The sequence below is a fragment of the Bacillus sp. SIMBA_074 genome (genome assembly GCF_046534555.1).
GTDB lineage: Bacteria > Bacillota > Bacilli > Bacillales > Bacillaceae_G > Bacillus_A > Bacillus_A mycoides.
In genome coordinates, this window is the sequence record NZ_JAWRYM010000005.1 from 173,014 (window position 1) to 230,684 (window position 57,671).

General features: G+C 33.2%; 50 protein-coding genes and 16 pseudogenes (2 of these 66 only partly in view). 14 read left to right on the forward strand and 52 right to left on the reverse strand.

Annotated features, from left to right (window positions below):
- Positions 1-522 carry the 3' portion of a type 1 glutamine amidotransferase family protein gene (locus tag SB773_RS09040; RefSeq protein ID WP_410589608.1) on the forward strand. Its footprint begins 111 nt before the window's first position, so the window shows 522 of its 633 coding nt (coding positions 112-633); its start codon lies off the left edge, out of view; it ends in the stop codon at positions 520-522.
- 176 nt (positions 523-698) lie between these two features.
- On the opposite strand, the gene SB773_RS09045 is transcribed toward SB773_RS09040, so the two are convergent.
- The 9 genes and pseudogenes from SB773_RS09045 to SB773_RS09085 form a co-directional block, all read right to left on the reverse strand.
- Positions 699-1,112, reverse strand: a complete 414-nt coding sequence (locus tag SB773_RS09045; protein WP_002012925.1) for a VOC family protein — start codon at positions 1,110-1,112, stop codon at positions 699-701.
- 118 nt (positions 1,113-1,230) lie between these two features.
- The gene (locus SB773_RS09050) at positions 1,231-1,941 is read right to left on the reverse strand and encodes a class I SAM-dependent methyltransferase (RefSeq protein ID WP_044439620.1); all 711 of its coding nucleotides are present in this window, start codon (positions 1,939-1,941) and stop codon (positions 1,231-1,233) included.
- A 106-nt stretch (positions 1,942-2,047) separates the two neighbouring features.
- On the reverse strand, positions 2,048-2,809 hold the full coding sequence (locus SB773_RS09055) for an ABC transporter ATP-binding protein (RefSeq protein WP_016120207.1): 762 nt from the start codon (positions 2,807-2,809) through the stop codon (positions 2,048-2,050).
- 12 nt (positions 2,810-2,821) lie between these two features.
- Positions 2,822-5,161 carry an ABC transporter permease gene (locus tag SB773_RS09060; protein WP_410589611.1) on the reverse strand — a complete coding sequence of 780 codons (2,340 nt, stop codon included), beginning with the start codon at positions 5,159-5,161 and terminating at the stop codon, positions 2,822-2,824.
- 6 nt (positions 5,162-5,167) lie between these two features.
- Entirely contained in the window at positions 5,168-6,430 is a 1,263-nt protein-coding gene (locus tag SB773_RS09065) for an MFS transporter (RefSeq protein WP_341024489.1), read from the reverse strand.
- A gap of 46 nt (positions 6,431-6,476) precedes the next feature.
- A complete protein-coding gene (locus tag SB773_RS09070; RefSeq protein WP_002069302.1) occupies positions 6,477-7,112 on the reverse strand; it encodes a TetR/AcrR family transcriptional regulator in 636 nt (211 codons plus the stop codon).
- 395 nt (positions 7,113-7,507) lie between these two features.
- Positions 7,508-7,987: pseudogene (locus SB773_RS09075) on the reverse strand (DUF1648 domain-containing protein).
- A 276-nt stretch (positions 7,988-8,263) separates the two neighbouring features.
- Positions 8,264-9,616 (reverse strand): DEAD/DEAH box helicase, encoded by a 1,353-nt coding sequence (locus SB773_RS09080; protein WP_044439603.1) that lies wholly within the window; start codon positions 9,614-9,616, stop codon positions 8,264-8,266.
- A gap of 73 nt (positions 9,617-9,689) precedes the next feature.
- Entirely contained in the window at positions 9,690-9,959 is a 270-nt protein-coding gene (locus tag SB773_RS09085; RefSeq protein ID WP_131246194.1) for a hypothetical protein, read from the reverse strand.
- Between the two features lie 18 nt (positions 9,960-9,977).
- On the opposite strand from SB773_RS09085, the pseudogene SB773_RS09090 reads away from it, so the two are divergent.
- Positions 9,978-10,166, forward strand: a pseudogene (locus SB773_RS09090) (hypothetical protein); the annotation flags it as partial.
- Positions 10,167-10,382: 216 nt separating this feature from the next.
- Here the strand turns inward: SB773_RS09090 and SB773_RS09095 are convergent.
- The 4 genes and pseudogenes from SB773_RS09095 to SB773_RS09110 form a co-directional block, all read right to left on the reverse strand.
- Positions 10,383-10,578, reverse strand: a pseudogene (locus SB773_RS09095) (N-acetylmuramoyl-L-alanine amidase); the annotation flags it as partial.
- 66 nt (positions 10,579-10,644) lie between these two features.
- Positions 10,645-11,526, reverse strand: a complete 882-nt coding sequence (locus tag SB773_RS09100; RefSeq protein ID WP_410589657.1) for an exosporium leader peptide-containing protein — start codon at positions 11,524-11,526, stop codon at positions 10,645-10,647.
- Positions 11,527-11,568: 42 nt separating this feature from the next.
- Positions 11,569-12,577 (reverse strand): annotated as a pseudogene (locus SB773_RS09105) (N-acetylmuramoyl-L-alanine amidase); the annotation flags it as partial.
- The gene (locus SB773_RS09110; protein WP_353050915.1) at positions 12,531-12,785 is read right to left on the reverse strand and encodes a hypothetical protein; all 255 of its coding nucleotides are present in this window, start codon (positions 12,783-12,785) and stop codon (positions 12,531-12,533) included. The gene SB773_RS09110 and the pseudogene SB773_RS09105, both read right to left, overlap by 47 nt.
- 217 nt (positions 12,786-13,002) lie before the next feature.
- On the opposite strand from SB773_RS09110, the gene SB773_RS09115 reads away from it, so the two are divergent.
- On the forward strand, positions 13,003-13,332 hold the full coding sequence (locus tag SB773_RS09115; RefSeq protein ID WP_002035120.1) for a YkvA family protein: 330 nt from the start codon (positions 13,003-13,005) through the stop codon (positions 13,330-13,332).
- Positions 13,333-13,579: 247 nt separating this feature from the next.
- Here the strand turns inward: SB773_RS09115 and SB773_RS09120 are convergent, their stop codons facing one another.
- Complete coding sequence (locus tag SB773_RS09120) at positions 13,580-13,792, reverse strand: hypothetical protein (protein WP_000416118.1); 213 nt, start codon at positions 13,790-13,792, stop codon at positions 13,580-13,582.
- 344 nt (positions 13,793-14,136) lie between these two features.
- Between SB773_RS09120 and SB773_RS09125 the strand changes: the two genes are divergently transcribed.
- Positions 14,137-14,274, forward strand: a complete 138-nt coding sequence (locus SB773_RS09125) for a DUF3956 domain-containing protein (RefSeq protein WP_002127410.1) — start codon at positions 14,137-14,139, stop codon at positions 14,272-14,274.
- Positions 14,275-14,401: 127 nt separating this feature from the next.
- Here the strand turns inward: SB773_RS09125 and SB773_RS09130 are convergent, their stop codons facing one another.
- The 7 genes and pseudogenes from SB773_RS09130 to SB773_RS09160 form a co-directional block, all read right to left on the reverse strand.
- A complete protein-coding gene (locus SB773_RS09130) occupies positions 14,402-15,985 on the reverse strand; it encodes an aminotransferase class V-fold PLP-dependent enzyme (RefSeq protein WP_410589616.1) in 1,584 nt (527 codons plus the stop codon).
- A gap of 69 nt (positions 15,986-16,054) precedes the next feature.
- Positions 16,055-16,603 carry a glycerol-3-phosphate 1-O-acyltransferase PlsY gene (gene plsY, locus SB773_RS09135; protein ID WP_215577094.1) on the reverse strand — a complete coding sequence of 183 codons (549 nt, stop codon included), beginning with the start codon at positions 16,601-16,603 and terminating at the stop codon, positions 16,055-16,057.
- A 135-nt stretch (positions 16,604-16,738) separates the two neighbouring features.
- Complete coding sequence (locus SB773_RS09140; protein ID WP_410589619.1) at positions 16,739-17,638, reverse strand: BadF/BadG/BcrA/BcrD ATPase family protein; 900 nt, start codon at positions 17,636-17,638, stop codon at positions 16,739-16,741.
- Positions 17,639-17,656: 18 nt separating this feature from the next.
- Positions 17,657-18,808 (reverse strand): annotated as a pseudogene (gene anmK / locus SB773_RS09145) (anhydro-N-acetylmuramic acid kinase AnmK).
- Positions 18,809-18,829: 21 nt separating this feature from the next.
- Positions 18,830-19,096 (reverse strand): hypothetical protein, encoded by a 267-nt coding sequence (locus SB773_RS09150; protein WP_002136308.1) that lies wholly within the window; start codon positions 19,094-19,096, stop codon positions 18,830-18,832.
- Positions 19,097-19,174: 78 nt separating this feature from the next.
- Positions 19,175-20,458, reverse strand: a complete 1,284-nt coding sequence (locus SB773_RS09155) for a PTS sugar transporter subunit IIC (RefSeq protein ID WP_061689421.1) — start codon at positions 20,456-20,458, stop codon at positions 19,175-19,177.
- Between the two features lie 11 nt (positions 20,459-20,469).
- Complete coding sequence (locus tag SB773_RS09160) at positions 20,470-20,775, reverse strand: PTS sugar transporter subunit IIB (RefSeq protein ID WP_000865888.1); 306 nt, start codon at positions 20,773-20,775, stop codon at positions 20,470-20,472.
- 253 nt (positions 20,776-21,028) lie between these two features.
- On the opposite strand from SB773_RS09160, the pseudogene SB773_RS09165 reads away from it, so the two are divergent.
- Positions 21,029-21,740: pseudogene (locus tag SB773_RS09165) on the forward strand (IS6 family transposase).
- A gap of 366 nt (positions 21,741-22,106) precedes the next feature.
- Here the strand turns inward: SB773_RS09165 and SB773_RS09170 are convergent.
- The 5 genes and pseudogenes from SB773_RS09170 to SB773_RS09190 all read right to left on the reverse strand — a co-directional run bounded on the left by SB773_RS09170 (position 22,107) and on the right by SB773_RS09190 (position 27,099).
- Positions 22,107-23,921, reverse strand: a complete 1,815-nt coding sequence (locus SB773_RS09170; protein WP_131246184.1) for an acyltransferase family protein — start codon at positions 23,919-23,921, stop codon at positions 22,107-22,109.
- A gap of 662 nt (positions 23,922-24,583) precedes the next feature.
- A pseudogene (locus tag SB773_RS09175) lies at positions 24,584-25,099 on the reverse strand (IS6 family transposase); the annotation flags it as partial.
- A gap of 266 nt (positions 25,100-25,365) precedes the next feature.
- Positions 25,366-26,106: a YrrS family protein gene (locus SB773_RS09180; protein WP_215577091.1), complete on the reverse strand. Its 741-nt coding sequence runs from the start codon at positions 26,104-26,106 to the stop codon at positions 25,366-25,368.
- A 247-nt stretch (positions 26,107-26,353) separates the two neighbouring features.
- A pseudogene (locus tag SB773_RS09185) lies at positions 26,354-26,568 on the reverse strand (sodium:proton symporter); the annotation flags it as partial.
- A gap of 330 nt (positions 26,569-26,898) precedes the next feature.
- The gene (locus SB773_RS09190; protein WP_033708115.1) at positions 26,899-27,099 is read right to left on the reverse strand and encodes a hypothetical protein; all 201 of its coding nucleotides are present in this window, start codon (positions 27,097-27,099) and stop codon (positions 26,899-26,901) included.
- Between the two features lie 211 nt (positions 27,100-27,310).
- Here SB773_RS09190 and SB773_RS09195 point away from each other — a divergent pair, with 211 nt between their 5' ends.
- Positions 27,311-28,711 (forward strand): zinc dependent phospholipase C family protein, encoded by a 1,401-nt coding sequence (locus tag SB773_RS09195; RefSeq protein WP_060751795.1) that lies wholly within the window; start codon positions 27,311-27,313, stop codon positions 28,709-28,711.
- Between the two features lie 151 nt (positions 28,712-28,862).
- On the opposite strand, the pseudogene SB773_RS09200 reads toward SB773_RS09195, so the two are convergent.
- The 3 genes and pseudogenes from SB773_RS09200 to SB773_RS09210 form a co-directional block, all read right to left on the reverse strand.
- A pseudogene (locus SB773_RS09200) lies at positions 28,863-29,102 on the reverse strand (DDE-type integrase/transposase/recombinase); the annotation flags it as partial.
- Between the two features lie 23 nt (positions 29,103-29,125).
- A complete protein-coding gene (locus SB773_RS09205; RefSeq protein ID WP_002127382.1) occupies positions 29,126-29,620 on the reverse strand; it encodes a hypothetical protein in 495 nt (164 codons plus the stop codon).
- A 53-nt stretch (positions 29,621-29,673) separates the two neighbouring features.
- A complete protein-coding gene (locus tag SB773_RS09210) occupies positions 29,674-30,084 on the reverse strand; it encodes a hypothetical protein (protein ID WP_044444597.1) in 411 nt (136 codons plus the stop codon).
- A 151-nt stretch (positions 30,085-30,235) separates the two neighbouring features.
- Between SB773_RS09210 and SB773_RS09215 the strand changes: the two genes are divergently transcribed.
- Positions 30,236-30,436 (forward strand): hypothetical protein, encoded by a 201-nt coding sequence (locus tag SB773_RS09215; protein WP_033708116.1) that lies wholly within the window; start codon positions 30,236-30,238, stop codon positions 30,434-30,436.
- A gap of 107 nt (positions 30,437-30,543) precedes the next feature.
- On the opposite strand, the gene SB773_RS09220 is transcribed toward SB773_RS09215, so the two are convergent.
- The 5 genes from SB773_RS09220 to SB773_RS09240 all read right to left on the reverse strand — a co-directional run bounded on the left by SB773_RS09220 (position 30,544) and on the right by SB773_RS09240 (position 35,204).
- Entirely contained in the window at positions 30,544-31,683 is a 1,140-nt protein-coding gene (locus tag SB773_RS09220; protein ID WP_131246180.1) for an Ig-like domain-containing protein, read from the reverse strand.
- Positions 31,684-32,115: 432 nt separating this feature from the next.
- A complete protein-coding gene (locus SB773_RS09225; RefSeq protein ID WP_328056969.1) occupies positions 32,116-33,474 on the reverse strand; it encodes a VWA domain-containing protein in 1,359 nt (452 codons plus the stop codon).
- A gap of 205 nt (positions 33,475-33,679) precedes the next feature.
- On the reverse strand, positions 33,680-34,129 hold the full coding sequence (locus SB773_RS09230; protein WP_410589625.1) for a hypothetical protein: 450 nt from the start codon (positions 34,127-34,129) through the stop codon (positions 33,680-33,682).
- Positions 34,130-34,216: 87 nt separating this feature from the next.
- The gene (locus SB773_RS09235; RefSeq protein ID WP_000206851.1) at positions 34,217-34,444 is read right to left on the reverse strand and encodes a hypothetical protein; all 228 of its coding nucleotides are present in this window, start codon (positions 34,442-34,444) and stop codon (positions 34,217-34,219) included.
- Between the two features lie 160 nt (positions 34,445-34,604).
- Positions 34,605-35,204 (reverse strand): hypothetical protein, encoded by a 600-nt coding sequence (locus SB773_RS09240; RefSeq protein ID WP_131246302.1) that lies wholly within the window; start codon positions 35,202-35,204, stop codon positions 34,605-34,607.
- Positions 35,205-35,715: 511 nt separating this feature from the next.
- On the opposite strand from SB773_RS09240, the gene SB773_RS09245 reads away from it, so the two are divergent.
- Complete coding sequence (locus SB773_RS09245) at positions 35,716-37,143, forward strand: serine hydrolase domain-containing protein (protein WP_410589627.1); 1,428 nt, start codon at positions 35,716-35,718, stop codon at positions 37,141-37,143.
- Positions 37,144-37,693: 550 nt separating this feature from the next.
- On the opposite strand, the pseudogene SB773_RS09250 reads toward SB773_RS09245, so the two are convergent.
- A pseudogene (locus tag SB773_RS09250) lies at positions 37,694-37,882 on the reverse strand (5-deoxy-glucuronate isomerase); the annotation flags it as partial.
- A gap of 89 nt (positions 37,883-37,971) precedes the next feature.
- Between SB773_RS09250 and SB773_RS09255 the strand changes: the two are divergent.
- On the forward strand, positions 37,972-38,679 hold the full coding sequence (locus tag SB773_RS09255) for an IS6 family transposase (protein ID WP_410589629.1): 708 nt from the start codon (positions 37,972-37,974) through the stop codon (positions 38,677-38,679).
- A 178-nt stretch (positions 38,680-38,857) separates the two neighbouring features.
- On the opposite strand, the gene SB773_RS09260 is transcribed toward SB773_RS09255, so the two are convergent.
- The 4 genes from SB773_RS09260 to SB773_RS09275 form a co-directional block, all read right to left on the reverse strand.
- A complete protein-coding gene (locus tag SB773_RS09260) occupies positions 38,858-39,250 on the reverse strand; it encodes a nuclear transport factor 2 family protein (RefSeq protein ID WP_410589631.1) in 393 nt (130 codons plus the stop codon).
- Between the two features lie 4 nt (positions 39,251-39,254).
- Positions 39,255-40,076, reverse strand: a complete 822-nt coding sequence (locus SB773_RS09265) for an MBL fold metallo-hydrolase (protein WP_410589633.1) — start codon at positions 40,074-40,076, stop codon at positions 39,255-39,257.
- A gap of 292 nt (positions 40,077-40,368) precedes the next feature.
- Positions 40,369-40,989 (reverse strand): DsbA family protein, encoded by a 621-nt coding sequence (locus SB773_RS09270; RefSeq protein ID WP_131246176.1) that lies wholly within the window; start codon positions 40,987-40,989, stop codon positions 40,369-40,371.
- A 1,288-nt stretch (positions 40,990-42,277) separates the two neighbouring features.
- Positions 42,278-42,871, reverse strand: a complete 594-nt coding sequence (locus tag SB773_RS09275; RefSeq protein ID WP_044444559.1) for a TasA family protein — start codon at positions 42,869-42,871, stop codon at positions 42,278-42,280.
- Positions 42,872-43,883: 1,012 nt separating this feature from the next.
- On the opposite strand from SB773_RS09275, the pseudogene SB773_RS09280 reads away from it, so the two are divergent.
- Positions 43,884-43,973: pseudogene (locus tag SB773_RS09280) on the forward strand (DUF3221 domain-containing protein); the annotation flags it as partial.
- A 213-nt stretch (positions 43,974-44,186) separates the two neighbouring features.
- On the opposite strand, the pseudogene SB773_RS09285 reads toward SB773_RS09280, so the two are convergent.
- From SB773_RS09285 to SB773_RS09310, 7 genes and pseudogenes are all read right to left on the reverse strand, one after another.
- A pseudogene (locus SB773_RS09285) lies at positions 44,187-44,360 on the reverse strand (peptidase S8); the annotation flags it as partial.
- 138 nt (positions 44,361-44,498) lie between these two features.
- On the reverse strand, positions 44,499-45,005 hold the full coding sequence (locus tag SB773_RS09290; RefSeq protein ID WP_131246175.1) for a GNAT family N-acetyltransferase: 507 nt from the start codon (positions 45,003-45,005) through the stop codon (positions 44,499-44,501).
- A gap of 273 nt (positions 45,006-45,278) precedes the next feature.
- Positions 45,279-45,380, reverse strand: a pseudogene (locus SB773_RS35355) (lysozyme family protein); the annotation flags it as partial.
- 144 nt (positions 45,381-45,524) lie between these two features.
- Positions 45,525-45,824, reverse strand: a pseudogene (locus SB773_RS09295) (SMI1/KNR4 family protein); the annotation flags it as partial.
- Between the two features lie 133 nt (positions 45,825-45,957).
- Positions 45,958-46,233, reverse strand: a complete 276-nt coding sequence (locus SB773_RS09300) for a hypothetical protein (protein ID WP_044444556.1) — start codon at positions 46,231-46,233, stop codon at positions 45,958-45,960.
- A gap of 301 nt (positions 46,234-46,534) precedes the next feature.
- Entirely contained in the window at positions 46,535-47,362 is an 828-nt protein-coding gene (locus tag SB773_RS09305; RefSeq protein ID WP_131246174.1) for a class I SAM-dependent methyltransferase, read from the reverse strand.
- Between the two features lie 469 nt (positions 47,363-47,831).
- Positions 47,832-48,296 (reverse strand): annotated as a pseudogene (locus SB773_RS09310) (hypothetical protein); the annotation flags it as partial.
- A gap of 77 nt (positions 48,297-48,373) precedes the next feature.
- Here SB773_RS09310 and SB773_RS09315 point away from each other — a divergent pair.
- Positions 48,374-49,318 (forward strand): annotated as a pseudogene (locus SB773_RS09315) (glycoside hydrolase family 10-like protein); the annotation flags it as partial.
- Positions 49,319-49,386: 68 nt separating this feature from the next.
- Here the strand turns inward: SB773_RS09315 and SB773_RS09320 are convergent.
- The 3 genes from SB773_RS09320 to SB773_RS09330 form a co-directional block, all read right to left on the reverse strand.
- Positions 49,387-50,220: a DUF3974 domain-containing protein gene (locus SB773_RS09320; RefSeq protein ID WP_002085563.1), complete on the reverse strand. Its 834-nt coding sequence runs from the start codon at positions 50,218-50,220 to the stop codon at positions 49,387-49,389.
- 24 nt (positions 50,221-50,244) lie between these two features.
- The gene (locus SB773_RS09325) at positions 50,245-51,357 is read right to left on the reverse strand and encodes a toxic anion resistance protein (RefSeq protein WP_002085564.1); all 1,113 of its coding nucleotides are present in this window, start codon (positions 51,355-51,357) and stop codon (positions 50,245-50,247) included.
- 348 nt (positions 51,358-51,705) lie between these two features.
- Complete coding sequence (locus SB773_RS09330) at positions 51,706-52,299, reverse strand: O-methyltransferase (RefSeq protein WP_002085565.1); 594 nt, start codon at positions 52,297-52,299, stop codon at positions 51,706-51,708.
- Between the two features lie 305 nt (positions 52,300-52,604).
- Between SB773_RS09330 and SB773_RS09335 the strand changes: the two genes are divergently transcribed.
- Complete coding sequence (locus SB773_RS09335; protein WP_002085567.1) at positions 52,605-52,763, forward strand: hypothetical protein; 159 nt, start codon at positions 52,605-52,607, stop codon at positions 52,761-52,763.
- Positions 52,764-52,798: 35 nt separating this feature from the next.
- Here SB773_RS09335 and SB773_RS09340 read toward each other — a convergent pair whose 3' ends face one another.
- The 3 genes from SB773_RS09340 to SB773_RS09350 all read right to left on the reverse strand — a co-directional run bounded on the left by SB773_RS09340 (position 52,799) and on the right by SB773_RS09350 (position 55,356).
- Positions 52,799-53,668 carry a sigma-70 family RNA polymerase sigma factor gene (locus tag SB773_RS09340; protein WP_410589638.1) on the reverse strand — a complete coding sequence of 290 codons (870 nt, stop codon included), beginning with the start codon at positions 53,666-53,668 and terminating at the stop codon, positions 52,799-52,801.
- Entirely contained in the window at positions 53,646-54,956 is a 1,311-nt protein-coding gene (locus tag SB773_RS09345) for a phytoene desaturase family protein (RefSeq protein WP_410589640.1), read from the reverse strand. Before SB773_RS09345 ends, SB773_RS09340 begins: the two co-directional genes overlap by 23 nt.
- 94 nt (positions 54,957-55,050) lie before the next feature.
- Complete coding sequence (locus SB773_RS09350; RefSeq protein WP_002035104.1) at positions 55,051-55,356, reverse strand: luciferase domain-containing protein; 306 nt, start codon at positions 55,354-55,356, stop codon at positions 55,051-55,053.
- A gap of 205 nt (positions 55,357-55,561) precedes the next feature.
- On the opposite strand from SB773_RS09350, the gene SB773_RS09355 reads away from it, so the two are divergent.
- Both SB773_RS09355 and SB773_RS09360 read left to right on the forward strand, forming a co-directional pair.
- Positions 55,562-56,950, forward strand: coding sequence for an HD domain-containing protein (locus SB773_RS09355; RefSeq protein WP_410589642.1), 1,389 nt, complete (start codon positions 55,562-55,564; stop codon positions 56,948-56,950).
- A 293-nt stretch (positions 56,951-57,243) separates the two neighbouring features.
- On the forward strand, positions 57,244-57,671 hold the 5' portion of the coding sequence (locus tag SB773_RS09360) for a cupin domain-containing protein (protein WP_410589644.1). Its footprint extends 205 nt past the window's final position; only the first 428 of its 633 coding nucleotides appear in the window; it begins with the start codon at positions 57,244-57,246; the stop codon falls past the right edge of the window.

The window sequence follows — 57,671 nt, forward strand, 5'->3', positions numbered from 1 at the left end:
CCTTTAAAGGTAGTTACAGTAGGAGCTAATAATGAAATTATTACTACGATGGGAGGACTGAACATAAAGCCAGATATTTCCCTGGATGAATGTACTCTTGAGAGTAACGATCTTTTAGTTTTACCCGGAGGGACTACTTGGGGAGAAAGCATTCATCACCCTATCTTGAAAAAAATTGGTGAAGCGTTAAAACTTGGTACGATTGTTGCTGCCATTTGTGGTGCAACTGAGGGACTAGCTAATTTCGGATACCTAGATTCTAGAAAGCATACAAGCAATGACTTAGAGTATATTAAAATGGTTTGTCCTAATTATAAAGGAGAAAAACTTTATAAAATGGAACCTGCGGTATGTGATGAAAATTTGATTACTGCATCAGGAGTAGCTCCTCTGGAATTTGCAATGGAAGTACTGAAAAAAATTGATGTATTTGCACCAGATACGTTACATTCATGGTATAACCTAAATAAGACTTATAAGCCTGAATACTTCTTCCAGTTAATGAATTCAATTACTAGATAAGCTGAAAAATTAAATTAGCAGTTTTATATTATATAAAAAACTTAAAAAGCACCCCTAAAGTCGTTATAAATACAACCGATGACGGTTGTAAAACAAAAAATAAAAGGGATGATACATATTTATCTTGTATCATCCCTTTTATTTTTTATAACATTAATATCACCATATTATTTTAATTATTCATCTCCAGCAAGAGTTAACTGCCAAGATACACCATACTTATCATTTAACCAGCCAAACTTTTTACTAAACGGATATGAACCTAAAGGCATAAGAACTTTTCCATCTTGTGCTAATTTATTAAAAACTGTTTCGATTTCCTCTTCCGTATCACAAGTTACATAAAGAGACATAGCTGGAGTGAATGTAAAATCATGCTTTACATAACTATCAATACACATGAACTCTTGTCCATTTAGCGTAAAAGTTGCATGAATTACAGTTCCCTCTTTACCTGGTCCATTCTCATCATAACGAGAGATACTTACAATTTCTGATTGATTAAATAGCGATGTGTAAAAATTCATCGCTTCCTCAGCTTTGCCCTCAAACATTAAAAACGTAGTGATTTTTTGATTTGTGTTACCCATTTAGAGACATCCCCTTGTTATGTATTTATGCAAAACATACATCGGACAATAAAACCGAACGTATATTCTTATAAGTGTATTGTCTATAAAAACGATGAGTTTGTCAATTATCTATGTTTTATTTCTTCTTAAATAATGCTGTCCAAAGAAATGATTCTCCAAACATATTATTTGGTTGTTCAATTTGCTTCATTTTTCTAATTTCAATTACTTCAAATTCTTTAAATATCTCTCTTAATTTTTCTTCAGAATATGCAAGACCACCTTGTAGACTCCATCCTCTATATACGTCCCAATCTGTTATTTCTGATCCGTTTCGCTCATCTAAATCGCCAGCTGCAAAACATGTTAATCCGAAATAACCACCAGATTTCAATGAGTTTTTAATTAAATCCACATAATTTATTCTTCTATGCGGTGGAATGTGATGCAAACAGCCCGAATCGTATACAAAATCAAATTCATTTTGACCCTCTAAATTAAAAATCGAATCACAAATAAAGTGAATTTTTATTCCTTTTGCCAACGTCCTCTCTTTCGCCCAATTAATGCCCTCTATAGATAAATCCACTGCTGTAACATCAAATCCTTCAGTCGCTAAATAAATTGCATTTCTTCCTGGACCACATCCAAGCTCCAACACTTTCCCTTTGGAAACCCATTCTTTTTGTATATACGAAACTAGGTTCTCATCTGGAACATTTTCAAAAAACGGAACATCTTTTTCTCTATCCGCATAAAATTCATTCCAAAACGGTTCTGCAGGTCTTAATATTGAATCAAGCATTTTTAATATATCTTCTTGAGTGTGTAACGTTTCACTTTTCATTTATACCCCTCCATAATCAATAGTCAGAAAATTATTATATCTCTTTTTAAACTTTCAAACAAAGAAAAAACTCCTATATTCAATAGGAGTCAAAAATATTATCTCTTTAAAATCCAAGTACAGTTAACCATTTTAACAACTGCTCTTCTCGCACCTTCAAATCATCGTTTCTATACTTACCCATCTGTATTTCGCTAACAATTTCTCCGTCCACCATAAAAAGAACTCTTTCTGTTTTAGCTGCTACCTTTACGTCATGAGTAACTAGCAAAATTGTAGTTCCCATACGGTTTATATTTGCTAAAATATCCATTACCTCTTCTGTCGCTTTTAAATTCAAAGCACCCGTTGGTTCGTCAGCAAAAATAATATTAGGTTTATTTATGAGTGCTCTACAAATAGATACCCTTTGTAATTCTCCTCCTGATGCTTCAGTTATATTATTAGTTGCAATTTGACTAATTCCCATTTTTTTCATCAATTCAAGTGCACGTTTATTTATTATTTTCCTGCTCTCAAATTTTGCTAAATACGCAGGCAAAACTATATTATCAAAAAGATTCAAATTTCTAAGAAGATTGCTCTGTTGAAAAATAAATCCCATTTCGCTGAGTCGTAATTTTGCTAACACCTCTTCTTTCATACATGTTATTTCTTTACTATCAACTTTCACACTTCCTGATGACATTTGATCCATTCCGCTAATATTATATAGTAACGTCGATTTCCCTGAACCAGAAGGTCCCATGACCGATATAAACTCTCCCTCATAAATCTCTAAATTTATATTTTTTAACATATGGTAAGTTTTATTTCCATCCATTGCGTATTTTTTATTTAATTGTTTTACTTCTAAAATTTTTTTCAAATTACACACCTCCTACTCCCCATTTAGCTTTAAATCATTTGTTTGTTTCACTGTAAAGCTACTGAAAAGTGTTGCTACGGTCACAGATATAAATAAAATAGCTGGACATATTACATAAGAAATGATCGGATTAACAACAAACTTTATGTGAGCTGCTCCCATAAATGAACCTAACCAGCTTATTAGTGTTTCTCCAAACGTAGCAGCTATAAATGTCCCTGTTAAAATACCTACTAATACTATAGAAATAGAACGAGTAACATATTGTATACGAATATCTTTGTAGGAAAAGCCGATACTTTTCATAATTAATATTTGCGAAGAATCTTTTACCAATAACATTTTAAAAAACATCGCAGTTATTAAAACCGATATCAATATAGCAATCAAAATTGCCACTTGTGTCACGAGTCTTAATTGTTTAATTGTCTCTCCTAAAGTTTGAGATAAATAATTATCCGTATCTGTTATTTTTGCAGAATTAAAATTTTGTTTATACTCCTTCACTTTTTCTTGTAGATTCACTTTGGGTTTCATATCTACATTTACTACGTACCATAATATATTTTCTTTATTATAAGAAAAACTCGCTTTAGCTGTTTTTCCTCCATTCGTTACATCTTGATATATACCACTAATAGTTAGCGTTTTCTCTTTTCCCTCTACAAATAAAACGATTTCATCCCCTATATTCTTTTTTAATTCATTTGCGTTCATATAAGAGAGAGCGATCTCATTTTCATTTTTTGGTGCCATACCTTTAACATATTCTATTGGAAATTGGGCGAAATCTCCCACTTCTACATTTAAGTTTTCATGTGTACCATCAGCTTTCACCATTTTAAATGTACTCGTTACAAATGCTGCATATTTTTCTACCTCTTCATCGTTGCCGACATACGATATAACGTCATTAAACCGTTTTTCTATATTTTCAGATTGCTGTAAATCTATTCGTATATCACTCTTTCCTGTTCCCATATAATTAACAAATTGCGGTGACTGAATCGTGTACAAAAAGTTAACTGGTACAACAATCATGAACACTGCAATAATTAAAACGATACTTAATACTCGATATAACTTAAATCGTTTCACTACATCTTGTATACCAATAAATATATTTACATTTGTAATTTTAGTTTGATAGAGCGAAAAAAATCTTCTAATCTTTCTTTTTCCTAGTTTATCTCTTGATCGTAAAGCGTCTATTGCTGTAATTCTCCTGAAATTCCGCAAAATGATGCGGCAAAAAAGGATAACGGCTAGAAATAACAATGTTGTGACTATCAATGGCACAACATAATATAAAATACTTTTATTAGCTGTCCCCATATAAAGTGCGATGTTAGAGGTAAATATTTTTGTAACAAATAACGAAAGGATATATCCACATATACATCCGATAGCGGAAATAACAACATATTTTGTTACATATAGTTTTTGAATATCTTTACTTTGAATGCCGATAGCTTTCATAACACCAATTTCCCGATAATCTTCTTCCATTGAAGTCATAATCGTAAATCTAATACATAAAATCGCGATTAGCATTAATAATGCACTTATTATGATAAGTACTGCAGCTATTATTCCATCTGTTAATGAATTGAGTGTTTTAAAGAGTGAATACGTAATAGAGGGACCTTTTTGAGGTAAGTTTGATGACTGGTATAAAGTTTCAAATTCATTTATTTTATTTAAATCTGTTAGCTGGAATTCAATAAGATATTCACTTTCTCCAAAATTCCCCTTTATTCTTTCGAAGTCTTCATCGCTTATTACAAATCGTTTTGAACTAACAAGTGATGGGTTCATTTGAACATCACGAACAAATGCCGAAATAGTAAATTCTAGCTCATTATTATTTTTAACAACCCAAATTTTATCTCCAATACGCAAATTATATTTTTGCATATAATAAATTGGTACACCTATTTCCCCTTTCCTAACATTGATCAATTCATTATTTAAATCTAATAAAAAGTCAAAATTACTATTTTGCTTAACGAAGCTAATGTCCATTACACTATTATGTTCCGCTTGATTTTTCTTCTTTATAAAAATGTTAGATCCGCCTATTTGAACCATCTCTGCTGTTTGTTGTTTTTTTACAAAAGGAGTTTGCGCTACAAATGAATCAATTGACTTTTGGTTTATTTCTCCGGCATGCATTTGTACGAAGTGCGGTGCGTTTGATACTTTAAACAATTGATCCGTTGAGTTCAATAGATTTATAACGTTACTTGAAGCACTTGCGATTAAAAGACTTGATAACATGATAAACATAAATAGAATGGTAATTATCATTTTATTTTGAGAGAAATCTCTTTTTAACATTCTCCTAATCATATGGAGCTAGTTCCCTTCATTCCATAATATTTTCTTCGTCACTATCGCTATTATTATCATTATGAAACTAATAACTAATATAGGTAAATAAATTTTCATACTGAATCCTTCAAACATAAAACCATAAATGACTTGCCCAATGGGTGCCATACATTGAGATACCGCTGTTATAATTGCCATTACTTTTCCTAGGTTTTCATTTGGTGTTTTCTTTTGGACTACAGTAATCACATAGATGGATACAATTGTCACGATCATTGCAATTAGAATAGAAGAAAGTATAAAGAGGATAAATGGTGGATAGTATCCTAAATTAAGAATAGCTGGCGTAACTGATAGTGCCATTGGTAGTACTAATAAAGCTATTAAAAGCATCCAGTAATACAATGTTTTCATCTGTAGCTTTTTCGCAAAAAAACCTATCGATAATGCACCTAAAATAGTAGCAAAATCGATCAATCCCATTCCAATTCCGTATAACGTGTCGCTACTTTCCATTGTTACTCGTATAATAATTGGAGCGCCAACAACAAATAGCGGTGTAAGTATTAAATTTAGTAATGCAGCTAAAAGTATAGATTTCAAAATAAATGGTTGTTTTAAAACATATATAAATCCTTCTTTCATATCCTTTACAATTGTCGGTATTATATGGCTTTCTCGTGCTCTTTTTATAAAAGGTATTTTAATAAACATTTCTAAAATCGCAGATAAAAAGAAAGCAAGACAACTTATTATTACGAGCATTTTCAAACCAATTATGCCGTACAATATTCCTCCAAATACAGGAGCAACTATATTTGACAATGCTTGCACACCATTTACGATACCGTTCGCTTGCTCTAACTTATTCTCTGGAACTAATTGCGGAATACTCGCCATTACAACAGGTGAATACATTGCACTAACGACTGCTAGTAAAAACATAATTGTTCCAATCAATATAATAGATACAGGTCCAGTAAATAACAAAACTATAAAGCTTAATACAATCGCAGCGTTGATAAAGTCAAAAATAACCATTAAATCACGGCGATTGAAACGATCTGCTATCGCTCCGCCGAGAGGAGCTAGTAAAAACGGAATACTCGTTACCGCATATAATCCTGCGAATATATCAGCACGCCCTGTTATATCTAGCACATATAATGACAGGGCAAAACGTAAAAGTGTTGAACCTAAAATAGTAATAATTTGTCCACTCACCATTAAGTGAAAATCTTTCATCGAAGACCTTATACTAGCTGACATCCTTATCACACCTTTCATTCGATTCAGACCGACTGTCGGTCGATAATATCCAAACAGAAAATTACTATTTCTGTTTGATTAAAACCTCCACCATGTAATCAAAGGCTCCCTCTTTCGCTCCAACAGATGCTTCCATCATTTTGATATAAGCTTTAGCCCTCCTCATCATTTCTTCCGGCTTCCACTGGAATAAACCCTCATCAAATATGACTTGTGCTGAAGAGAGTAATAATTCAATCGTTTCTTGTGGGTATGGAGTAGAAAATATGCCTTCAGCGATTCCTTGTTCTAAAATCTCTGCTAAAACAGGAGATAAATGAATAATTGATTGTACTATACTTTTTTGATGCATTTCCGCATTATTTGGCTGATGAAATTGTTCAATCATTTTATCTTTTACATCTCCTGATTTTGGTGATTGTTCCATTAAAACTCGAAATAACTTATCCAAAACTGGGATATTAGGGTTAGAGACAATTGCTTTCGCTTTAGCAACATCCGCTTTAATAATCCTCATAATAATTTCATCCATTACTTCTTCTTTCGACTTAAAATAATGATAAAACGTCCCCTTTGCTATACCAATCTCTTTTAAAATGTCATTTACTGTAGTTTTCGTATACCCTTTTGTAACAAACAAACGTTCAGCAGTTTCTAAAATTTCATTTCTACGTTCCCCATATTCTTTTACGATCCTCATTCATGTACTCCTTCCTACGGACCGACTGTCGGTTTATTTAAAGTATATGTTTAGTATGTAAAAAGTTTCCTGTTATCGTACATATACAACAACCTACTTTACATTTCCTTTATGAATTTTAAAATTTATTTTTAATACGGTGAATGAAATTTTAAAATTTCATTTTTGGTATCCCCTGTAGAAAGACATTAAAGTTATTAAATTTTAAAACCGCAAACACGCATACCCCCGTCCTAAAATTAGGATGGAGGTAAAATAAAATTGTTTAATTTTTGATTAAACAAACTTCCCTATACGAAATTTATAATAAATTCATTTAAAATTCTAAATTGCATCCCATAATAGCGCCCGATAACGAAATAACGTCATAAATTAGAATGTTTATTCAATCCGTATTATTTAATTTTCCGTTGCCTTATTATTCCTATAACAATTGGAATAACTGTTCCGATAATTATTATTGGTAAAAATAATTTACCTAAACCCCCGCCCCAACCTAAAACTATTGAAATTGTCTCAAATTAGATTAAAGCAAAAATAACTAAACAAACATTTTTTAATTGATTAATCATTTTTCGGCTATTTAAATAAAACTGCTTAGCATTCGATTCATTAAGTCTTTGTGGATAGTTATTAACTTCTGGAAACTTCTCTAAAGTCTGCATTAAAAGTATTATAAATGTCCCGATTCCTGGTAGAATCAAAAGTTCCCATTTTGACCCCCAGCGATCTACAACCCCATTTGCGTTATAATGTCCCGGTACTTCCTCAGGTAATCCTCCCCAAATGGTGATCAAAAAAATTATTGATCCTAAGAAAAATGAATATCCAATGATATCCCAAATCCATTCACTTTTTGTTCTTTGGATTTTCATTCTAGGTCTTCCCCATGAATTCACTATATTTCTCCTCCCCCTTCTACGATATCTATAGTAATACATATCCTGTATTACATTTTAAATTCCGATTCATATAACCAAGTTATCTCAAATTTATGATATTTTCTCAATTAATTATTATAGAATATGTCCCAATTATTAAATAACAGGACTCGTGTTTTTTAGAAAATCTCATTATCTTTCAAACGACTTCATTGTATAAAAATAAAAAAGAGCCGCAATTATTTGCGCCTCTTTTAAAATTATAACTATTTAACGGCCACGTCTTTGCTGACCTTGTTTTGCACTACTTTTCTTATTACTTGGCTTATTAAATGATCGATTGTTATCATTTCTAGAACTATTTCTTGAATCGTTTCTTGGTCCACCTTTTGAACCACTTCTTGAACCTTCACGGCTATCTCTTTGACGATATTGACCTGATTTCTTTGGAGCCGGCTTTTGTACCGGTTTTCCATTTTCATCTACATTTTTTATCATCGGTTGTTCGATTATTTCTCTTTGTATTGGTGCACCAAGCGTTTTTTCAATTTCTTCTAAATGTTTTTCATCTTTCGCTGCAACGAACGTAATTGCAAGACCTGATCCACCTGCACGTCCTGTTCGGCCAATGCGGTGAATATAACTTTCTACATCTTCAGGGATATCAAAGTTAAATACGTGCGTTACACCATCTACATCAAGTCCACGAGCTGCTACATCCGTTGCGATTAAGTACTGAATTTTAGCTTCGCGGAAACTCTTCATAACTCTTTCACGTTTCGCTTGAGGTATATCACCATGAAGTTCAGCACAATTATAACCAAGTCCCTTTAAATCATCATAAAGCTTACTTGCTCTAACCTTTGTACGACAGAAAATAACTGCTAAAAATGGCTGATCACGGTCCATAACAAAACGAAGTGCATCTGGTTTTGCACGATCTGTCGTCTCAATGACACGCTGCTCAATTGTATCTACCGTTACTTCTTCACTTTGTACTTGAATCATTTGCGGCTCTTCCATATAACGTTTCGCCAATTTTTTAATATCTTTTGGCATCGTTGCTGAGAATAACATCGTTTGTTTACTATCAGGTGTCTCATCTAAAATATCTTCAATATCATATAAGAATCCGAAATAAAGCATTTGATCTGCTTCATCTAGTACAATCGTTGAAAGATTACTTAAATCAATTGTTTCACGTCGTATATGATCTAATAATCGTCCTGGTGTCGCTACAACAATATGTGTATTACCTTTTAATTTTCTCAATTGTTGTGCTACATCTTGTCCGCCATATATCGCTAGTACATTAATATCTTCTCTTTGAACAAGCATTTTTTTAATTTCAGTTGTAATTTGCAGTGCTAGTTCCCTTGTTGGTGCAACAATTAAAGCCTGAACATCACTAGACTCTGGATCGATTTTTTCTAAAATCGGTAACACGAATGCTAACGTTTTACCCGTTCCTGTTTTCGCCTGCCCAATAATATCTTTACCTGACATAATAACAGGAATTGCCTTCTCCTGAATCGGTGTTGCTTCTGTAATTCCATTTTCACGTAATGTATGATTAAAAGTTTCACTAATTCCTAATTCTAAAAAGTTTTTCAAATAGACCACTTCTTTTCCTTATTTTTCACATTAGCTTTCATTGTACCATTTGTTTCGCCAAATATGAAAAATAAAAAAATTCTTATCTTCTTTTTTTATATTCATCCTGTACTAGATGAACAAATTCTTTTTGCTTTTTCTCGGATTTTAGTAATCCTTCCATGTTAGCAGAAGACAAAATGTACGTCTTAATCTTTCTGTTATTCCAAATTAAACTTGTATACTTTGTATCTTCATGTATATTTCGAAACCACTCTAATTCGCTTAACTGCGCAATATGATGTTTTAATTTCATATCATTTCTCGGATAAAATAAGATTATATCTGCTATTACATCAAATAATGATCCCAAGTTATTCCCTCCTATAACTTCTTTAATGAAGATATTAACGTAATTTTAAAAATCATTGTTTCACCAATTCAAAATAAATTACACCAATATGTACATCAAGGAACTAAGTTCTACAATTTAATATGTAATACGAAAGCATTATATAACCTTCATTTTGATTTAGCATATGAGCTTATCTTTCAGAAAGATGGTTTGCAATATAAAATGGAAAAATCCTAATAGTGCATTAGAGATATTTATTATTTTTCATTATAATTTTTATATCCTTACCATATCAATTTGGGAATTTTGTGCGTTTAGAAAACCATTTAGATACATTTAGCCATATATTGTACGCCAATAATATAGTAGTAAGAAATTTACAAATGAAGGATATAGAAAGAGTAAGGGGGCATGGTTAATTACTCATGAAGGTATAGTGCGTTAGATGAATAAATAGGCTTCATTTGCAATAACATAGTATGTTTCACTGCTGTGTGCTTTGTACTGTGGCGAACCATTGACACTCACTTTTGCATCAATCATAAATCCCTGCATCTACAGAACCAGCTCCATCTTTATATTTCCAAGATGGAGCATCCTAGAAATGTAGATTGTCCACTTTGAAAACAATACGTTTTCAAGGTGGACAAATAAACTGTGCTTTTCTTATCGAGTAGCAACAGATACTTCTGAAAGAAATAGACTACATCGTAATAGGGGTTATATTCACAGCTGTAATTTTACAAGTTGAAATTGCAAACCTAACGGTTGTAGTTGGATTTATAGGTAATGTCCCTAGTACTATCCCAAGTCCTGCTTGTTCCACGCTAAAATCTGCTGCAATAGAACCATTACTTGCTAAAAGACTTACTGTAGATCCGATAAACGCATCCAGTAATTGTCTAATTGGTCGTTCACGACATTCACACTCGCATCCTACATCGGTAGGTGGAAGTAATGTAATAGGTGGTCCTGGTGGTAAAAAACCTACCCCTGTTACATCAGATATATTGACCACAAAGGTTGTGGTGCCATCTGTAACTGTAACTAAAAAATCATTCACAGAAGTGATAGTAAATAGAAAGAAAAGCGGGGGCGTGTTTGGTGTGTCTGCAATAGTGCCAAGAATAACAGTTTCTCCAATAAGTTGTTGTAAAACGCTTTGCATAGGTAAAACACAGCAATCACAAAGACAACCTTCAGTTCCTCCTGTTGGGCCTGTCTCTCCTGTTGGACCCGTTACTCCTGTTGGACCCGTTACTCCCGTTGGACCCGTTACTCCCGTTGGACCCGTTACTCCTGTTGGACCCGTTACTCCTGTTGGACCCGTTACTCCCGTTGAACCCGTTACTCCTGTTGGACCCGTTACTCCTGTTGGACCCGTTACTCCCGTTGGGCCTGTCCCTCCTGTTGGACCTGTCCCTCCTGTTGGACCTGTCCCTCCTGTTGGACCTGTCCCTCCTGTTGGACCTGTGGGTAAAGTAAATGGTGGGATTGGTGGAAGTGTAGGGCCAATTAAATTTGGATTTAATGCATTAGCTTGAAGTATCCCATTTATCTTTTGTATTTCATTTTTATCAAACACATAACTACCTCCTATGAGTGTACTATACTGTAGTAATACAGTTACATACACATAAACTTCATTGATCGTAATATAATATGTTTTCCCTATACTATTGTGCACCTTAAATTGTACTGAACCTTCCATATTTAACTTCCTAAAAATTGTAAATACCTCACCTACATCTACAAAACCATCCACGTCTTTATCCTGCCAAGATCGAGCATCATAGAAACGTAGAATGTTAACTTTAGAAACAACACGCTTTCCTACAATAGAAGAATCTACTGTACTTTTCTTACTAAACTTCACATAGGATGGATTGTTCTTAATCCATTGCTCTCCACCAAGGTTTAACCAACCAGGCTTTTCGCCTCATTCAACATAAGCTTCTGATTTATTTAGTTGACGAATCTTAGAATAGCTTGTGTCTGGTCCTTTACGTAAATTAACGTTGTAGCCTTCAATATAAGCTATACCATCGGTTACAGCTGTTGGTACTTCTGTTGGTTTAGGTGGCTTTTAGGTACAGAAACATCCACACTAGAATTATTGTATGCGCGTTGTACATCAGCACGGGATTGAGCTCCTGATCCCCCATGAGATTTTAAATAATCAAGTTGATCTTCATGATCTGTACCACCAAGATATTTAATCACATCGTAGTGAATCCACAATCCTTTTCCTACAGATAACTTGTTATCTTTTAAGATTTCCGCTAAAAGTTTTACGTATTTTTCATATGAACGCTCGATCTTTGTATGGTCTGCTGTTTCACATAACTCTACATGTACAAATCGTTTATTAGCAGCAGGTCCACCGCCATATGCAATGTATTTTATATTAGCGATTTGGATTGTTTCATCTCAATCAACAGCATATTGAACAAATGCGTTTCTTCATGTACGAGATTCATACTTTTGAATATTTCAGAAGTCGCTGTACTATGAGCTACTACGCCCTCATAAACACCTACGCCAAAACGATATGATTGTTTTGGTAAATTAGGGATAAAAAACGTTCTATCAGCAAAAATACTTGTAGCAAATGAACCAGTAAGTACTAGAATCATAAGGAACGAGGTAATTAGCTATATTAAAACCAGCTAAAATTGGAATGAATGTAAGTGATTGATTATTTATATCCTTAATTCCTTTCAATATTATTGTTGTATTCGGATTCATATACGCTATAAACAATCTAATAATTATTGTCAAGATAGCTGGTATTAAGAAATCAAAAGTTTTTTCTGCCTTCGTTGCAGAACGCAAATAATTCATTGAAACCTCTATTGGAAACTTATTTGCTTTCCAAAACAGATTTTCTCTTCATCCATCTCCATAATCGTATCCGCTTAACAAGCATTGTTTTATTTTGAACAGGTATTCGCTTATAAATATCAAAATATACAATAAGAAAAAACAATAAAATTGATTATTCTTTCGCTTCTTTGTCCATCCTTTTAAAAAATCTATTTTTTGGAAAAGGAGTGTTTATATGGAGAAACAGACACTTTGGAAAAAATTCAAAAAAAGCTCAGTAAACCTCGGGAAATCAAGCGTATATGAAAGTATTATTTTATTTTACACAATGAAAAAGAAAGAGTTACCTACTAAAGCGAAACTCATTATATTAGCCGCTTTATCCTATTACGTATTAACAATCGATTTCATTCCAGATATAGCTGCTATTATTGGGATTGGCTTATTAGATGATGTTTTAGCAATCGCTGTGGCGCATAAATATGTTATGCGACATGCTGATGCTGAAATTAGAGAAAAGAGTAAAATAAAAATGGAATCATTATTTACTTCAGCACACATTTAACGAAGAAAGATAGACTCTTACTTGTCTTTGCTCACTGCCTAACCATCATCTATAGCTTTTAAACAAATGATTTGAACAGTGTTAATACAGAAAAAAGAACTAAAATAATCTTTTAGTTCTTTTTTGTCAACTCAATTTATTTTTGAACAATAGTTAAAAGAGCCTATTTTAATTTACCGACTAAAACAGGCTCTTTACTAATTTAAATTTACAAGATCATCATCATTTTACGCTATACTTTGCTACTTCAACAACATTTCTCTTTCATCGCTTTCATCATAGACATAGTAGTCTTCATCATTTCATCACATTCATTCATTTTCACCATCATTGCCTTATCCATTTCTACATCCATTTGCATCATGTTATTCATCATCATTTTCATACACTTCATTTCACACATCATTTTTTCCATAGACATCATCATGTTTGTTGTTTCTACCATCATAGTTTTTTCCATATTAACATCCCCCTAGAATTTTTATGTTACAAGTATAAAAATTCCTTTTCGTTTTTCTAAAACCTTCTTAGTTTACCTCATACAAATATTTATCAATATATTTCCCTCTCAATTCGTCATTGATTAACTTTATTTATTGTCACGCTGAAACGTAAATATAATAAAAAAGCATCTTATTATAGATGCTTCCTTGTCTAACAATTAAATTATTAACACTATGAAACTCCATTTGTTTCGTAAACATAGGGTAAATCTATTATTTTTATAAAATTCATAAATCCGACTATAGCGTATTATAGTTTCATTCATATACTGTAGTAGATCACTAGAAAGGAGGCGTATATATGGAAAGTTGTATTGTGTTCGTAAACGGCCAACCTTTTTTAGTACTCACAGTTGCTGGCATCGAAATTGCTAGATTGGAAATTACTCTTCAAGTAGCACTAGCTTTGAGAGTTCTCGGTATTCCAATCTGTGGGTAATTCATTTAAGTAAGTTTAAAAGAGAGCTTTCGCTCTCTTTTAAACTCTTGTCAAAAAATGCACTTCTATACACTTAGCAAGTGTGACTCATAGCCTTGTAGAAATTATATAATAAATATACAAGCATTTACGTTAAAAGAACTTTCTTTAACACACACATCTGCAAACAATTTAACATCCTCTTCATATCACGTTCTTTATAGTGATTCAGACATGCTATTTGAATCCAGTTATTCTTTTGTAAATATGCTGATTCATAATGAACAATATATCCTTGTAATGCTAATGCATCACCTACTGCCTTAGAACACTGCCCTTCGTTTAATTGAATGGTAAGAACAATTTGAGCGGCATGATCTTTAGGTGAAACAAGCTTTAAACCCATAGTATTAATAGCTTGTTCAATATAAGCATACGCCTCTTTTATTTTTTCAAATGCCTCTTCATCTTCAAGTCGCTTCAATGCTTCTTGCAATGCATAAATTAAATTCCATGAATGGGAGTATGGGATACTTTCATTTTCTTCGTACATACCAATGTCCATATAAGCAGGTACTGCCTCGTTTACTTTTACAATGTGGTTATGAAAAACGAAAGATAATCCTGTATATGATTTAATCGCTTTTCCGCTTACACCACTTGCAAAATATACATCCTTCAAATTTATTGGTATTGCTCCAATTGAGCTTATACAATCTACACATAGTTTCATTTGATATTTTTTACAAAGAATGTTTAGTTCTTCTAAATTATTTAACATTCCAGTTGATGTTTCATGGTGAACAAACCAAAGCCATTCATAATTTCCAGTTGCCATTATTTTTTCTAATTCTGTATAAAGAAACGGCTCTGCCATTTCTTTTTTATGCGTATCATAATGTAATTGCGCACGTGTTGCATGTCCCACTAACCTATTTCCAAATTCCCCATTTGTTAAAACTAGTCCTTTCCCTTTTAAAGAATTCAACTGTAAAGCAATGGCATCATTCGCTAACGTCCCTGTTCCTAACATTATTTGCACACGTTTTGCTTTTGTCATTTGCAGTAAACGTTTTTTTACATTTTCCATTGTCACTTGAAATGACTTAGAACGATGCGAAATAGGCTTAGTAGAAAATGCCTTTCGAACATTTTCTTCAATATCCACTGGACCAGGTAAAAACGTATATTCTTTCGTCATAATACCCCCAACACTCGACTCTTCAAACATAGCTGGGGTAACATACATTGGCTGGAAGGCTGCTGCTTCAGTACCAACTAACGTATGGAAAGATTTGAATCCCATTTGCTCATATAAAGGTAGTTCACGTGTTGTAGCAGAAATGAGTGCCCATTCATATCCATTTAGAAGCAAATAACAATGTAAAAAGCGAATTAAACCTAACAATGCTCTTCCATTTCGATATTCACGTTCTACTGAAAGTAAACGAATTTCATATACATTTTCTCCATGTTCTTGCAAATAAAAATCTAGATTTGGAATTTTATAATCTAACGAGAATGGTCGTTTTCCTCGCAATGCAACCATACCTACTAACTTATCGTCATCTAAACAAATTAAATATGTATTTTCTTCATGGAAACGATCTATACGAACACGATCTTTCGTTTCTTCATGTTGCGGAATTTCTTCTACAAATGTTTTATAATTCAATTTATGTATACTTTCAAATTCCCAAGCTTGATCAGCAACTTTATAAATTAACCCCATGTTGTATCTCCTTTATGTATTTAATAAAAATTATAAGTGGAGATTAACTCCACTTATTAAAAGTTCATTTCATTCTCGATTTACATATAAAATAAGTACAATGATAAGTGCACTTAAAATAGTCGTAACAATAGAGTAACAATACAAAATCATGCAAACTGGTAAACAAGCGATTGTAATTAGTCCAGGCTTAGTAAATCCTTTAAAGATTAAATAAAATATAATGAAAACAGCAATAAGAGTAAGCGCTATCAAATAATCAAATGCAATTAAACCTCCAATAAATGTTGAAATGCCTTTTCCGCCCTTGCCTTTAAATAAAATTGGGTAAATATGTCCAAGTATAACAGCCAGTAAAGCTAACATTACAAATGTAGAATCTTCGAAAAGGTATTTTGCAATAGAAACTACGATTGCCCCTTTGATCGCATCACCTAAAAATGTAGCGACGAAAGACCCTTTTCCATATACGCGCCCCATATTTCTTGCGCCAGGATTACCACTTCCTTCTTCACGAATATCAACATTATGTTTCCATTTCGTTACTATATAAGCGGTCAATATGTTTCCAAATAAATAAGAAGCCACCAAATACAAAAATTGCATACTATTAATCATGTAATCATTCACTTTCTACATGGGAGTACTTATACAATATTCAATGACTATGTATATTGTACTTTTTCTTACTTTACATCCCTTTGTATATTTTAACATCATATTTTTACAAATCATACAAAAATTCTCATACTTCTATTTTATAAAATATACATCCTTCATTAAATGATATGTTCCTTTCACTGCCATTTCTGATGGTGATACGAATATAACTTCTCCCATACTTTTCTCACAGCATTTCTTAAATTCAGCATATATTTCAGGTACTGAACACAATATACTACCACTAACTGCAATTAAAGGTGATAAATCAAACTGCATCTTGTTGTAAATATTCACCGTAATTATCGTTAATTCCTTAGCCGCTTGCAGAATAATTTGATGTGCATCATCATTCCCATTCCTCGCTTCCTCTATAATTAATGGTGCAATTGCTGCAACTTTATCTTTTGAAGAACTATATACTAGTCTTTTTATATGAGATGATGTTAAAAGTCGAAACTCGTCTTGAATCCTTAAGCTTAATGGACAAAGTCTAACTCCTTGATCAAATTGATTTGCCATTCTCTTTAAACCTTGTAACGCAATCCAATAACCGCTTCCCTCATCCCCTAAAATATGTCCCCATCCACCGCTATACTCGTACACTTCGTCTTTCTTTCCTATACAAATTGCACCTGTACCACCTATAGTTAATATTCCATTCTTGCCTTTTAAAGCAGCTGCATGTGCAATCATTGCGTCATTAAAAACTTCAATTTTCGTTTCATATTTCTTTATTAATCGTAATGCTAATTCATTTGTATTCGCTCCACTTATACCCGCTAACCCTAAACAAATACAAACGCAGTGCCCATCTATTAAAGCTTTCTTGCATTGATCGATCGCCTCCATAATATGCGAAACTGCTTTTTCATAATCTATTAATATATTTCCAAACCCACTCGTACCTCTTACAACTTCGTTTCCGTCTTGATCAAATGCAATTGCTTCTGTCTTCGTGCCCCCACCATCTACTCCAATCATATACTTCATATGTTCGCCTCATTTTCATCATCTTATTGGAGGGAATGTTATATTCCCTAAAACTACAGATTGCTTTGCACCTGTTGCGCTTGGCACATTACTCGGATTACGATGATGCGTTTCGTTTGCTAATATCGCAAAGGCGATTGCTTCTTTCGCCTCTGAAGAATAGCCTATATCTTCTTGAATGAATATCGCGCACTTTTCTTCCTTCAATCCATTTCGTATCATTTCAACAAGTGTACGATTATAACTGCCCCCACCACCTAAAATTACTTCATCGATTTCATAATACGGCAGAATAAACTCCTTATAATGATGAACAATTGAACTTGCTGTAAACATCGTGACAGTCGTCAAAAGATTTTCTTTACCATGCTTTTCAAACCGCTTCAATAATTCACTTACAAACTCTTCTCCAAACTGTTCTCTACCAGTTGATTTCGGTGGATTCATTTTCAAAAATGGATGGTTCATACAATATGTCAAAATTTCATCTACAACTACTCCTTGTTTTGCAATCCTACCATTTTGATCATATGGCAACTGAAATAATCTTTGACATACATCATCGATTACCATATTTCCTGGGCCAGTATCAAAAGCAATAACGCTCTTATCACTTAGATGACTTGGTATTACTGTAACATTACCGATTCCGCCAATATTTTGTAGTAATCTATTTTTAGTTTGATGACGATACAAAATGACCTCTGAATATGGCACAAGTGGTGCACCTTGTCCCCCTGCTGCCATATCCATCATTCAAAAATTAGAGATAACCGTAGTGTTCGTTTCATATGCTATAATTGCTGGTTCTCCAATTTGCAATGTCGAAGAAATACTATTGCCTTCTTGCTTTGGCTGATGATAAATCGTTTGTCCGTGAGAACCTATTAAATCTAATTGGTTCAAAGGAAAATTGGCCTTTTTACAAACCTCCTTTACAGCGTTGGCAAAACATAAACCGAGCTTAAAATTCAAACTGCATATGAGTTGGACATTTGAATTTTCTATTGATAACGATTGTTGTATTTCATTTTTTATATCGTTACAAAATGGAACTGTAGTAAAATGGACCAGTTCAACTTTAGAATCTACACCGTTTCCTTCTACATGAACGAGCGCTACATCTATTCCGTCTAACGATGTACCGGACATTATCCCTGCAATATACATAATATACATGCCCCCTATTCACTAAAAAACAATTATGTAAGTAAACAACGTACAACCTACAGAAAACAATATAAATCTAAAAAACAACTGTGCTTTCGATGCAAACGATCCATCAATGAAAGAAACAACTACCGTAAGCAAAATACTTGCCGCAAAGCTTGTAACGAGCCATATACTATGCATTTGTGATAGATTTAGCATTCTTAATAAAGGTACGAAAAGTAAATTTGCACATATCACTCCAAATAACAACAAAAATACACCTTTATAGCTAAATTTTATATTCATTCTATTTCACCCTCTCTGGACTTAATGTGAAAGAAGTGATAGACAAAATGCCTATCACTCAAAAATAAAATATAAAACTTACGGATTAACAGATTCCCCATCACCATTTTTCTCAATTTCAAGCATGTTTTTGTCGTACATTTTAAAGAATGGTAGGTAAATAAGGAATGATATTGCTATATTTATAAAAACTAATACTACTGCACGCCAATCTCCACCTGTGGCTAAATACGCGCCAATTGGAGCTGGTAATGTCCACGGCGGCATAATATGTGTTGGCGTTACAAATCCCATCGCAGTTGCTGAATATGCAACAGTTGCTGTTACTAGTGGTGTAATGATAAACGGGATAATTAAAATTGGATTTAGTACAATCGGTAATCCGAAAATAACAGGTTCATTAATATTAAAAATACCAGGAACAATACAAGTTCTTGATAATGCTTTCGAATATTTTGATCGACCAAATACAATCATAGCTAATACAAGCCCTAACGTCGCACCAGAACCGCCAATCCATATAAACCATTGGTATAACGGCTCTGGTGATATGAATGGCAACTGATCTGCTCCACTAGCAACTGCTTCACCATTTTTCCCTAAGTATACTTCCCATAATGGCCGAGCAACAGTTCCAACAACCGACACACCATGGATTCCGAATGACCAAAAAAATGTAATTAAAAACACTGGAATGATTACACCGAAATAACTATCACCAGCTTTTACTAACGGTGCTGCTAATTTATCAACAACATGGTGTAAATCAATACTAAAAACGACAGTTACTAAACTCATTAAAATAATTACGAATGCAGCAGGTATAAGTGCTTCAAACGAACGTGAAACAGACGGCGGTACTTGTTCTGGCATTTTAATCATTACATTTTTCGTCTTACAAAATCTTAAAATCTCTACTGATAAAATAGATACGATCATCGTTACGAATAATCCATGCCCCCCGAGATTTGTCATCGGAAGCATAAATCCTTTTTTATCGATTAATTCGGGCGTCAATGTTAAAAGTAGTGAGCATACTGCTAACTGTGCCCCTGATAAAGCATCTAACTTATAACTTTTCGCTAAATTGTATCCTATACCAAATGCTATATATAAAGACATAATAAACATCGTTAAACGATATGGTATTAATATACTTGTTTGATTTTTCAATGCCCAAACTGATATGAAACTATCTTTCGGTAATGGTGGAAATGCTACTATTAAAAAGAAACTCCCTACGATAATAAATGGTAACGCCGAAATAACTCCATCACGGATTGCTTGTAAATGCCTCTGTTCAGAAAGCCTTGCCATCGGTCCAGATAAGTTTTTATCAAGAAACGTGACAAACTTATTCATAACGCTTCCCCCTAACTAATTAATTCATTTACAGTTTTTAATAAAGTCGGTCCACCAAGCGGCGTGTATGCTTGCGGCGGAATAATACCGCACGGAATAGATTCTTGTTCTGTAAGTTTTTTTACAGCGTCAAATCGATGTCTAACTTGAGGTGCAACCATTACAACATCCCAACCATTCTTTACTTCTTCCTCCACCTCACTTGTTCCAATAGCATGCACTTCCATGTTCATACCTTTTTTCTCTGCTTCTTTTTTTAAAGCGTTTACAACAATTGCGCTGGACATTCCTCCAGAACAAACGAATAAAACTTTCATTATTGAATCCTCCTATACTTATAAATTGTTTCTTTCAAATGAAAGAAAGTTTCACTTTACTAACAAGCATATGAAGAAATGAAACGATTTAGTTATACTGAAAGTAAATTTCACTAAAAATATTTTTCCTATTAAATTAATGTTTCAATATTTATTTTTCTGGTTCTGGTGCAAGAACTTAAGGACAATTGCAATGAATCTATAAATCTTGGACATACTGTTACTATTACTTTAGAAAGGGTGCGTGATTGGTATGGAAAAGGAAAATGTATTCAAATGGAAGCATTATCAGCCTGATATTATTTTGTTAACGGTAAGATGGTACCTACGGTACAACCTCAGTTTTCGTGATTTGGTGGAAATGCTAGAAGAACGGGGTTTATCCATTTCTCATACAACGATTATGCGTTGGGTTCATCAGTATGGTCCTGAATTGGACAAACGAATCCGTCGTCACCTCAAACAAACAAACAAATGACTCTTGGAGAGTCGATGAAACCTATATCAAAGTAAAAGGTCAATGGATGTATCTGTATCGTGCTGTTGATTCGAAAGGAAACACAATTGATTTTTTCCTAAACAAAACAAGAGACCAGAAGGCTGCAAGGCACCTTTTCAAGAAAGCTTTGCGGTCTTTTCATGTTTCAAAGCCACGTGTGATAACAGTCGATAAGAATCCGGCTTATCCGATAGCAATTGAACAGTTGAAAAAAGAAAAAAGCATACCTGATGGTATGCAACTTAGACAACAAAAGTACTTGAATAACATAGTAGAACAAGATCATCGTTTTATAAAGAAGCGGATCCGTTCTATGCTAGGGCTCAAATCTTTTGCCACAGCTACATCCATTCTTTCTGGAGTAGAAGCCATGCATATGATTAAAAAAGAACAGATTGATTTAGGGGACCAGTCTGTCCAAAATCAGAAAGAATTCATTCATCAATTGTTTGGACTTGCAGCATAAGATACGATTCCGTTAGGAGTATATGCGCTTTATTCTCTTTTATTTTTGCACCAGAACCCTTTTCTGAACAATGTATACATACTGAACTATATTTCCAATATCTGTATAACTAATCTAATATGTATAAGAAAAGAGGATATATGCTCATATATTGAACATAATATCCTCTTCTTAGTTTAGTCTATTTAAATTAATCTACTAACCTCCTTTCACCTTCTCCCTTACTTCCTATTAATAATCTCACAGAACATGACCGTAGACATGTATATCGACAGACACTTTTCCAAATCCACAGGATTTCAAACCCTTCGTCATGCCTCTCAAGTATAGTAAAAGGCATCGAAACCATTCATTATACATATTTAATTATTGATTCACCGCTTTGACTACAAGTGCTGCGTACGCTTCTGCACCTAATTTGGTTAAATGCACACCATCAGGTGCAAAGTAATCTCTCTTTCCAGCACTTGCTGCATACCAATCGACTAGAGTTACATTCGGATATTTAGATGCTGTCACTTTCAATCTCTCATTCACGATTGATTCCCACGGACGTGGTACCCTCGTATTAATAAATATCATTTTACGTTCATTTCCAATTAATTCTATTAATGATACAAGTTGCTCCGTAGTAAAGGCTCCATTTGTACCTAACCCAATAATGACATAGTTTCCTAAATTCCCTTCATTCTTTAACTGTTCAACTACAGGAATCGCTTTTGACAGCTGGCGACCAATTTGTGCATCAATCCTAATATCAGGAAAAGCATTTTTTAAATATGGAGCAATATCAATCATAACGGAATCGCCTATCGCTGTAACGTTGGGAGAACTTTTAGGTTGCACAGAATTTACTTCTTTTGATTCTTCTTGATTTTTGGGCGTCTCTTGAGCTGGATTTTCCCAAATTGCAACTGGATGTTTCGCTGGTTGTGTTTGTACTGCTTCCACCTTATCTAGTTGAGGATTCTCCTTAGCCTTACTAACTTTTGATAACCCCAAAACGGCTATTGACGAAACGAATACTGCACAAATTAAAGCTAACTTAACACTTAAAGCGACATTTTGAAGCCTTAAATTCTTAAACTGAATATTTCGGAGCGCACCTTGTCGGATTGGTTTTTCAATATACTTCCATGAAATTTGCGCAATCATTATAATTAGAATAAATTGAAGAATTGCTCTTATTAGTGAAAAATCTCCAGCATTTACTTTTGGAGTCGTCAATGTAAGAATTGGATAATGCCAAAGATATATGCCATACGACCTTATTCCTATCCAACGTAAAGGTCTAAATCGTAAAAATTGAGCGATACGGCTCGCTGGATGAGCAAGATTTGCCACTAACAATGCTGTTGCAATTGATAAGAGAACCATTCCTCCATTGTATAGAAACGGATCATATTGATTCGTCTTCCAAAACATAAGCAAAATAATAATAAGAGCAGTTCCTCCCACTACATCAAGAATGAGACGCGCCTTTGGAATAATTTTATTTGCAAGCCTATTGCTTGGCCAAATTAAGGCAAGTGCCGCTCCAATAAGTAAAGAAAAGGCCCTCGTATCTGTGCCATAATAAATTCTACTCGGATCAGCTCCAGGTTCATACAAAATTGCCATCGCTAAAGCTGAAGCAACAGCTCCCAGACAAATCAATAAAATCATACGGGATTGTTTTTTTATGTGGTAAAGTCCTAAACTAATGATAAACGGCCAGACAACATAGAACTGTTCCTCAACTGCTAACGACCAAAAATGATTCAATGGAGAAAGCTGGTTAAAATTATCAAAGTACGATAATTTATGATAAATATACCACCAGTTACTAACATAAAATAACGCCGCTAATGAATCTCCACGCATTTTCTCAAGTAAAGAGCTATGAAAAATCGTAATCCAGGCCAACGTTATAACGAGCATAACAAACATTGCTGGAAGCAATCTCCTTGCCCTACTAAGCCAGAATTTCTTCAAATCAATTCTCTTATTTCTCTTCCACTCCATCGCTAGAATATCTGTAATTAAATAACCCGAGAGTACAAAAAATACAGTAACCCCTAAAAATCCTCCAGGCATCCAATTAAAATTAATATGATACAAAATAACACCTAGTATAGCTAGGCCCCTTAGACTGTCTAATCCAACCATATAACGACTATTTTTTTCAAAAGGTTTAGTCACCTACAATCACCTCTATTTCTTGGAAATTAGGTAAATAATAGTGGTATAATATGCTATTAATTTCCTAAAATCGTATAAGCTAAACTATTAAATACACCATTTTGGAAGGCTCTTTTATTATAATTACATGCACAGTAATCAACACTTTATCATGTTATCTGTTTCTGTTGTAAAAATTTTTAAATTAGGTGTTTTTGCTCATCTCCCCGAAAAAGGGACATTTACTTAATTAAAAAGTACACTTTTTGATACGTTTTTACAGACGTATCAAGGACTGGCATTGTGAATATGATCTATAATGAATATATAAAAGATTTCCCATGAAGAAACTTTATAAAAAAAGGTCTACTCATTACGAGCAGGCTCTCTATTTTCCTCACCCAGCCTACTTTATTTTAAGCTTCGGCTGCTTCTGTAAACGTTGGTACATAAGTAGAAAATAATAAAAATAATGATACTATAAGTCCTATGATTTTCTTCATACTCGTATCTCCTTATCAATTCATTAAAAAACCTTTTAATTATATATTAAGTTTTGATACTACCGAAATAATAAAAAAAGATATGCATAATTACATATTTCTCTTATTGATAGAATGTATGGTTCTGGTGTGAAAAATGATAAGTAAAAAAGAATCAAGGATTCCTAACGGAATTACCTGTTAAGCAGTTAATCCAAACAGCCGGTTCATAAAAATATTCCGATTTTGGACAGACTGGTCCTGCAAATCAATTTGTTCTTTTTTGAGCATATGCATGGCTTCAACACCACTCAATATAGTGGCTGATGTTTTGTATGATTTAAATCCCAACATAGAACGGATTCGCTTTTTTATAAAGCGATGATCTTGTTCTACTATGTTATTCAAGTACTTTTGTTGTCTAAGTTGCATACCATCAGGTATGCTTTTTTCTTTTTTCAACTGTTCGATAGCAATTGGATAAGCAGGATTCTTATCGACTGTTATAACACGAGGCTTTGAAACATGAAGAGACTGCAAAGCTTTCTTGAAAAAGCGCTTTGCAGCCTTATGATTTCTAGATTTACTCAAATAAAAGTCAATCGTGTTTCCTTCAGAATCAACGGCACGATATAAATACATCCATTGTCCTTTTATTTTTATGTATGTTTCGACCACTCTCCATGAGTTATTCATTTGTTTGAGATGACGCCGAATTCATGCTACCAGTAAAAAATGATATGTGTCGTCAAGAACAAGACGCTAAACATCTGAACACGAACCTGTACGGTATGGTGATAGTACCGTAGCTCCCGAACCTATACGGTCTGTCGTGAGAGTGGTGATGACACACCGCAACCTTGCACGTCAGCGATACCAGAAATGGACTTCTCCTTTGGTAGCAAGAACACCACTGATGTTAGTCAGCTTGCCCCTTTAGGGGTGGGAGTGTCAAATAATTCAAACATCATATAGAACCAAGTTTATTTTACTACTTGAACAGATACTGGTTTCCAGCCCTGATTCTCTACCCAATCAATATCAACCTTATATTTTTTATTACTTTGCTTATCTCGTACATTACCGTAGGCTTTATTTTCACCATTATTTCCAATAAAATCAAAAATCAATTGACCCTCTGGAGCATCAACAGCATAAGAAATTGCTTTTTTCATCTCATTCCAATCTACTGTTCCTTCTTTAAATTTCATTGCAGGTTTTGCTCCTTGCTCTGTACCAATTGCCTTCCAAGAAGAATTAGTTTGAGAACCCTTTTCTTGAGATATCGTTTTTTCTCCCTCTTTATTTTCATTTTCGTTCGTTTTTACAGGTTCTTCTACTTTTTGTTTCTCTTCTAAATGTACTGTTTCTTTATCTTCGTTTTTCTTTTCTTCTATCTTTGCTGCTTCTTTATCTTCGTTTTTCTTTTCTTCTATCTTTACTGCTTCTTTATCTTCGTTCTTCTTCTCTTCTATCTTTGCCACTTCTTTATCTTTGTTTTTCTTTTCTTCTATCTTTACTGCTTCTTTATCTTCGTTCTTCTTCTCTTCTATCTTTGTTGCTTTCTTTTCTTGAGCAATTGCTTTCTTTGATGTATCAGAAGTGAAAAACAACTGATACGTCACTATGCCAACTGTTACTAATACCAAACTAAATGCGATATTAAATATCCCCTTATTACGACGATTTTGTTGTTTTGCTTGAAACCTGCTTCCTTGTCCCATTTTTCAAACCTCCGTGTTTATTTTCGCCACTAATCTTTACGTATTGTTCTTGAGAATCTTAATATTTTTATTAAATAATGAAAATATTAAGGTTTGTGCGTTTTCAAGTATCTGACATATGTTATTCAAAAATAGTTTAATAAATTAAATATTAATAAGCCTCTTCTTCACCGATTTATAATTTTTAAAATCAACTTTCCTCTTTAGTTTGCGCTTTCTAATGGATATGCTGTGAAACAAAAAAAGATTTCACCTTCTCTTCAGAATAACTTTCGTCACTAGGGAATTCTATTATTCCTAATCTAACCTTTAATTCGCTTTCATGACAAAATGAATCTTTATGAAGTCCCCTTATCTTTTGTATAAAGCGCTTTTATTTTTTTCAATATAGAGCAATATTTCTTTGTTTATAACCTTCTTAAAAGCTTATTCTCTACTGTAAAAGTCATTTAAACTATACAATCCATATCATTTAATATGTAACGTTTCTATTAATTACACCTCATTTTCCAGACAACACTATTATTTCTGAATATTAAATTTACTATGAATACACATTTCGGCTTACTTGAATTATAAATTGCGCTTATCTATAATACATTTTATTATTAATAACTTCAATAATGAATATGTACATATATAGTATCGAATATACGCATATGTACATATGTAGTATTGAATGACTGCAAAAAAACATGGGAATTTAATTCAAGCCCTATATCAAAATGAAAATAAAAAACACCTGTGATATACACAAAGTGATTTTCTCTTGTCAATTTATCTATTTTCTTTTTATAACTCAAACTCCTTCGAATCGTACTTTTCTAGAGTTTGCTGCAATTCATTTTTTTCATATGGAATATGTTTATCTGTCTGTACATCTTCAACATTTTCTCCACCTGCTAATAATCTCCTGTACTTAAAAGAGTGCCCTGTTAATAATAGTGTAATTATGTTTGTATGGCCCTCCTTTTGTTTGATTACTTGTATCATAAAACAAGTATCTGAAGTTGATATGTAGTCTACTTTACTGATAAAAATAACAAATAAAAAAGGAAACCTGCATGTTCGTTATAGTGATTTTCATGTTATATATACTCATATAGATTTACTAATATGCAATATTACATATTAGGTTCCTCTATCTTCATGATATTGATGTATTTATAATACTTATATCTTCATATTTAGAAAGGAACAAAAAATGAAAAAAATCACATCAACACTATGTATAGCTGGAATGACTTTAACTATTTTAGGAGTAGCTCCTCAAAGTAGTTATGCTCATCTCGATCAAATTGATTTAACTGACAATGATCCTATTACCGCTCGATGGTCTGCAGAAGCTCCGTATCATTCTGATAAAAGTACACATTTATGGATTGCAAAACAAGCTATTGAAATTATGAAAACAGAATCTAATGTTGAAGCGAATAAGCAGGCTGTGGACTTTTTAAATTATCCGCAATATAAAGATCTGTTTTCTAAAGGATTATATGATGCAGATTATAATGCAGAGTTTAACGATGGCGGAACAGGAATAGGCGGTGTTTTTAAAGGCGGATGGAAATCTCATTTTTATGACCCTGATACTAAAGAAAATTATAGAGGAGAAACAAATCCAACGGCTCTTACACAAGGCAAGAAATACTTTTATGAATCTGGAGAACATTTACGAAATAAAGACTATGAAAAAGCTTTCTATTACTTAGGAGTAGCCACGCACTATTTTACAGATGCTACCCAACCTATGCATGCAGCAAATTTTACCGCAATTGATACGAGAGCTATAAAATATCATAGCTACTTTGAAAATTATGTTACAACCATTCAAAATCAATTTGCAGTCAATACTGGAGGGAATTATAACGACTCTCTATCCACACCTGAAGAATGGATTGATTATGCAGCCCTAGTAGCTAAACCTGAAATCCAAAATATTACTAATGATAAAACATTTAAGTATTATAATAGTGGTAAGGCGCAATTGTGGCAAGAAATGGTTACCCCAGCTGTGCAGCGAAGCTTAGGAGAAGCTCAGCGCAATACAGCAGGTTTCTTAAATCTTTGGTTTAAAACTTTTACTGAAAATGTGAAAGCTCCAAGTATAGAGACCGCATTAATCTATGATATAGAAGGAAACGTCATAGAAGCAGGGAAAAACTATTATATCGTACCAAGTGAATCTCCTTATCAAGGTCTAACATTTGAATGGTATGTAGCAAATCGTTACGATTATGTTTTACTTGCAAATAATAAGGACAATGCTTTATCTGGTACACCTATAGAATTTGAATTCTACAAAGAAAATGATGCAAAGCTACACCACGGGGAAAGTATATATCTTCGCATGAAGCACTCAAATTACGATCAATTTCAATATTTAAATTGGTCTAATTATTCTAGTTGGATTCACCTTGCTCAAAAGTCTGATAGTTTAGCTGACTTTAAAATTCAAATTAACCCGGATAAACCTACAGAATATAATATTTTTACAGATGACTATCCATTAAATTATAAGAATATAAATGCAGAGAAAAGTTGGATTGTACTAGGGGGAAAAACACAAAAACCTAGCTCATGGAAGTTTGTACCTTTCAGATAACCTAAACACACTCGTTCCTAATCAGAACGAGTGTGTTTTTTGTTTTGAGGTATTTGCTTTTCTTAAGTTCATGGATGTAGGATCACCATACATGTCCATCAACTTAGGGGAAACAATCTTGTTCAATCCGATGGTAAATAAGGATCAAGGTTTAAGAATTAGCTAATAATTGTTGAAGTCTATTGTACGTTGAAAAGGCGGAGTCTCTTTGAAGACTTCGCCGTTGTTTATATAGGGCATGAATGGTCTCGATACCTTTTATCGTACGTGAAGCATGACGAAGATTTTGAAATCCTACCGATTTAGCAAAACGTCTCTTGACATGCCTATGATCCTGGTCAATAAGATGGCTAAAATTTTTGATTCTACAATGGAGTGTAGTTTGATAAACCGAGAGACCCTTTAGAATAGAAATCACTTTTGACACAAAACAATGATTTTATATGGTGTAGTTTGAGCTGGTATACTCATTGTTGTAAAACTATAAATAGCTATTAAATTTCGATTTACAAGATTACCTGTAAAGAATTGACCATTTGTTAATAAAATTTGAGTAGAAGGAGAAATATTTAATTTTAATTTTCCATCACTACTCTCCAACTGTTCATTAAAATAGTCTACTTTTACATTTTGATGCGGTGTATATTTTGCCATAACAGTCGCTTGAAATTGTGGTGGGAAAATAAGAGGAGCAGGAGCGTTGGCATCGTAAAACCCAGTTACTTTATCTCCTACTACTACTGTTGCATAGTCGATAAAATACGTATTTGGTTTCACTACAAAATTTATTAGATTCCCATAACCATTATCTACGGACATTAATTTATTACATCCTATATCTTCGTTTGACCCTGTTACAAAATCGTTGATCATAGTTATTGTACCATCAAATGATTGAAATTTTTTCATTCAAATACCTCTTTTGTTTATATAATTAAACCTCTATCGTTACTCTATAATTTTTAAAAACATGTAAATGAAATAATCCTTCTCGTATCAATTCCAAAAATAACCCAAAACCTACCGTTCCATCTGAAACCAGCAACAGACCTTGGTCCTACAAAAATTGGGAAATACCAAAATTGTTCACCATTACTAAGCCATATATAAGTATTTCGAAATAAACATAATGAAATTGCTCCTGGATCAACAGCAAATGGTGAAGCTGTTGATTGTTGAGGAATAAATGATGGGGGGGGAGATGTTGGAGCTTGTGAGCTTTGCTGTCCTGGAAAACTTGGTACACCCGGAAAGCCTGGTACACCCGGAAAACCTGGCATTCCAGGTATACCTGGAATCTGAGGACCAGAGAATTGACGATCGAAGTATTGATCATAATTTATATAAGGATAATATATTGACTCATTATACATTTAAAAACCACCTCTTTATTTTTAAAACCCTCTAAATTATTAATATGTAATGTGGTTCGTATAGGAAGCTTATTCACTTCCTATACGAACAATATTTTAAACAGGAAAGTATACCAATACCCTTTGTTTTTCGGTATGGGGTAAAGTTAAATTGGCTGCAAGCAAGTATGCACCTGACTTAGTTGATACAACTGAGGTGGCAATCTCAGCGCTCAAACAATCTGTATTTGTCCTGAAGATGAACAAAATTAGAAAAGACTTCAAAGGTTATTTATTTGGCGTTCTCGCAAAGATAATGTCTGTTGAGCAAAGAAAACTGAAGAATACACTTTTCAATTTCCTACAAGATTAAACTGAGGAGGAGCACACACTATTAGGGGTACCGCCACGTTTTGAAAAAAAAAAGACTCGACCGTTTTTTTTGGTCAAGCCCTGTATTAAATTACAAACTATTTCCCTTTAAGCGCCAGGAATAGTTGGAACTAAATTCTGAACGACTTTGATGAGATTATTTGCGATATCTTGTTGTTGAGATGTAAGTGTATCGGATCCATCAGTGAATACTGTAACGCAGATTGGACAAGCTTCGATATGAATCCCCAATAGATTAATAGCTAGACCACCTGGTATATCCACAGTAAGAATCGATGTGGAACCTTCAGGAGGAGTACAAGTCTGACAGTTAGTTTCAAGAGCCATAGAGTCACCTTCTTTCTTGATAGAGTTAATATATAAATATGTTCGAAGGTACTCAAAGGACAAAGGTATTTGTACAAGCTTCGAAAATTGTGTTAGTGACTCAGATTTACTCCCAATGAACTCAAACCCTTCAGGAGATGTTACAATTATTGGATTAGTATCTGTATCGTGTACAATGAAAATTCCGCCAAGTTTGACGAATTCATCAATGATTCCTCCTGGTTGCATCATTGCCATGACGTCCAGATCAGTAATATTCCCTTGAATTCCGATCCAAACACACCAGTAATCCGCTGCCAGTTGTTTACCTGTAGTGTATTGACCTTTGATAATTGATGGAGATATCTGCACAACAGTATATTGAGTAAGTGACCAAAGTTGTTTGGCAAAATCATAGGAAGCAACATCATTATCAAGCAGTAAGACTCCCTTACCAAAACCGAAAGTTCTACTTGGACAATTCATACTGGTTGTCTCAGTCGTAGAAACTGTTCTATTTATATCTAACGTACAATCATTGGATCCCTGTAAATTTGTCATTTGAACCACTGGTTCAGTAACTGTGAGACAACTATCCGAACTCATTATTCCGTCTAATCTTGCAAAAATTTGAGCTTCCCCAGTATTAATTGCTGTAATCAAACCTTTTGTTTCTTCCTTATTTGAAACTATTGCACTTGAAAGATTGCTAGAGTACCATTCTACAAGATTTGTAATGTCCCTAGTTGATTTGTCAGAATACGTACCTGTCGCAGTAAACTGATGACTCAAACTTGAACAAAGAGATAAATTCTTAGGAGCTATCTTGATGGAGACCAAGACAGATATTCTTTTTTCGTAACATTCTTTCTCTTTTGGGATAAACAGAATAGGAGGGTTAAATTGATTGGAAGTGTTCATTTGTGTTAGCCTCACTTTCTTTATCAATACATTTAATCAATATATGTTACATACAGAACTCGGTTTGGACTGGATCGCTCTCCTGATTATTTAGTTCATGTTAATCTGAAACTATTCACTTCCAGTAACGAGAATTATGTAAATGAGCTGTTAGTACACTGAGGAGGCATGAGACTTAGAGCCTCAAAAGGTTACTTACCCTAGGTAGGTATTGACTGCATAATTATCACTGTGTAGCGGACTGTATGTAGATGAATAACTATGAGGTGGTTCTCAATGAGAATAATAACTTGAGAGCCTTGATACATATAAGTTTTACTGATCCCAAACCTCTACAGTTCACTGGGAAATGCCCCTTCACGTTCCTTTTGGAAGGGGCATTTTTAGCTAAAATGATAAATTATCAACCATTAATATTTTAACAGCTTTTCATTATGGTTTAGATTGCTCCAATTGTTGTTTCATTTTCTTTTCATTTTCAGTTATAAGATTTATTAACTCCTTTTCTCTATCATTATAATAACTAGTTAGTGTTTCAAAGCGAAGCTTAATAAGTTTTTCAAGACTGAGCTTTTTATGATTATTAATGATTTCTTTCTCACTTAAGTAAGAAATATTATTCTTTAAATTATAATGTTCTTTATTAATTACATCATTAATTTCCATATGAGCCTTTTTAATATTCATAAATAAATCTGCCCACTGCGTATTCAGACTGAAGTATTGATCAATCTTCCAATTTTCCCATTCTTTATATAGTTTTTCAAACTCTTTATTAAGAGTTTGATATAATTCGTCGGCATTACTTACTGTCGCATAATTCCCTTTTCCTGCTTCTGCAGTATTCTTTAATTGCTGTTGCTCACTATTTTTCACATCAAATCCAATAATATTTACAACTGCATGAGTATTGGATTTATTGAGATTTTTGGCAGCATTAACTGGATCTCCCCCACAAGTCTCTTCTCCATCACTCACAATATATACTACATTTAGGTTTTCATCACCGGTATACTCTTTAAAATCATCATTTACAGACTCTATAGCCAATGCTAACGGCGTCCACCCCTTCGGATCAAACTTAGATAAAGCAGCATTAAATTGTTCCTTATTATAAGGCTGTAATGGGTACATTACCTCCGAAGATCCACAGGATAAACTTTTATCATTTTCATTATTACTTCCTTTATGTCCATAAACCCTTAATATTACATTTGCATTATCCGGAATCTTATCAAGATAGTTGTAAATAGCTTTCTTAGCGGCTTCCATTTTAATTTGACCATTAACTTTACCAGCCATACTACCGCTTGCATCAAGCAAGATCTCCACATTCAGGGATTTATCTTTTGGTTTTATAGAATGTACGTTTCCATTATTTTGTTCTTTAATCACCAATTCAGGGATAATTCCTTCCAGTTTACTTACAGCTTCTTTATAACTTTGCGCCTGTAAATTTAGTAATTGTACATATATTTGTTCTGCACTTAAATCCTTTGGTAAATTCATCAATTCCTGATTAAGTTCATTATTTTCTTCTGATGAGAGTGCTATTTCCTTTGCGTATTTACCTGGTCCTTCTTGAATCATTAATGGGGCATTTGTAGCAAATAACGATTCATATGTATTGGTATCCTCTTTTTTTATTTCTTTTTTGCTAATTTCCTTTTCAACTACTTCACTTTTTGATTCATTAGATTTAGAAGGCATAGTATCTAATTTTGAACACGCAGTTATAAATACACAGAATCCCAGTGTTATTCCTATTACATTAAATAATGCTTTCCCCACTTTAAAACCTCGTTTCTTCCTTCAATGAAAACAGATTCAACGTCTTACTTTTGATTAAAAATTGAAATTTGAATGGTTCTTTCCTTCTTTTCCACGTTTTCTTTAAAAAGTTTAATCGCAAGGTTCCATAAAACTTGCTACAACAATTTTTCAAAACATCGTAACTTTTTTCAAAGTAATTAAACTTTGTTTTAATATCACAATCTCAGTCAAAAATACTATTGAGGAAGCTTTGTCCTTCAAAGCTATAAGAAGCCGACTTGTTATCCCATTTTAATTCGATTTCTAATATTTCTTCTTTATTCAGCACTGTATTTTTAGTACTACGATGTTCAATCCATTTTATTTTTTCTGGTACATCTGAAATGAATAACGCCGTAAAGTAAGCCTTCCTTAATATTGTTGCCAATTGAGCATAACGGTCTCCTATTGATCGACTATCATTCCCATACATCACAAATCTCGCTCCTATATCTCTTGCTAAATCTTTATCAGTAAGAACATACACTTCTACAGGAAATCGTTGTACCTCACGTACCTTATCTTCATTTGATTCCGCGGGCATAAATTGCCCTGTAACGTATGGTAGTTCAAACTTATATACTCCTGAATGTATTTGTTGATATTTTGGTACTTCTTTAGTTATATTAAACATTAAGAATTCCCCTTAGTATTTAAATATAATCCTATTTAGTTTTTTGCTGCCTTCACTAAAATCTCTTTAAATGTAATTCATTTTTTGTTACCTATTACTTTTTATTTTATATATACTGTTCTTTAGCTTAGGCTTCTTGTGTAACCGTACTTTAGTCCCATTAATATCTAAGTCAATTTTTTCTTCCTCTAAAGCCTCAATTTTCTCTTTATGTTCCTTTTCAATTCTATCTCTTTCTTCTTTTCTCTTAGTCGCTTTGGGACCAATTACGAACAGAATTAAGAATATACTCACCATGACAACAAAAGTAGTCACTAGTACCTCTCCCCCTTTGCCAAAACTTCGTACAACAAAATTCCTTTTAATGTATAAGACTTAATTCAGAAATCTAGAGGAGAACGAGTGCTAGTATAATTACACAGAAAAATTATAGAAATTACCTGCACTATTCCTCCTTCTCCTATATAAACAAAGATTATAAATGACGCAGCAAGGCCGGTACTATCAATGTCATTACAAATATAAAAATTGAACTATATCTCAAACTCGAACTCCATTTCCCATATTTCGGATGTTCAAATTTCTTATAAAGCATACCTAGTGCTAAAGATATTAAAAACATTAATACAGCTGTCCCTAAAATTATAGAAGTAATTAAGCCTACCATATTACTCATAAAGGTTTGAAAATCAAAAGAACGTGTTGTCAACATTAACACTGGTAGAATTCTTATTAATAGTATGAGAATAAATGAACCTACTCCAAAATATATAGATCTTTTTTTCCACTTTATATGTTTAAACCATAAAGAAGCCCCAAAAACTAATAATGATATTAAAATTACTACAGAAAGAATAAGGAAAATAACATCAAAAAATGCAGGCACACTCGCATGGACTGCACCATCTATTTTATCTCCCCCATCTTTTATTACATCACTGCCGCCATTAAACAAAGAACCAAACCAGTCTACAATCCAATCGGTCATCCAGGAAATATCGAATGGTAGATCTTCACTTTTTGTTTGTGCAGAAGCAGCTAAGTTATACACCTCCAAATTTTCCTCCCCCTTAATTAAAATTAAACCCTTTACTTTAAGTATATAAATTTCTGTTACCAAAACTAAGAAAATATTAAATCCTAAATGATTAAATAGAAGTTTCATTTGATACATATGTATACTCCCATTATGATAATTATCCGATGCATTTACTTTTGTCCCTATTATGGAATAAATAAAAAAGTACCCATCCAATTGTGATACACATAATAATTGGATAGTGTATAATGATAATAAAGTTATTGAATTTTGATTATTAAAAGCTAAGAGCCTTACTACATTCTACGTAGCAAGGCTCTTTAAAGTTGTTTCAAATTACATCCATCTGTTTATATAATACCTAAAAAATGAATAATTAAGTTGTTTACTTCTTATTGAACTAACGCATCTGTTCGTTTAAGTGTAACTCTTCACAATTACTTGATATTATATAGGTGAATAGAAAGATAAATTAAAATTTAGTTTCGTAGTTGTAAAAGGAGGTTATTTATATTATTCTCTTATAATTTTCCAAAAAGGAGAGTTTATGAAAAAGATTATTGTTTTTGTATTAACGATATTTATATTATTCTCAGGATTCGCAACACAAAGTTATGCGTTGTCAGATTCGCAATCTGCGGCAATACAAGCGTTGCTAGATGATGCCTGTCGTATATCAGGTGTGCCGGGAATGTCAATCTCAATACTTGCTGATGATGAAGTGTTCTACTTTTCTTCAGGGTATGCAGACCGTGAAAAGGGGTTGTCTGCAAGTGAAAATACACTCTATGAGTTAGCCTCGGTCAGTAAAGCTTTTACCGGTATGGGTATTATGCTGTTGGAAGAGCAAGGGCTGCTCTCAATGACTGACCCTGTCCAAAAATATTTACCTTGGTTTACGTTAAAGTATCAAGGGAAACCTGTTGATATGCAAAGTCTTACACTAAATAACTTTCTTCACCATACCAGTGGTCTAACAAATATTAGGCATACTCAAAATATTCCACAAGGCAATACACCGGATATGTTGCAAAAGGCTGTGGAAATGCTCGTGGATGCTGAATTGGCGTTCCCTCCCGGTGAACAGTATAACTATGGAACCGTTAATTATGACGTATTGGGTTTGGTTATTGAGATTGTGTCGCGACAAAGCTATGAAGACTTTATGAAGGAACAGGTATTTCAGCCGTTAGGTCTTCACCAGACATATGTTTATAAAGAAGATGCTCAAGCCACTGGACAGTTGGCACAGGGCTACCGTTCTTCCTTTTTTATGACAACTCCATTTAAAGCTCCGGATTATGCTGGGAATAAACCCGCAGGCTACATCATTTCTAATACAAAAGATATGGCGCGTTGGATGGGCATACAGATGGGTATCGTGCAGGACATACCCGAAATATTTCACACGGTTATCGAAAAATCACATAGGGGTGATATGTCTGTTTCGGCTGTCAACGGTATGTATTATGCGGCAGGCTGGTCCGTAAACGCCGAACAAACGATTATAGAACACACTGGGGGCAATCCAAATTTCAGAACCGAAGTAGCCATACTGCTAAATGAACGAACAGCCGTCTCCTTGCTGAGCAACGGCGCAAATACCAATATAAACATGGTACTAAAAGTTAAAGATATATTAGAAGGCAATCTAACTCAGTCATATGAAATAAGCGGCACACAGCTTTTGGATATCATTTTGTCGTCTATCACAATTATTCTTTGCCTATTGGCCGTTTTGCTATTTCTCTTAGGATTACGCAGAAGGAAAACGAATGAGCGGCAGCCAATGACAAAAAAGAGAATAACCGTAACAGTTATTTTCCTGATCGCTACGATTGCCCTGGGTATACTGTGCTGTGCTTTCGATTGGTCAACAATACTTATTTGGCAAACATATAGTGTTCTTACAGCTTTGATTTCGTCAGCATTATTAACAGCAAGCATTACATGGTTTGTATACACTCACCGATAAAATACCTCGCTCCCAAGATAAGCAGAATGTTAAGTAATTAAATTTCAATTTATCGGTATGCTTAATTTGAAAAACATAAGACACTTCGGTGTCTTTTTTAATATCATCGACAATTTTCCCAGTCAAACCTAATTACTATTGCTTCCACTAACCTGCTCCGTTCGTGGAATAAGGATTTAAAAAAAACTATATTATTTTTTAAATGACTTTATTGTAAATTAAACAACTTTATTATTTCTGCACAGATAGATACTTCATTACACATTCTTCTTTCAATTTTTCTATATAATTGTGAGCAGAATGAAAAACATCAAAAAACTGATTAAGAAAAAGCACTGCCAAAATCTTTAGCAATGCTTTTCTATTAAACGTACCATGATAATGAGCATCTACCTTCTTTTATTCATGAGTACTGTAGGTTCATATATATTTACTTTAATTTCAAGATACGTTCTATTATAAGAGCCTGCCTACATTGACAAAAAATTAGTGGTTCTGAGCAAAAACAATTGCAAGTGACATCGTTTTTGTCCAGAACCTTTATTTTCATCTATTCTTTTTCTGGCCAAATTTTCGCATTTGGTTCTAATAACCACTTGTGTTCTTCCTCCATGATACGATCATTCCATGGGTTATTCTCAAGATGTCGAATCATCCAACAAAAATACATTGCATATCCAGGCGCTGTTGCTTGTGGATGGTCTAGCTCACCTGGAATTGTAATAAAGCTATTATGGATTCTGGTGCAAAAACTTAAGGACAATTGCAATGAATCTATAAATCTTGGACATACTGTTACTATTACTTTAGAAAGGGTGTGTGATTGGTATGGAAAAGGAAAATGTATTCAAATGGAAGCATTATCAGCCTGATATTATTTTGTTAACGGTAAGATGGTACCTACGGTACAACCTTAGTTTTCGTGATTTGGTGGAAATGCTAGAAGAACGGGGTTTATCCATTTCTCATACAACGATTATGCGTTGGGTTCATCAGTATGGTCCGGAATTGGACAAACGAATCCGTCGTCACCTTAAACAAACAAATGACTCTTGGAGAGTCGATGAAACATATATCAAAGTAAAAGGTCAATGGATGTATTTGTACCGTGCTGTTGATTCGAAAGGAAACACAATTGATTTTTCCCTAAACAAAACAAGAGACCAGAAGGCTGCAAAGCGCTTTTTCAAGAAAGCTTTGCGGTCTTTTCATGTTTCAAAACCACGTGTTATAACAGTCGATAAGAACCCGGTTTATCCTATAGCAATTGAACAGTTGAAAAAAGAAAAAAGCATACCTGATGGTATGCAACTTAGACAACAAAAGTACTTGAATAACATAGTAGAACAAGATCATCGCTTTATAAAGAAGCGAGTTCGTTCTATGCTAGGGTTAAAATATTTTGACACAGCTACATCTATTCTTTCGGGAGTAGAAGCCATGCATATGATAAAAAAAGAACAGGTTGATTTACGGGACCAGTCTATTCAAAATCAGAAAGAATTCATCCATCAATTGTTTGGACTTGCAGCATAAAATACGATTCCGTTAGGAATTTATGCACTTTATTATCTTTTATTCTATTTTTGCACCAGAACCAGTTATCTTCCATAACACGCTTGAGAAGTAGAAACCTTCCCAAAAATATAATGTGAGGAAATTTCGTTTATCTTAACACTACCCCTTATACAAGGCATGTTAGAAACTAATAACTCTAACTTAATACCTCATTAACAGTTGCACTGTCCACAATTTGAATAAACTTCTTAACCTTATCGTTCTCATCAAACTCATACAGATGACAAAAATCTGCTATGAACGATTTCCCTGTATCTTTATATGTTCCACTATATTTTCCATAAACGATAACAGTATTGTTATTAAATGTATAAATTTCATCTTTAGCGCTATAGTTATCCCATTCCGTGCCAAGACGTTCATGTACATTTTTCACTACTTCATCTGGACCTATATAAGTACCTGCATATGGAAACCCAGCAGCTTCTGTCCAAGATACATTTTCACCTAAATACGTTTTGAACGCATCCAATTTCCCTTCGCCAGTTAACACATACGTTTCATGTAATAGTTTTTGATATTTATTCATTGCATTAACCCCAAGGCATTTCTTTTGTTACAACTTTTGCACTTAATTCTAATACACCTTTATTTGCATAGCCTGGATATGCTGCATCAAGTTTCGCTACAAAATCTTTTGAAGTTTTACTTTCCTCAGAAGCTTGAACCGCAGTTCTTAGGTAATCCATAGTTGCAGTAAGTGCCTGATTATTTAAAGATTTTTCAATTGATCCATGGCTAGGTACAATTATGTCAGCATTTAATGCTTGTAATACTTTCAAGTTTTCAATCCATGCCTCCATTGCTGCTTTTGAGCTAGTATCCGCTAAGGATACATGTATTTCGTTAAATACATCAATACCACCAATTAATAATTTTAGCTCTTTATTAAATAAGCTAGTTCTGTAATGATCTAAGCCTACTAGTTCAAATGTTAACCCCTGAAAATCAATCGTTTTTTCTTTAAACACTTGAGGTAATACTACGTTGCTTGGTGCGTTTTCTCCTAGGGCGCCTTTCCAAACTTTTAATTTACCTAAGACAGAATGAACAATATGTTCAACAGTAGACTCTGTAGCATACGCTATAGCTTCTGGGTAAGCAGCCTTAATACTTTCTAATCCAAAGTAGTAATCAGGATCCCCATGAATAATAAAGATTTTATCTAAAGATAAGTCGTTTTTTTTCAGATACTCAACAATTTCTTTCGAATCAGATTGAGTGAATTTTGAGTTTATTAAAAATGCATGACCTGCTTTCTCAACTAAGGTTGCAGTGACCATAAAACTTTTTTCGTCTGAACTAAACACCGTCAATTTCACATCTTTTTGATTTGTATCGATTGTTTTAAACATAGAATGTTATTCTCCTTTTGTTAAAGTTATTTACTAGTTAACATATTTTTATCTTGTTCCGACAGAAGCTCCCTCTTCAATTTACCTGAAAATGTGATAGCACCAGCAAATAGGCGAGAGATGAATGTCCGTTGGCTTAAGCAAACATGTTTGCTACTATAGTCAATAGAAAAATTAAAATTGGACTCTTTTTAAAAATAAATTGAAACCGACTGTTATAAAAAGATTTAAGTCCATCCAATTCTAGTCTTTTTTAAAACGTTAAATGTTATATACTGTAACTTAAAATTCATTAATATAAATTTTTAAAACGCGCTTCAATTTTATCTGGCGTCATTACCCCACCACCAATAGGGATAATTTGATTATCCTTTTGTAAAAGTAATGAAGGATAACTATTAACACCAAGCTGTCGCACTTTATTGAAATCGTTTTGGACATCTATTATTGTTTCTTGAGCGTTTAATCGTTCTAGTACTTGTTCAGGGTCCAAACCATGCTCGATTGCAATCTTACGATATGTTTCAGGATCACTCAGACTTTGGCCCTCATAATAAAACGCTTTTTGCATAGCCGAGGTGAATTCTAACAAACGGTCTGGTGCTAATGAGCGTAAAGCTGAAAAGCCAATTGCAGCATCTTTCGAATTCATTTTAAAAGTCCCTTCTTCCACCAATTTTTGATATGAAGGACCAAATTCTGCACCTGTAAGTTGATTAATTCTTTTATTCCCCTCTTCTATATATGAGAAATTTTTTATTGGTAAATCATCTAAAAATAATCCTCCACATAAAACTGTTAACGGCATTTCAGTGTGTTCTTTGTAAAATCCTTTAATACTTTCTGAAAAGCCATAGCACCATCCACAATAGGCGTCCCACACGTATATAAGATTATCTTGTTTCGTCTTCATTTAAATCTCCTACCTTTATTTTTATTAACCAGTCCAGCTATCACTTAAAATTCTCAGCTAATTTTTTGGTTTATATAAGTACTTCTTTTTTATATCTTGTTCTTTTTTGAGTTACCTTACTATATTTTTCAAAACTAACCCTTCCCAAAAAGATTAGTTAAGATTTCTAATGAAAGATAGCGCTGCACATCATTGCTCCAAAATAGAAGATACTAAAATTCGGAATATATCTTGATTTAAATATGTTCGTAACTTTCTACACCGGGCGATAACATGTGGACTACCATCCTTAATTAAATATATAAACCTTATTTTCACTTTAAATAGCCATAAGGTGTAACTAATTCGATTACAACCATTTGTAACTATATTAGTTACAACTATGGTAGAAGTCAATTCTTTTTTAACAAAAACAATAAATTTCTACCCTAACGCTTTTAGAATTCTATTATTAAAAACTGGCTTCTTGTTCTTAAATTTGTTAAAAAGCTTAGTAATTCCCTAAAAACATCACTAGTAAATATGCAACAACAAATTCAAGATAATTTAAAAAACAAATAATATAAGTACCTCTTTCATGGCTTACGGACAGAGTACCCGTTCTAGTACATAGTTTTTTTTCAAAGCATTACATTTTGTTTTTACTTTTAGATAGAAACTACCTGATTAACTAAAACAGGAACTGTCCCACCATGACTTATAATTTTTTATCCCTGTACATTGTGCGGGGATTTTTTTTCATAAAGAAAAGACACCCTAAAGTGCCTTCTTCCAACGTGAACCATCACAATTTCAATAGTAAGTATTGGACTCTCATCCAAATATACTTTTACCATGTTAAATTGTTTGATTCATTGAGGAATAGGGTTCAAATTTGGGTTAGCATCACATCGCTAACATACTAAGGTTTTATGCTACCCAAAAACAATGATTTTTACTCTGGGGATCTCAATTTTACTATTTGGGGATTTATGCTTTTCTTAGCTTGATTGCAGCATGGGGATTTCCTTATTCAATGTATATGGATACCCATAAAAATAAAAAAGCAAAAAAAGAGAGTCGTTATTTACTCTCTTAAACGCTCTACGATTTTTGGCTATTTTTTTCTTCTATTTATAAATTAAATGTTAGTTTTACAAAACACTCAAAATGTTAAACTTACAAAAGCCATTAATATCATGCGCAAATGCTGATATCAATGGCTTTTGGTATAGATATGTAGTAATCATTCTTTTAAATTAAAGGCATAAGCTCAGTTTTACTTTTTACCAGTATTATTCTCTTAAATTTATCTTTCTTGTCCATCTGTTTGATTGGCTTGGAACTCCATTTTTAGCGCAATACTATCCCCTTGGAACACGTTTTGATCTGTTCCGTTGTCTTCAAATATAAACTTTATCCAAAACCAATCCATTTTCCCAGGTTTTAATCCTCCTGTTTCAGTCCACTTAGAATGAAATACTTTTTTGGAGGCAATCTCTGGGCTTTGTGATTTTAGTTCTGCAAGAGTTGTCTCGTATACAGGGCTTTTTGCAGGATCCCAATCCCAAAGAAATTGTACTTTAATATGTTTACCTAAATCTTCTGTAGTGTTATTTTGTTTTAAATCGTTTACAGTATAGTCTATTTTCATCATGATATCTTTAATATCTAATGTACCACTATTTGTTAAATTGAATTTCTTTAATATTTTGTCCCCAGGTTTTAAATTTTCTAAGTTAAGTGAAGTAGTTGGTTGCATAGCTAAATCCAATGTACCTGCAGCAAATGAATTATTTGTCACCACTTGATCGCTAAAATATGCATATGTTCCCCCACCAATTAAAGATAAACCCAGAGCGGCTGAAACCACTCCAACACCTAATTTCTTTTTCAATGACATTTTTTGTTCCTCCCATATCATTTTTATAATCTTTCTCCCTAATCAACCGAAAAGGTCCCCTTAATACAGATATACCATGAATTGTTAAAAAATTATATTAAAAGCAGTAAATTCCTTATTGAGAAAATTATGTTATTATCTATCTTCTGTAAATGAAACGTCCCAAAACTAGAAAAATTGGATTTATAATGATCAAAACCTATGCCAAAAATGAATTAATATTAACTGCCCTTTATAATTAGAATTATTTATTTCTTCAGGAGTATTCTAACACTTCAAAAGGTACGTATACCTTTTGATCTTTTCTAATAATGTTTTCTTTACATCTACTATTGAATAATACCCCGAAGTTCCGTCAAAACTATAAATAACCAAGTCTTCAATTCTCCTGGAGCTGAGCAGTTAGTTTATTCTAGCTGCTCTTTTTCTTTTTATCGTCACCTTTCCATAGCACCTCCATATATTGTATAAAGATATCTCCTCTTAAATTGTTATTGATGCCTCTTTCAAGTCCTAATGCACATCTTAAAAAGAGCATTTTTGAAAAGTGCTATTTTTACTTTGCAAGCCAATGAACCTATAATGAAGTGAGATTTTAACTTATGAATAATTTATGGAATCCTTTCCAATAATACGAATAGGTTGGTAACAGCCTATCTGTATCCATAATGAATCTCTGATTTTCTTGAATTCTCCCTGAGCAAGGTAGCTATTTTTTAGCTACCTTATTGTATGAACTGCAAATATATGCACATACTATTAACGGAATGCTTGAATCATTGTCATTGAAAATGTTCAGCACTTCCGCTCCTTAAGAGAACAGTCTACGCAACTGTTCTCTTTCTTATTTTGTTTTTTTATAAAATCACAAGGCATAATTAACTCCTCAACGATTAATAGCATTGCAACATTCTCAACGTTTTCTCAATATTTTCTCAATATTTTTCATGGACAATAGCACACTTTCCTAGCAGTTTTAATATCTTAATATGAAATACTGCAAGGAGGTGTTGAAAAATTAAACGTTTATGCATTTGGTTGGACTGCACTATTACCACCAATTGCCGTTATGCATATAATTGAAAAAGTAGTCCATTTCTAAATTTATAATGAGGCTAAACTGAATATTATTTAAATGTTGATATAAGACACTTCACTACACTAAAAATATACCCAGAAGTACTTTCCTCCTCATATGGTTAAAAGTACAACAGATAGGCTCTTATGCTATTACACATAAGAGCCTATCTGACTAGTATTATAAACAACTAGTTATATAAGATTCGTTCATACTAAATAAAAGGTATCTCTACAATTATTCTGGGAAAATGAAGCTAGAGTTCCCTTCACTATTAGCGGAATCCTCTTTCGGGAATGTAATAGTAGATCCTTCATTTCCTTTATTTATTTCTTCTTCCTCAGGAAATACAATGGAAGAATCATTACTTAAGTTTGGTAAAAATCCAGGTTTAGATAAAATTGCTTTCAGGATAATGGGACACCACGGTCTTGCACGTCAGCGATAGCAGACATGGACTTCGCCTTCGATAGCAAGAATCCTACTAACGTTAGTCAACTTGCCTCTTTAGGGATAGGAGTTTCAATTTAAATAATGCGTTCTGAGACACTACTCTTCTTCTAAAATAGCGTAATAATATTCATCCCACCATTCATTCCCATGTGGTATACACTTCCTGAAATAGCCTTCTCTTCTCATTCCAATCTTCTCCATCACTCGATATGATGGGATATTTTGTGGCTGACATGTAGCTATTATCCTATGTAATTTCATTTCCTTAAAGCCATATTTTAATGTAGCTTGTGCTGCTTCAGAAGCATATCCTTTATTGAAGTATTTTGAATTGAACACCCAACCAATCTCATAAGTATGCTCACCAAAATATTGATGAAAAACTATATGACCAATCAGGATATCTTCATCTATTAATACCACAGGAAAGTTCTTAGCGTTTTTACCAATGTTTTCATTCACAAAGTTCCTTGTATCTTCTTCAGTAAAAACCCCTTCAGGTATGTATTTCATAACATTGATATCTGATGTATACTCATGGACAGCTTGCCAATCCGTGAACTCAAATTTCCGTATTAATAATCTTTCTGCTTTTACAAGCATATACTTTTTCCCCCTCAAAAAATTGTAATTATATTTTAAATCCACATATAACCCTTAAAACAAAAAGAACCTGTAGGAATCTCTACAAGTTCTTTTTAGTTTAAGATGAATATACGGGGCAAACAAACTATCTTACAGATTCATCATAGAAACTACAGGGGTAACGCTTTGATAAATACATTATATAACAAATATTAACATCCATAGATTTTAATTTTGAAAATTATGTGAATTAAGAAAAGCTGACGGTATCATTATATTTCATTCTGCAACTTATTTAGAAGAGTTATGTACATTTCGAAGAAGTTCTTCAATAAGTTTTGTTTTTTCATTTACCTTTGTGGCATATGTGAAATCACCATAACAATATGGATACTACAAATCATATTGTAGTAAGGCTCTTTAAAGTTGTTTAATTTCTAACCTTTTAAATGAGTTTGTAGACAAATATAAATAATAAATTTGTCTAAATCTTGTTCAACTAAAGCTCCCCTTAGTTGAAGTGTAATTCTTCACAAATTATTGAGATTCTTCTTCTAGAAAATTAAAATCACCATCAATAAGATCCTGTAAATACTCATCAAAGCTGTTTGCAATCACTTCATATTCATCAGGATCGTGCAAAAAACGAACTATTTGACCACATACACCTTCATCAGAAGGGTTAAAATCAATATAGAGTCTTGATGTTCCACCATTGTTCATACAGTCTGAAAAATGAATATAAGTGCCAGGGAGAAGTCCTTTTGGATTTATCTTAGAATCAACAGCATCCTTGTCATCTTGGTATTCTAAAAGATAGGAGACGTCTTCTTCTTCGTAAAAGATTATGAAAATAACACTCAAAAATCAATTCTTGGATTCAGCACTCAATCATTAGAAGAGGCTATTTTATAATAATCATCCCCCAAAAAAGAAACGAACAAAAATGTTCGTTTCTTTTTCATGGTGTTCAATGCTCAAGAAAACTTATAACTGCATAAATATATAGAACGACTAGAGCAAAGGCACATATTCCCATGATTATAATCGCTAGTGCGCTTTTCTCTTGTCTAAACCCTATAATTCCAAGAATAAATGCACTCAACATTGTTACCTTAAGCATTTTAGAAATGTTGGGAATTGAATATTCACTCAACCAGGTAGAGAAACTTACAATTGCGAAAAAAGAGAACAAAGTTAGAATAATAGATAATATATTAATGTGCTTCCCATACTTCAAGCGCATTTCGCTACCACCTTTTCTTTTTATTAGTGAATAATAGGTAGGTGACCATATTTTTATTTTATTCTAAACTTTCTTGAAAATCTACATCAAAAAGATAACCCCGTTCTAAATTTAGGACGGGGTTAAAAATATAGTTGTTTAATTTTTAAAGTAAAATATTTACTACACTAAAAAATATAATAATAAAGTCATTTGAAAATCTAAATTTTATTCAACATTAGCTACCGTTTTTTGAAAAGAAAAAATATTACTTTTAAAAAAAGTGATAACATATATTTCTTTCTCTTTGTTCAATTTAACCTTATTTTTCTAACAATAAGGCTATAGTTTGACTTCCTCCGTTCCCAGTTTCACCAGAAACATCATCGTAAATTTCTTTTACAGTAAACCCTACAGCGGTTACCTCTTTGATGAATAATTCTTTTGTGAAGAATTGATACCAAATGTTGTAAGTTTCTATTTTGTCAGCGGTTACCACTGTTGTTTGTTCTAATGTTACTCTATCAGGATATTGAAGATTTCTACCGATAGCTACATAGCAATCCTTTGACCAGAAACCACCATTTTCATTAATACTCCAATATTGTTCTTCCTTGAACTGATCAAATTTTTTTTGAGAGAAAACATCCAATAACAACTTTCCACCATTCTTCAGACTGTTCCAAATGTTAAAAAGTAATTTAATACGATTTTCAGGCGCAAGAGCACCATAGTCACAATATATCAATAGGGCCAAGTCATAGATATTTGAATCATTTAATTCCAAATAATTTTCATAGCGATATCCAATATCATAATCTAACTTTTTTGCTTGTTCTTTAGCATAACGAATTGAGTTTTCAGAGAAGTCTATCCCTGTTACCGTATAACCTTTTCTAGCTAATCGCTCACTATAAAGACCTGGACCACAACCTAAGTCTAGTACTTTTTGATAAGATTTTTTGGGAGCTATTTGTTGGATAAAATCAATAGATTTATCAATAAACTTAAAACTCCTACTAGCTCCTTCAGTATCAGGGCTTAAATGAGCTTCTAATAATTTTTTAGCAATATAAGAATCTTGCCAAAAAACATTATCAGTTTGTTCGAATCGTGAAGGTACCTGCAATTGGTTTAATAAATTATTCATAAAAACTTCCTCCTAAAAATTTTTAAACACAAAAAACCGCAGAGCTTTACTCTGCGGTTAAAAAAGAGAATAAGTCCGTAGAGTAAAAAATCAAATGGGCATACCGAATAAACACATAAAAATGCGTATTTCAGTTTGCTTCAAATTGATTTATTTACTCTTTTCCAGTCATAACAAAGTTCGCGAAAATCAAACTTCTGCTATGCCGAACTTCTTCACCTATCCTTTTAGTGTTTGTATAAATATAACAGACAATAAACTACGAGGTCAACTACTAGTTTAACCCATTATTCAAGGATATGACCCGATTGTTGAATAGAATGACTTGCATTTTTTAACAACTTTATTTTAATTTAAACAACTTTTTTGTCACTTTTTAACAACTACTAAATAGAGGCTACTAGTTAATTTATGTAAGAAGAGGTGTGATAATGTATGAATCTATCATTGGCCTGAAAGTTAAGAAAGTTTTGCTTTTCACTTTAGCTAATACATTTGCTTTTGTAGTATCCAAAAATGCATAATACAACTCGCCACCTGTGTATTCAGATTGAAATGAAACTTTCTTCTTTTCTTTCTCATCTCCATCCCCAGGAGCAGATTGCGTCGGTCCACCTGGTGGTGTCAATTCTTTCTTCGCATTTGGAGTTATATAAGCTTCAACATTCGTAAGATAGGATTCTCCTTTACCGGTGTCATATGTCCGGAAAGCTTTAAGAAATCGTTCTGCAGCTTCCTTTACTTGTTGTTGATTGTTACTCTTTAGAGCTGATAACTCCTTTTTCGTATCATTGTATTGTGCCTCCACCTTTTCCACTTTTTTCGTTAATTTTATATTATCAGTTTTAAGTTTCTCATTATCAGATTGATATTTTATTAAAAATCCTACGCTAGCTATTAATAAAATTGCTATTATAATGGTAATTTTATTCATCATTTACCTCCTTTTCGCAGTTTCATAAGTTGCTAGGTGTTACATGCATTATTATCTAACTACACGACCATATCCATTATTTTTACCCTTATAAAGTAGTTGGCGAAGAATTTCCTGATCAAAAAACATTTGAATCCTATAATAATGAGAATTTTTCAACTATCGAAGATTGGCGTCGCAATAATGTAAATGAACTCGTAAAAGGTTTAAATACTGCTATAAAACAAGAAAAATCATACGTAAAATTTGGCATTAGTCCATTTGGCGTATGGCGAAATATAGCTGACGATCCAACTGGCTCTAATACAACCGCAGGTCAAAGGAACTACGATGACCTTTATGCTGACACACGTGAGTGGATACAAAAAGGGTACATTGACTACATTACACCTCAAATATATTGGAATATAGGTTTCACACCTGCTGCATATGACATATTAGTAGATTGGTGGGTAAAAGAAACAAATAACAAACCGATTCACCTATACATCGGTCAAGCGGCTTATAAAATAAATAACAACTCTGTCTCTGCTTGGTCTGATCCAGAAGAATATCCAAAGCAAATGGCTTTAAACCATCAATATCCACAAATAAAAGGTAGTATGCATTTCAGTTTAAAAGATATAAATAACAATCCACTTGGAATTAAAGATAGACTCTCAAAAGACATATATAAACACCCTGCATTAATTCCACCTATGCCTTGGCTTGATCATGATCCACCAAAACAACCTACTTTAAAAGGTGCCATTCCAAGAGATGAAGGTATTGCTTTAGGCATAATTGATGATAGAGATAATGACTCTGCTTATTATGCGATATACCGTGTGAATGGAAAGAATGTAGTTGATATTCAAGATCCGAAGAATTTACTTACTACTGTAAGGAAGACACAATGGGCAGAAATTTTTGTGGATAAAACAGCTTTATCTGAGGAGACTTATACGTATGTGGTGACAGCTTTAGATCGACTTCATAATGAGAGTATTTCTTCTAGTAAAGCAACTATTAAAGCAAAATAATAATAGAATCCCTTATATTAAAAAAACCGCCTTAAAGCCGAAACATTCAACTTTTAAGGCGGTTTTTTCTATTTGTTCTTAAACTTCTCTGTCGCTGCTCTCATCTTCACATTCAAATCATGATCAATGGAGTCACGAATATCACGCTCTACTACTTCCATTTCCTTTTGGAAATTTTGCAAGTATATTTTTAGTTCTTCTTCTTTTTCAGGACGTTGTGATGGTGGTAATTGTACCACTAATGATAACATCGCTGTTAAATCTTTCATTAAGAACGTTTCAAGTTTATGTTGTTGTTCAAACATGCGTTGTTCTTGATAGTACGGAAGTGCATTTAATACTGAAATTGTAATGTCATCAACCGTTCTTTGTAGTGAAGGATTAATCGAGCGTTTATATGCTTGAATTGTATTTAACGCATCTGGATATCGATCATAGAAATACAATTTATAAAACGATAAGTCTGTCGGTTTAACAGTTTGCTGTGATTCTTGTCTCAAGAAATCTTTCACTTTCATTGTTGCAATATCAATATCTTCATTCGTAAGCTTTTTCGTTGTTTTTGCCATCACATGCACTTTTTTCTGCTTTTCTTTCGGTAACATTGAGAAAACTTGCTCTCTCGTACGTTGGCCCGATGAACAGAAAAGTGTATTTAATGTATTTTGTTCTTTTTTCCCTTCTGTACGAATCCAGCGATAAAAGAGTGGGTGCTGCGTAAATTCTTGTAAAAACGGTGTTGATTTGTTCGATAATTTTTCAATAGAATCTTGCGCTCTCTTATATGGTTTCGTCCATGAAAAATAAAGTTTACGTCCGAAGTATACAACTAAAACAACGACAGTAAATGCGATTAAAAGTAATGACCCTAATAGTAATAATACTCCTTGAATGAAACTCATTTTTTCACCTCCTCAAATAATCTGTTATTTCCTTGGACGCTGAATGAGTTTCTGCTTCATCTCATCATTAAATGTGTCAAGTTCAATTACAAACTTCTTACTAGACTCAATAATACGCTCTGACGATTTCTCAGATGCTTCAATAGCAGCGAATACATTTTGGAATGATTCACGTAATTTATCCATGCTAATTGCAGGATTTTCTAGGAGTTTTGTTGTTTCTTCTGTATTTTGTTTTAATGCTTGAGAATTGCTTAATACCATTGATTCAATCGCTTCATTTGTCGCATTAACTGCATCAATTGTTTTACGTTGATTTGTTAATGCGAGCTGAATTGCAGCTGAAACCGTTATAACGTTTTGCGTCATCGTAATTGCATTACGAATTGCCTCTGATAGCTTTTCATTATTTTTCTTAATGATGTCTACAGATGCGATAGATTGTAATAATACACTTTTTGCTTGTTGCATATTACGAGTACGCACAAGTATCTTTTCTAATGCATCATTTATTAACGGAATATCCCTTTGACGTTCTGGATTTTGTTTCTCAGCTTCAAGCATACCAGCAAGTTTTCTTCCTAAGTATACTTGTTTATCAAGAGCGTGAATTTTATCGTGTGATTGCTCTTTTAACATTTCAAGACCAACCGTATCCTCTTGCAAGTTATCACGGCCAATGAGAAGTGATCTTATAATCTCCTCGATTTGCTTATCTATAGATTGATATTTATGCACGTAATTTTCAAGCGGATTTTTCTTAAACACTTTAAACATAAGTTTCTTCATACCAGTTGCTTTTAATGAGTTTGGATCAAGTTCTGATACCACTTTTCGTAATTCTAACAATGTATTTGGAATTTCTTCATTCTTTCCATTCATCATCGCTGTCACAGGACGTTTTAAAGCTGATAACGTTTGTCCTGCCGCTTGCTGCTCTTTATCCCCTAAGTCTCCTAGCTGCGACAATACTTTTGATAAATCTGTATTTTGCTCGCTATTTAACTTTTGTACATAAAGATCTGCTTCTTTATTCAGTTCTTCAAGCTCTGCATCTTTTATTACTGTATCCACTACTACTTCTACATTATTATCTTTCACAATCGATACAGGTTCTTTTTTCTCGAGTTCAGTCAACAAAATCGCTCCTTTATTTATATGTGCGAATTTATGTGCACTATATTTCATCTAATATATCGTATTTCATATACATTTTTGCTTGCTTGAAATCGATTTTTCAAGAAATACCTGCTTATGCAGTCATTCCCTGTTTCATAGTATAAGTATACCTGTTCTCGTCATTATTTTCCTCAGACTTAAGACCTAGAGAACAACATGCTGAAGACGGATTCTTCACAGCTTACCTTACTTATCACCACTGACTATTAATTTGAAATTCCATTTAGTTACCTTCTTAAATTCATACAATGCTCTATCTTTTGACATATACTATCTTTCAATGTGATAATTATATTAGGTCCACTTCTAATTATTCTTCCGCGCAACAAATGCTCCCTTTTGAAAAGCTAATAACACGGTTTCAAACGTAACGTCTTCTTCAATCATCTTTATAAATCCAGCTAATTCCCCCGCATGAGAAGTTGCATTATCAATTACAAGAAAACCTTTTGGCTCTAAAATACGTTTTATATGTTCCCACCACCACATGTATTGCGTGCGCTCTGAATCTAGGAAAATAAAATCAAATGAACGATCTACTTGCGAATCTAAAAATGCCCCAGCCTCTTGATTATGAATATCGATTCTCTGTGTAAGATTTGCCCTTTCAAAATTTCCAAGTGCCTCTCCAACCCGTTCTGAAGAAAGTTCTACAGTTATAACATTTCCATTTGTTTCTTCTACCGCATTTGCTAGCCACAATGTAGAATAGCCATTTGAAGTTCCAATTTCTAAAATTTTTTTTGCATTGCACCCCTTTACTAATACTGATAAAAACTGCCCCATTTCACGAGAAATATTTCTTAATTTTTCTTCTCTTTTTTCTTTATGTCGATCATGCTCTTCTCCATATTGTTCAAGTTGCAATAATAATGAATCTAGAGTATTCATTTTCTCCATCGCCTTTCCAAGCAATATGATGAAAAAGTACATGATGCCCGTCTACTTTTCATTATATGCGAAATGCACACCTTTTTCCTGTTATACGACAAAGAATTAAAATTTTTTATAGCATATTGTTTCGTTTTTTGGTAAAGTTAATTTCTACGTGCAATTATTTAATTCACATTATTTTACAATCAGTTTTCAATTATAAGATAATCTAAACCCCATTTAAATGAATCGGTATTTCTAATTCAACTAAGCGCCCTTTTCGGACGCATTTTCTTTTGTTTATATATTTCTGTAAGAAAGGATGCTTACACATGAACGTGATTAACTTAGATGCTGCTAGAAGACGTAAACAGCATAAAAAACTAATGATAACTATACCGATTATTAAACGCATTTATGAAGAAGACGGGGAAATTAAATTCGAGGTAGCCGGCGAAAAAGATGTACCTCTTGAAATGTTAGAAAAATAAAAAAAAGACGCACTTCTAAAGAAATGCGTCTTTTTTTATACTGTTACATTTAAGTGCATAAGTTTTTCAGGATTAACCATCATATAAATGTTTGAAATTTTCTCATCCTCAAATATGAATGAAAGTACATACGTCACTTTATTATTTATTGTAACTATAACGCCTGGTGCACCATTTACTATTTTGAAATCAACACTATACTTTTCTGGCAATCGTTTTGCAATTCCAAAGAACAAACGTATAATTTTATCTGCAGAATAAATCGGATTAATTGCAGTTGTAACTTTACCACCACCATCTGCTTTAAATATCGCATCTGTTTTTAATACCTCTAACATGCCTTGCGTATCCCCACACTGTAATGATGATACAAACTTTTCCACATAGGCAGCCATTTTCTTCGTACTTAATGTTGATTGCTTCGGCTTATCTAAAATACTTTTTCGTGCGCGTTGAAAGATCTTCCGGCAATTCACACTACTTTTATCAACAATTGAAGCTATTTCCTCGTAGTCATAACTGAAAACCTCTCTTAATATGAAAACAACCCTTTCTACCTCAGACAATTGTTGTAAAAGTAATAAATATGCCGTAGAAATTGATTCTTTCATTACAAATGACTCTGCTGGCTCATCAGACTCTTCCACAAATGGCTCTGGTAACCACATCCCTACATATACATTACGTTTATGCGCTACCGAACGTAATGTATCAATTGAACGATTTGTCGCCATTTTACACAAATATGCTTTCATATTTTCTATAGATTGAACATCCTCTATATTATTTACCGCGATAAATACGTCATGAACGATATCTTCAGCGTCCATAACACTCCCAAGGATTCTATATGCTAATGAAAATAATAATGGTTGATACGCTTCATATAATTGCTCCGTTTCCATGATGAACTGCCTCACTTTCTAATTGCTTTACAATGTGTAACGCTGCACGTTTCCCGCTTGCTACCGCAGCATCAGCTAATATTTCATCATGCCCAGCCCAATCTCCTGCAACGTAAACACCTGGCATTTCAGGTATATTAGGGCCTGGTTTTTCAACACGGTCAATATGAGGAAAATCATGTACTACCGTAATTTTCGGTAAATATTGCTGTGCAACAGCTTCTCTTTTCCAATTCGGATGTAACAATTCCATCATATTTTCTAACTGTTCTTTCTCTTCTTGAATATGATTCAGTTCTAGTACAGGGTTATGGTATTTAATTAGACTCACTACAATTGATCCATCTTCACTTAATTTAGCTGCTCTCGATTGATTCGTGAAAAATATAGGTTGATCTAATCCCAATGCAAAATGATGCAAAGGATTCGGTAATTGTTTTAAACCAATATCTAACGCTGCCACGGTCACTTGTATAGATTGTTCACTCCATTTTTGCAAACTTGTTCCTTCTGTACCTTTTATAATTTTACATGCCTCTTTCGGTGGAGTTGTTACAATAACTGCCCCTGCTTCAAATACTTCATCGTCAAAACAATGTATTCTGTGTTTTCCTTCACAATGCTCTATTTTTAAAACATGCTTTTTAGCCAGAAATTGTACACCACTAGTATTCGCTATTCCTCTTAAATTTGTTATTATCGTCTCCCAACCACCATCTACATAAAGTACTCCTTCTTTCATAGAAAGCTGTATTTGCTTTAGTACGGAAGATGCTAATTGTATTGTAGGAGCATACGTATATGTTGTTGTTCGGCATAATGCATAAAATATATTTCGAACCATTGGATCTTTAATTTCATTTTCTGCCCATGTAGTTAGGCTTATTTTCGGAACTTTTTCTACATCTAAGTTTCCTAAATGAATCATAAGACGAGCGAACTGTACTTTTGCAGACCATGAAAGTAACGGTGTTGATAAAATAGAGCGAAAATCTGTTGGAATGGTATAAATATCCCCTTTCCATATTCCATGTGCTTTTGTAGATGGGATTCCACCTGGAAGATTTACTCCTAGCTCATTAAAAGTTATAAACGCTTCTCCACCTCTATATAAAGCATGTGCACCAAGATTCATACAAATGCCGTTTTTATTTATAGTCATCCCTCGACCACCGAAGTGACTGGACTTTTCTAATATAATAACTTTCCTTCCAGCTTTCGCTAAATATATAGATGCTGTTAATCCAGCAAGCCCACCACCAACAATTGCTACATCAAAATGTTTCATAATAAAATCCCTCCTTATCCGTTCTACATACAAGACGAACGATTAAGGAGGGATGTGACATGAAAATATATTTTTACTTATCTATTTTATTTCATTATTTTTTTATTCTGTCATATTGCATACGAAATAACTCAATTGCAAATGGAATATCCTCTTCACTCTTTATATAATAACTTATCCATCCTGATTCAGGTAATACGTGATGTGGTTTCACCAATCCTTGGCTCACTAATTCATCCCGCTTTACCTTTGGAAATGGTAAATCAACTAACTTATCGCCATGCAAATGACCAAGTTCTTTCTTACCATAATTTATTTCAATACCACCAAATCGATGCGGTTTTTCAGAAACACCTGCCCAGCCAAGTACTTCATTTCTAATCATTTCACTAAATGACATGAACCTTCACCCCTTTTTAATGATTGATGTAATATTAAATTAACATGTTCATTACTTTTTTCCATCAATCCAAAGTATGAATGGATATACGAATATAGTTTAATCTCAATATCTTTATTTTTTTACACCCTTAAAACAATTTCAAAGGGTATTTATTCTATTATATAGAATTATTATTAAAAATAAATTTAAGGGATGGATATATATGAGCAAGGTATTATTACAAAAGGCAAATTATCTACGATCTGATGAATTAAAGCTTTTGAAAAAAGCTATACATTTTGCAGAGCAAGCACATGATGGACAATACCGTCAAACTGGAGAACCATATATTATTCACCCTTTCGCGATTACAGAAATACTGCTAAATTATAAAGCTGACATTACAACATTGATTGCTGCTTTATTACACGATGTTGTAGAAGATACCGAATACTCTCTAGAAGAAATTGAATCACATTTTGGTGCGACTATTCAATATATTGTAAATGGATTAACAAAAGGAAAAAAACTACAAGATCAAAACAAAGTATTATACGAAGCAATTAATTTTAAAAAATTACTAGTATCCTCTCAACAAGATATACGTGTTGGCATTATTAAAGTTATAGATCGCCTTCACAATATAAAAACATTGAGTGTTAAAAAACCCGCAAAACAAGTAGCTTATGCGAATGAAACATTAACACTATTTGCGCCACTTGCAAAGCGATTAGGGTTATATACAATCCAGCATGAATTAGAAAATCTTGCTTTTCAATATCTACATAAAGAAAGATATACTGAAGTACATAAATTTTTAACCGAATATGTGCCACACCTTCAAAAAAATATAACTCATTTAAGAAAAGGGATACATTCTTTTTCTAATACAAACCTTTTATTTGAAATAAACTATGAGTTTCCCCCAGTATATACTGCATACTCACAATTACAAGAAATACAAAATGTATCAGATATTTCACAAATTTGTATTACAACTACAAGTGTACTAGATTGCTATAAAATTCTTGGAATAATACATCAATTATATAAACCGACTATAAACTATTTCGAGGATAATATAGCACTTGAAAATAGCCATTTTAATAACAACTTAAAAACTAAAGTCAATATGAATGATGCTGAACAAACAATTATCATTCAAACACAAATAGCAAAAACGTTGAAAGATAACGGTATTTTTTCTTTATTGAATGATAGAACTGCAAATATTCAAGCAATATCTTATAAAATAATGGATGATACAATTGTGAATAACAATTTATTAACTACAGATCCAATCACTTTCCGTAGTTTAGTATCGTATGAACTATTTGAAAATACTATTACAGCTTATACTACAGATTTACAACCAGTTTATTTACCTGATGGTGCTACAATCATTGATTTTTCTTTCTCTGCATTTCCAAAAATTGCACATAGCATGAAAAAAGTAAAAGTAAATGGGATGCCTGTTCCACTTAAAACAAAGGTATCTCATTTTGACGTCATCGAAATCCATTTCGATTTAAAACAAAGCTTGGAATTAGAGTGGCTAAATTACGCCAATACTGCTAAAGCACAATTAATGATTCATCAAAAACTATCTTAAATAAAAGGCCAATTCCTTTCTATAAGGCATTGGTCTTTTCATATAACGTAACCATTAAAATATACGAAATAAATTTCAATATTTTTACTCCTAACCTAACATCAATAATTCCGACTTTCATTAGTTCGCTCTAATTTTTATCCGTATTTACATTATGAGAAATAAGAAGCACAACCTATATTCTTTATAAAACAGGTGAATTTATTATGATACAGACAAATGCACATAACTAACACTAGGCACATATCCTAAAGTTGTATCCATACTTACCTATAGAAAGGCAGGTAATACGATTGACTTCTACTATTGACTACACCTCTCCTTCAACGAACTTCACTCATGATTTAAGTAAAAGTAATTTTTTTAAGAAAGATGCCCAAAATTATATAAATGTACTTGGCATAAAACAATTAAACACTTTAGAAAATACTTCTTTATTAGATATTTATTTAAGTACAGGCAACGTTGTAGAACCACATATTCATCAAAATGCAGCTGAACTTGTTTACTGTATTTCAGGATCTGCTGTTGTTTCTTTACTTAATCCATTTACGAATCAAATATTAAACTTACCGATAAAACCAGGGCAAGTTGCCAACATTCCACAAGCGTGGTGGCATTATGAAATTGCTTCAGCAGATAATACTCATTTATTAGCTATATTCGACGCCCCAACCCCAGAAGTTATTTTTGGTTCTGATATTTTAAGATTAACTCCCGC

Excerpts from the sequence above, each read along its gene's own strand:
- SB773_RS09160 (WP_000865888.1), bottom strand. The coding sequence starts at position 20,775 with ATGAAAGTTTTATTCGTTTGTTCTGGAGGAATGTCCAGCGCAATTGTT.
- SB773_RS09355 (WP_410589642.1), top strand. The coding sequence starts at position 55,562 with ATGAGCAAGGTATTATTACAAAAGGCAAATTATCTACGATCTGATGAA.
- SB773_RS09045 (WP_002012925.1), bottom strand. The coding sequence starts at position 1,112 with ATGGGTAACACAAATCAAAAAATCACTACGTTTTTAATGTTTGAGGGC.
- SB773_RS09330 (WP_002085565.1), bottom strand. The coding sequence starts at position 52,299 with ATGGAGAAAATGAATACTCTAGATTCATTATTATTGCAACTTGAACAA.
- SB773_RS09110 (WP_353050915.1), bottom strand. The coding sequence starts at position 12,785 with ATGAATTATTTGCGTTCTGCAACGAAGGCAGAAAAAACTTTTGATTTC.
- SB773_RS09155 (WP_061689421.1), bottom strand. The coding sequence starts at position 20,458 with ATGAATAAGTTTGTCACGTTTCTTGATAAAAACTTATCTGGACCGATG.
- SB773_RS09260 (WP_410589631.1), bottom strand. The coding sequence starts at position 39,250 with ATGAATAAATATCAAAAACTATTACATGAAACGTATGTGTTAACTGGC.
- SB773_RS09320 (WP_002085563.1), bottom strand. The coding sequence starts at position 50,220 with ATGAGTTTCATTCAAGGAGTATTATTACTATTAGGGTCATTACTTTTA.
- SB773_RS09300 (WP_044444556.1), bottom strand. The coding sequence starts at position 46,233 with ATGCGCTTGAAGTATGGGAAGCACATTAATATATTATCTATTATTCTA.
- SB773_RS09335 (WP_002085567.1), top strand. The coding sequence starts at position 52,605 with ATGAACGTGATTAACTTAGATGCTGCTAGAAGACGTAAACAGCATAAA.
- SB773_RS09065 (WP_341024489.1), bottom strand. The coding sequence starts at position 6,430 with ATGAAAGGTGTGATAAGGATGTCAGCTAGTATAAGGTCTTCGATGAAA.
- SB773_RS09150 (WP_002136308.1), bottom strand. The coding sequence starts at position 19,096 with ATGAATATAAAATTTAGCTATAAAGGTGTATTTTTGTTGTTATTTGGA.
- SB773_RS09230 (WP_410589625.1), bottom strand. The coding sequence starts at position 34,129 with ATGTTTAATATAACTAAAGAAGTACCAAAATATCAACAAATACATTCA.
- SB773_RS09120 (WP_000416118.1), bottom strand. The coding sequence starts at position 13,792 with ATGGAAAAAACTATGATGGTAGAAACAACAAACATGATGATGTCTATG.
- SB773_RS09265 (WP_410589633.1), bottom strand. The coding sequence starts at position 40,076 with ATGTTTAAAACAATCGATACAAATCAAAAAGATGTGAAATTGACGGTG.
- SB773_RS09140 (WP_410589619.1), bottom strand. The coding sequence starts at position 17,638 with ATGAAGTATATGATTGGAGTAGATGGTGGGGGCACGAAGACAGAAGCA.
- SB773_RS09210 (WP_044444597.1), bottom strand. The coding sequence starts at position 30,084 with ATGTATAATGAGTCAATATATTATCCTTATATAAATTATGATCAATAC.
- SB773_RS09305 (WP_131246174.1), bottom strand. The coding sequence starts at position 47,362 with ATGAATAATTTATTAAACCAATTGCAGGTACCTTCACGATTCGAACAA.
- SB773_RS09220 (WP_131246180.1), bottom strand. The coding sequence starts at position 31,683 with ATGAACACTTCCAATCAATTTAACCCTCCTATTCTGTTTATCCCAAAA.
- SB773_RS09130 (WP_410589616.1), bottom strand. The coding sequence starts at position 15,985 with ATGGGGTTAATTTATAAAGTTGCTGATCAAGCTTGGGAATTTGAAAGT.
- SB773_RS09190 (WP_033708115.1), bottom strand. The coding sequence starts at position 27,099 with ATGATACAAGTAATCAAACAAAAGGAGGGCCATACAAACATAATTACA.
- SB773_RS09060 (WP_410589611.1), bottom strand. The coding sequence starts at position 5,161 with ATGATTAGGAGAATGTTAAAAAGAGATTTCTCTCAAAATAAAATGATA.
- SB773_RS09050 (WP_044439620.1), bottom strand. The coding sequence starts at position 1,941 with ATGAAAAGTGAAACGTTACACACTCAAGAAGATATATTAAAAATGCTT.
- SB773_RS09345 (WP_410589640.1), bottom strand. The coding sequence starts at position 54,956 with ATGAAACATTTTGATGTAGCAATTGTTGGTGGTGGGCTTGCTGGATTA.
- plsY (WP_215577094.1), bottom strand. The coding sequence starts at position 16,603 with ATGATTAATAGTATGCAATTTTTGTATTTGGTGGCTTCTTATTTATTT.
- SB773_RS09125 (WP_002127410.1), top strand. The coding sequence starts at position 14,137 with ATGGAAAGTTGTATTGTGTTCGTAAACGGCCAACCTTTTTTAGTACTC.
- SB773_RS09275 (WP_044444559.1), bottom strand. The coding sequence starts at position 42,871 with ATGTCATTGAAAAAGAAATTAGGTGTTGGAGTGGTTTCAGCCGCTCTG.
- SB773_RS09255 (WP_410589629.1), top strand. The coding sequence starts at position 37,972 with ATGGAAAAGGAAAATGTATTCAAATGGAAGCATTATCAGCCTGATATT.
- SB773_RS09195 (WP_060751795.1), top strand. The coding sequence starts at position 27,311 with ATGAAAAAAATCACATCAACACTATGTATAGCTGGAATGACTTTAACT.
- SB773_RS09070 (WP_002069302.1), bottom strand. The coding sequence starts at position 7,112 with ATGAGGATCGTAAAAGAATATGGGGAACGTAGAAATGAAATTTTAGAA.
- SB773_RS09340 (WP_410589638.1), bottom strand. The coding sequence starts at position 53,668 with ATGGAAACGGAGCAATTATATGAAGCGTATCAACCATTATTATTTTCA.
- SB773_RS09245 (WP_410589627.1), top strand. The coding sequence starts at position 35,716 with ATGAAAAAGATTATTGTTTTTGTATTAACGATATTTATATTATTCTCA.
- SB773_RS09270 (WP_131246176.1), bottom strand. The coding sequence starts at position 40,989 with ATGAAGACGAAACAAGATAATCTTATATACGTGTGGGACGCCTATTGT.
- SB773_RS09205 (WP_002127382.1), bottom strand. The coding sequence starts at position 29,620 with ATGAAAAAATTTCAATCATTTGATGGTACAATAACTATGATCAACGAT.
- SB773_RS09115 (WP_002035120.1), top strand. The coding sequence starts at position 13,003 with ATGGAGAAACAGACACTTTGGAAAAAATTCAAAAAAAGCTCAGTAAAC.
- SB773_RS09290 (WP_131246175.1), bottom strand. The coding sequence starts at position 45,005 with ATGCTTGTAAAAGCAGAAAGATTATTAATACGGAAATTTGAGTTCACG.
- SB773_RS09350 (WP_002035104.1), bottom strand. The coding sequence starts at position 55,356 with ATGTCATTTAGTGAAATGATTAGAAATGAAGTACTTGGCTGGGCAGGT.
- SB773_RS09180 (WP_215577091.1), bottom strand. The coding sequence starts at position 26,106 with ATGGGACAAGGAAGCAGGTTTCAAGCAAAACAACAAAATCGTCGTAAT.